General features: G+C 75.8%; 59 protein-coding genes (2 of these 59 only partly in view). 25 read left to right on the forward strand and 34 right to left on the reverse strand.

Annotated elements, in window-relative coordinates; translation table 11 throughout:
- The 6 genes from QSK52_RS28660 to QSK52_RS28685 form a co-directional block, all read right to left on the reverse strand.
- Positions 1-546, reverse strand: partial view of a dihydrofolate reductase family protein gene (locus QSK52_RS28660; RefSeq protein ID WP_285739092.1) — the 5' portion only. 27 nt of this gene lie to the left of the window's left edge; only the first 546 of its 573 coding nucleotides appear in the window; the start codon lies at positions 544-546; its stop codon lies beyond the left edge, outside the window.
- 44 nt (positions 547-590) lie between these two features.
- Positions 591-1,340, reverse strand: coding sequence for an SRPBCC family protein (locus QSK52_RS28665; protein WP_285739093.1), 750 nt, complete (start codon positions 1,338-1,340; stop codon positions 591-593).
- 4 nt (positions 1,341-1,344) lie between these two features.
- Positions 1,345-2,004 carry a winged helix-turn-helix domain-containing protein gene (locus QSK52_RS28670; protein ID WP_285739094.1) on the reverse strand — a complete coding sequence of 220 codons (660 nt, stop codon included), beginning with the start codon at positions 2,002-2,004 and terminating at the stop codon, positions 1,345-1,347.
- Positions 2,005-2,139: 135 nt separating this feature from the next.
- Positions 2,140-3,156 (reverse strand): hypothetical protein, encoded by a 1,017-nt coding sequence (locus QSK52_RS28675; protein ID WP_285739095.1) that lies wholly within the window; start codon positions 3,154-3,156, stop codon positions 2,140-2,142.
- Positions 3,153-4,112 carry an ATP-binding cassette domain-containing protein gene (locus QSK52_RS28680; RefSeq protein ID WP_285739096.1) on the reverse strand — a complete coding sequence of 320 codons (960 nt, stop codon included), beginning with the start codon at positions 4,110-4,112 and terminating at the stop codon, positions 3,153-3,155. The genes QSK52_RS28675 and QSK52_RS28680 overlap by 4 nt, the downstream gene beginning before the upstream one ends.
- Positions 4,113-4,142: 30 nt before the next feature.
- The gene (locus QSK52_RS28685; RefSeq protein ID WP_285739097.1) at positions 4,143-4,562 is read right to left on the reverse strand and encodes a GntR family transcriptional regulator; all 420 of its coding nucleotides are present in this window, start codon (positions 4,560-4,562) and stop codon (positions 4,143-4,145) included.
- A gap of 186 nt (positions 4,563-4,748) precedes the next feature.
- Between QSK52_RS28685 and QSK52_RS28690 the strand changes: the two genes are divergently transcribed.
- On the forward strand, positions 4,749-5,477 hold the full coding sequence (locus QSK52_RS28690) for a VOC family protein (RefSeq protein WP_285739098.1): 729 nt from the start codon (positions 4,749-4,751) through the stop codon (positions 5,475-5,477).
- A gap of 49 nt (positions 5,478-5,526) precedes the next feature.
- Here the strand turns inward: QSK52_RS28690 and QSK52_RS28695 are convergent, their stop codons facing one another.
- The 3 genes from QSK52_RS28695 to QSK52_RS28705 are packed head-to-tail and all read right to left on the reverse strand — an operon-like array spanning position 5,527 to position 9,342.
- Positions 5,527-6,735 (reverse strand): LLM class flavin-dependent oxidoreductase, encoded by a 1,209-nt coding sequence (locus QSK52_RS28695; protein ID WP_285739099.1) that lies wholly within the window; start codon positions 6,733-6,735, stop codon positions 5,527-5,529.
- Positions 6,732-8,093 (reverse strand): NtaA/DmoA family FMN-dependent monooxygenase, encoded by a 1,362-nt coding sequence (locus QSK52_RS28700; protein ID WP_285739100.1) that lies wholly within the window; start codon positions 8,091-8,093, stop codon positions 6,732-6,734. Before QSK52_RS28700 ends, QSK52_RS28695 begins: the two co-directional genes overlap by 4 nt.
- Positions 8,094-8,124: 31 nt before the next feature.
- Complete coding sequence (locus QSK52_RS28705) at positions 8,125-9,342, reverse strand: MFS transporter (protein WP_285739101.1); 1,218 nt, start codon at positions 9,340-9,342, stop codon at positions 8,125-8,127.
- A 75-nt stretch (positions 9,343-9,417) separates the two neighbouring features.
- On the opposite strand from QSK52_RS28705, the gene QSK52_RS28710 reads away from it, so the two are divergent.
- The gene (locus QSK52_RS28710) at positions 9,418-9,795 is read left to right on the forward strand and encodes a MerR family transcriptional regulator (protein WP_285739162.1); all 378 of its coding nucleotides are present in this window, start codon (positions 9,418-9,420) and stop codon (positions 9,793-9,795) included.
- A 132-nt stretch (positions 9,796-9,927) separates the two neighbouring features.
- Entirely contained in the window at positions 9,928-11,229 is a 1,302-nt protein-coding gene (locus QSK52_RS28715; RefSeq protein WP_285739102.1) for a DUF1254 domain-containing protein, read from the forward strand.
- Positions 11,230-11,244: 15 nt separating this feature from the next.
- Here QSK52_RS28715 and QSK52_RS28720 read toward each other — a convergent pair whose 3' ends face one another.
- On the reverse strand, positions 11,245-13,011 hold the full coding sequence (locus QSK52_RS28720; protein WP_285739103.1) for a glycoside hydrolase family 15 protein: 1,767 nt from the start codon (positions 13,009-13,011) through the stop codon (positions 11,245-11,247).
- Between the two features lie 202 nt (positions 13,012-13,213).
- On the opposite strand from QSK52_RS28720, the gene QSK52_RS28725 reads away from it, so the two are divergent.
- The gene (locus tag QSK52_RS28725) at positions 13,214-13,846 is read left to right on the forward strand and encodes a hypothetical protein (RefSeq protein ID WP_285739104.1); all 633 of its coding nucleotides are present in this window, start codon (positions 13,214-13,216) and stop codon (positions 13,844-13,846) included.
- Between the two features lie 91 nt (positions 13,847-13,937).
- Here the strand turns inward: QSK52_RS28725 and QSK52_RS28730 are convergent, their stop codons facing one another.
- Entirely contained in the window at positions 13,938-14,291 is a 354-nt protein-coding gene (locus QSK52_RS28730; RefSeq protein WP_285739105.1) for a hypothetical protein, read from the reverse strand.
- A 227-nt stretch (positions 14,292-14,518) separates the two neighbouring features.
- On the opposite strand from QSK52_RS28730, the gene QSK52_RS28735 reads away from it, so the two are divergent.
- From QSK52_RS28735 to QSK52_RS28755, 5 genes are all read left to right on the forward strand, one after another.
- Positions 14,519-14,809 carry a DUF427 domain-containing protein gene (locus tag QSK52_RS28735; RefSeq protein WP_285739106.1) on the forward strand — a complete coding sequence of 97 codons (291 nt, stop codon included), beginning with the start codon at positions 14,519-14,521 and terminating at the stop codon, positions 14,807-14,809.
- A gap of 134 nt (positions 14,810-14,943) precedes the next feature.
- Positions 14,944-15,141 carry a hypothetical protein gene (locus tag QSK52_RS28740; protein WP_285739107.1) on the forward strand — a complete coding sequence of 66 codons (198 nt, stop codon included), beginning with the start codon at positions 14,944-14,946 and terminating at the stop codon, positions 15,139-15,141.
- Positions 15,142-15,143: 2 nt separating this feature from the next.
- The gene (locus QSK52_RS28745) at positions 15,144-15,377 is read left to right on the forward strand and encodes a hypothetical protein (RefSeq protein ID WP_285739108.1); all 234 of its coding nucleotides are present in this window, start codon (positions 15,144-15,146) and stop codon (positions 15,375-15,377) included.
- 137 nt (positions 15,378-15,514) lie between these two features.
- Complete coding sequence (locus QSK52_RS28750) at positions 15,515-16,183, forward strand: D-glycero-alpha-D-manno-heptose-1,7-bisphosphate 7-phosphatase (RefSeq protein ID WP_285739109.1); 669 nt, start codon at positions 15,515-15,517, stop codon at positions 16,181-16,183.
- Positions 16,184-16,346: 163 nt separating this feature from the next.
- On the forward strand, positions 16,347-16,583 hold the full coding sequence (locus QSK52_RS28755) for a DUF6296 family protein (protein ID WP_285739110.1): 237 nt from the start codon (positions 16,347-16,349) through the stop codon (positions 16,581-16,583).
- A 153-nt stretch (positions 16,584-16,736) separates the two neighbouring features.
- On the opposite strand, the gene QSK52_RS28760 is transcribed toward QSK52_RS28755, so the two are convergent.
- Positions 16,737-17,354 (reverse strand): type 1 glutamine amidotransferase domain-containing protein, encoded by a 618-nt coding sequence (locus tag QSK52_RS28760; protein WP_285739111.1) that lies wholly within the window; start codon positions 17,352-17,354, stop codon positions 16,737-16,739.
- A gap of 137 nt (positions 17,355-17,491) precedes the next feature.
- Between QSK52_RS28760 and QSK52_RS28765 the strand changes: the two genes are divergently transcribed.
- Entirely contained in the window at positions 17,492-20,020 is a 2,529-nt protein-coding gene (locus QSK52_RS28765) for a SpoIIE family protein phosphatase (protein ID WP_285739112.1), read from the forward strand.
- Between the two features lie 52 nt (positions 20,021-20,072).
- On the opposite strand, the gene QSK52_RS28770 is transcribed toward QSK52_RS28765, so the two are convergent.
- A complete protein-coding gene (locus QSK52_RS28770) occupies positions 20,073-20,657 on the reverse strand; it encodes a hemerythrin domain-containing protein (protein WP_285739113.1) in 585 nt (194 codons plus the stop codon).
- Between the two features lie 226 nt (positions 20,658-20,883).
- On the opposite strand from QSK52_RS28770, the gene QSK52_RS28775 reads away from it, so the two are divergent.
- The gene (locus tag QSK52_RS28775) at positions 20,884-21,090 is read left to right on the forward strand and encodes a hypothetical protein (RefSeq protein ID WP_285739114.1); all 207 of its coding nucleotides are present in this window, start codon (positions 20,884-20,886) and stop codon (positions 21,088-21,090) included.
- Between the two features lie 29 nt (positions 21,091-21,119).
- On the opposite strand, the gene QSK52_RS28780 is transcribed toward QSK52_RS28775, so the two are convergent.
- The 7 genes from QSK52_RS28780 to ddaH all read right to left on the reverse strand — a co-directional run bounded on the left by QSK52_RS28780 (position 21,120) and on the right by ddaH (position 26,086).
- Positions 21,120-21,350: a DUF6213 family protein gene (locus QSK52_RS28780; RefSeq protein ID WP_285739115.1), complete on the reverse strand. Its 231-nt coding sequence runs from the start codon at positions 21,348-21,350 to the stop codon at positions 21,120-21,122.
- A gap of 46 nt (positions 21,351-21,396) precedes the next feature.
- Positions 21,397-21,675 carry a CDGSH iron-sulfur domain-containing protein gene (locus tag QSK52_RS28785; protein WP_435053397.1) on the reverse strand — a complete coding sequence of 93 codons (279 nt, stop codon included), beginning with the start codon at positions 21,673-21,675 and terminating at the stop codon, positions 21,397-21,399.
- On the reverse strand, positions 21,662-22,354 hold the full coding sequence (locus QSK52_RS28790) for a methyltransferase (protein ID WP_285739116.1): 693 nt from the start codon (positions 22,352-22,354) through the stop codon (positions 21,662-21,664). Before QSK52_RS28790 ends, QSK52_RS28785 begins: the two co-directional genes overlap by 14 nt.
- A 72-nt stretch (positions 22,355-22,426) precedes the next feature.
- On the reverse strand, positions 22,427-23,569 hold the full coding sequence (locus QSK52_RS28795; RefSeq protein ID WP_285739117.1) for a carboxylate-amine ligase: 1,143 nt from the start codon (positions 23,567-23,569) through the stop codon (positions 22,427-22,429).
- On the reverse strand, positions 23,566-24,057 hold the full coding sequence (locus QSK52_RS28800) for a flavin reductase family protein (protein WP_435053398.1): 492 nt from the start codon (positions 24,055-24,057) through the stop codon (positions 23,566-23,568). The genes QSK52_RS28795 and QSK52_RS28800 overlap by 4 nt, the downstream gene beginning before the upstream one ends.
- Positions 24,058-24,128: 71 nt before the next feature.
- Positions 24,129-25,181 (reverse strand): iron-containing redox enzyme family protein, encoded by a 1,053-nt coding sequence (locus QSK52_RS28805; RefSeq protein WP_285739119.1) that lies wholly within the window; start codon positions 25,179-25,181, stop codon positions 24,129-24,131.
- Positions 25,182-25,186: 5 nt separating this feature from the next.
- A complete protein-coding gene (ddaH, locus tag QSK52_RS28810) occupies positions 25,187-26,086 on the reverse strand; it encodes a dimethylargininase (RefSeq protein ID WP_285739120.1) in 900 nt (299 codons plus the stop codon).
- A gap of 222 nt (positions 26,087-26,308) precedes the next feature.
- Between ddaH and QSK52_RS28815 the strand changes: the two genes are divergently transcribed.
- On the forward strand, positions 26,309-27,433 hold the full coding sequence (locus tag QSK52_RS28815) for an AI-2E family transporter (protein WP_285739121.1): 1,125 nt from the start codon (positions 26,309-26,311) through the stop codon (positions 27,431-27,433).
- Here the strand turns inward: QSK52_RS28815 and QSK52_RS28820 are convergent.
- The 3 genes from QSK52_RS28820 to QSK52_RS28830 are packed head-to-tail and all read right to left on the reverse strand — an operon-like array spanning position 27,425 to position 28,586.
- Positions 27,425-27,721: a hypothetical protein gene (locus QSK52_RS28820; protein ID WP_285739122.1), complete on the reverse strand. Its 297-nt coding sequence runs from the start codon at positions 27,719-27,721 to the stop codon at positions 27,425-27,427. The genes QSK52_RS28815 and QSK52_RS28820 overlap by 9 nt on opposite strands.
- A gap of 32 nt (positions 27,722-27,753) precedes the next feature.
- On the reverse strand, positions 27,754-27,903 hold the full coding sequence (locus QSK52_RS28825) for a hypothetical protein (protein ID WP_285739123.1): 150 nt from the start codon (positions 27,901-27,903) through the stop codon (positions 27,754-27,756).
- A complete protein-coding gene (locus tag QSK52_RS28830) occupies positions 27,900-28,586 on the reverse strand; it encodes an HAD family hydrolase (RefSeq protein ID WP_285739124.1) in 687 nt (228 codons plus the stop codon). The genes QSK52_RS28825 and QSK52_RS28830 overlap by 4 nt, the downstream gene beginning before the upstream one ends.
- Before the next feature lie 142 nt (positions 28,587-28,728).
- On the opposite strand from QSK52_RS28830, the gene QSK52_RS28835 reads away from it, so the two are divergent.
- Both QSK52_RS28835 and QSK52_RS28840 read left to right on the forward strand, forming a co-directional pair.
- Positions 28,729-29,253 (forward strand): DUF6328 family protein, encoded by a 525-nt coding sequence (locus QSK52_RS28835; protein ID WP_285739125.1) that lies wholly within the window; start codon positions 28,729-28,731, stop codon positions 29,251-29,253.
- A gap of 48 nt (positions 29,254-29,301) precedes the next feature.
- Positions 29,302-30,309, forward strand: a complete 1,008-nt coding sequence (locus QSK52_RS28840; protein WP_285739126.1) for an SDR family oxidoreductase — start codon at positions 29,302-29,304, stop codon at positions 30,307-30,309.
- A gap of 87 nt (positions 30,310-30,396) precedes the next feature.
- Here QSK52_RS28840 and QSK52_RS28845 read toward each other — a convergent pair whose 3' ends face one another.
- The 9 genes from QSK52_RS28845 to QSK52_RS28885 all read right to left on the reverse strand — a co-directional run bounded on the left by QSK52_RS28845 (position 30,397) and on the right by QSK52_RS28885 (position 38,512).
- Positions 30,397-30,780, reverse strand: coding sequence for a hypothetical protein (locus QSK52_RS28845; protein WP_285739127.1), 384 nt, complete (start codon positions 30,778-30,780; stop codon positions 30,397-30,399).
- Between the two features lie 80 nt (positions 30,781-30,860).
- A complete protein-coding gene (locus QSK52_RS28850; protein WP_285739128.1) occupies positions 30,861-31,970 on the reverse strand; it encodes an enolase C-terminal domain-like protein in 1,110 nt (369 codons plus the stop codon).
- A gap of 10 nt (positions 31,971-31,980) precedes the next feature.
- Entirely contained in the window at positions 31,981-34,344 is a 2,364-nt protein-coding gene (locus QSK52_RS28855) for a GMC family oxidoreductase (RefSeq protein WP_285739129.1), read from the reverse strand.
- The gene (locus QSK52_RS28860; protein WP_285739130.1) at positions 34,341-34,766 is read right to left on the reverse strand and encodes a hypothetical protein; all 426 of its coding nucleotides are present in this window, start codon (positions 34,764-34,766) and stop codon (positions 34,341-34,343) included. The genes QSK52_RS28855 and QSK52_RS28860 overlap by 4 nt, the downstream gene beginning before the upstream one ends.
- Complete coding sequence (locus QSK52_RS28865; protein WP_285739131.1) at positions 34,763-36,556, reverse strand: thiamine pyrophosphate-requiring protein; 1,794 nt, start codon at positions 36,554-36,556, stop codon at positions 34,763-34,765. The genes QSK52_RS28860 and QSK52_RS28865 overlap by 4 nt, the downstream gene beginning before the upstream one ends.
- 137 nt (positions 36,557-36,693) lie before the next feature.
- The gene (locus tag QSK52_RS28870; protein ID WP_285739132.1) at positions 36,694-37,104 is read right to left on the reverse strand and encodes an SgcJ/EcaC family oxidoreductase; all 411 of its coding nucleotides are present in this window, start codon (positions 37,102-37,104) and stop codon (positions 36,694-36,696) included.
- 143 nt (positions 37,105-37,247) lie between these two features.
- Positions 37,248-37,628 (reverse strand): VOC family protein, encoded by a 381-nt coding sequence (locus QSK52_RS28875; RefSeq protein ID WP_285739133.1) that lies wholly within the window; start codon positions 37,626-37,628, stop codon positions 37,248-37,250.
- A gap of 258 nt (positions 37,629-37,886) precedes the next feature.
- A complete protein-coding gene (locus QSK52_RS28880) occupies positions 37,887-38,174 on the reverse strand; it encodes a hypothetical protein (protein ID WP_285739134.1) in 288 nt (95 codons plus the stop codon).
- 14 nt (positions 38,175-38,188) lie between these two features.
- Complete coding sequence (locus tag QSK52_RS28885) at positions 38,189-38,512, reverse strand: plasmid stabilization protein (RefSeq protein ID WP_285739135.1); 324 nt, start codon at positions 38,510-38,512, stop codon at positions 38,189-38,191.
- A 612-nt stretch (positions 38,513-39,124) separates the two neighbouring features.
- Between QSK52_RS28885 and QSK52_RS28890 the strand changes: the two genes are divergently transcribed.
- The 11 genes from QSK52_RS28890 to QSK52_RS28940 all read left to right on the forward strand — a co-directional run bounded on the left by QSK52_RS28890 (position 39,125) and on the right by QSK52_RS28940 (position 52,677).
- Entirely contained in the window at positions 39,125-39,931 is an 807-nt protein-coding gene (locus QSK52_RS28890) for a SigB/SigF/SigG family RNA polymerase sigma factor (RefSeq protein WP_435053400.1), read from the forward strand.
- Positions 39,932-40,029: 98 nt separating this feature from the next.
- Positions 40,030-40,482, forward strand: coding sequence for an STAS domain-containing protein (locus QSK52_RS28895; protein WP_285739137.1), 453 nt, complete (start codon positions 40,030-40,032; stop codon positions 40,480-40,482).
- The gene (locus QSK52_RS28900; RefSeq protein WP_285739138.1) at positions 40,482-40,949 is read left to right on the forward strand and encodes an ATP-binding protein; all 468 of its coding nucleotides are present in this window, start codon (positions 40,482-40,484) and stop codon (positions 40,947-40,949) included. Before QSK52_RS28895 ends, QSK52_RS28900 begins: the two co-directional genes overlap by 1 nt.
- 197 nt (positions 40,950-41,146) lie before the next feature.
- On the forward strand, positions 41,147-45,001 hold the full coding sequence (locus QSK52_RS28905; RefSeq protein WP_285739164.1) for a HAMP domain-containing protein: 3,855 nt from the start codon (positions 41,147-41,149) through the stop codon (positions 44,999-45,001).
- Positions 45,002-45,005: 4 nt separating this feature from the next.
- Complete coding sequence (locus QSK52_RS28910; protein WP_285739139.1) at positions 45,006-47,396, forward strand: SpoIIE family protein phosphatase; 2,391 nt, start codon at positions 45,006-45,008, stop codon at positions 47,394-47,396.
- A gap of 104 nt (positions 47,397-47,500) precedes the next feature.
- On the forward strand, positions 47,501-47,671 hold the full coding sequence (locus QSK52_RS28915; protein WP_285739140.1) for a hydrophobic protein: 171 nt from the start codon (positions 47,501-47,503) through the stop codon (positions 47,669-47,671).
- Between the two features lie 54 nt (positions 47,672-47,725).
- On the forward strand, positions 47,726-48,184 hold the full coding sequence (locus tag QSK52_RS28920; protein ID WP_285739141.1) for an SRPBCC family protein: 459 nt from the start codon (positions 47,726-47,728) through the stop codon (positions 48,182-48,184).
- Positions 48,185-48,347: 163 nt separating this feature from the next.
- A complete protein-coding gene (locus QSK52_RS28925) occupies positions 48,348-49,211 on the forward strand; it encodes a Rieske 2Fe-2S domain-containing protein (RefSeq protein ID WP_285739142.1) in 864 nt (287 codons plus the stop codon).
- A gap of 244 nt (positions 49,212-49,455) precedes the next feature.
- Entirely contained in the window at positions 49,456-50,454 is a 999-nt protein-coding gene (locus QSK52_RS28930; protein WP_285739143.1) for an XRE family transcriptional regulator, read from the forward strand.
- Between the two features lie 88 nt (positions 50,455-50,542).
- Positions 50,543-52,039: an MFS transporter gene (locus QSK52_RS28935; protein WP_285739144.1), complete on the forward strand. Its 1,497-nt coding sequence runs from the start codon at positions 50,543-50,545 to the stop codon at positions 52,037-52,039.
- 143 nt (positions 52,040-52,182) lie between these two features.
- Complete coding sequence (locus tag QSK52_RS28940) at positions 52,183-52,677, forward strand: aegerolysin family protein (protein ID WP_285739145.1); 495 nt, start codon at positions 52,183-52,185, stop codon at positions 52,675-52,677.
- A gap of 63 nt (positions 52,678-52,740) precedes the next feature.
- Here the strand turns inward: QSK52_RS28940 and QSK52_RS28945 are convergent, their stop codons facing one another.
- Together QSK52_RS28945 and QSK52_RS28950 are read right to left on the reverse strand one after the other, a co-directional pair.
- Positions 52,741-54,414 carry a glycoside hydrolase family 64 protein gene (locus tag QSK52_RS28945; RefSeq protein ID WP_285739146.1) on the reverse strand — a complete coding sequence of 558 codons (1,674 nt, stop codon included), beginning with the start codon at positions 54,412-54,414 and terminating at the stop codon, positions 52,741-52,743.
- 180 nt (positions 54,415-54,594) lie between these two features.
- On the reverse strand, positions 54,595-54,949 hold the 3' portion of the coding sequence (locus tag QSK52_RS28950; protein ID WP_285739147.1) for a ricin-type beta-trefoil lectin domain protein. Its footprint extends 932 nt past the window's final position; the window shows 355 of its 1,287 coding nt (coding positions 933-1,287); its start codon lies off the right edge, out of view — the gene reads right to left on this strand; its stop codon occupies positions 54,595-54,597.

The following is a 54,949-nucleotide window of genomic DNA, read 5'->3' on the forward strand; positions in this document are numbered from 1 at the left end:
CTGCACGCCGTTGGAGTACGCCTCGGACTCGACCAGTTCGAGCTTCTGCGCGTCCTTGTCGGTGTCGCTGAACAGGCGCTTGCCCGCGCCCAGCAGCAGCGGGAACACCAGCAGGTGGTAGCGGTCGACCAGGCCCGCGTCCGACAGCGCGTGGTTCAGCCGCGCGCTGCCGTGCACGATGATCGGGCCGCCCTCGGTCTCCTTCAGCGCGGCCACCTCGTCCACCGAGCGCAGGATCGTGGTCGGCCCCCAGTCGGAGACCAGGTCGTCCTCGCCGAAGGTGGTCGACACCACGTACTTCGGCAGGTCCTTGTACCGGGCGAACTCCACCATCCCCGGCCACACCGGGCTGAACGCCTGGTAGCTGACCCGGCCCAGCAGCATCGCGGCGGCCTCCTCCTGCTCCCGGCCCTTGATCTCGAACGCCTCGGGGACGAACGCGACGTCCTTGAACGTCCAGCCGGAGTTGCGGTAGCCCGGCTCGCCGCCGGGGGCCTCCATCACGCCGTCCAGGGAGACGAAGGCGGAGCTGATCAACGTGCGCATCGGTGGTACCTCGTTCTGTGGGAAGGGACGGAAGACGGCTCGGGTCAGGAGACGGAAGCGGCCAGGGCGGACAGCCAGTGCTGCCAGGCGGCTTCGGGCGCGGCGGGGGACCGTTCGGTGAACAGGTGGTGGAACAGCAGCACCACGCCCGCCGGGTGCAGGAAGGAGTACAGGCCGTCGGCGGTGCGAACGGCGAAACGATCTTCGTCCGACCATACCAACTCGCCGTCCAGCGGGGGAAGTCCGGCCAGGTCGGCGCGCACCCGGGTGCCGACCGGCGGGTCGGACGGGAGGGCGAGGGCGGCGGTCAGCGCGGCCCGGACCCGGTCGGCGGGCAGGCCGGCGGTCGGCTGCACGGCGAACACCGGGACGCCGGTGCGGCCCGCGAAGTGCGTCAGGTACTCGCGCAGCGTGTGCAGGTGGAACGGCCAGCCGCGGCGCAGCGCGTCGTACTCGTCCGCCCAGTCGTCGCCCAGCATGCCGCTGTGCACCACCCGCAGCACGGTGCTGCCGCCGTCGCGACCCTCGATCAGGTACTCGAAGGCCATGAAGCGGCCGTCCCCGCCCGGCTCGGTGCGGGTCGCGAAGCGCTTGCCCGGCTCGTAGGCGGTGACGGTGGAGGTCTCCCGGTGGCCGCCGGTCTCCATCGAGGCCGACCCGCCGACCTGCGGGTCGACCTCGTTGCGGCCCATGAACCAGGAGTCGATGCCCGGGCCGGTGGCGATCGCCTCCCAGACCTGCTCCGGGTCGGCCGGCAGGGCCAGCTCGAATTCCAGCTCGAAGGGGTGCGGCATGGCGTCAGTTCTCCTGCGGGGCGGGGGAGTCGGTGGGGGGACGGGGGGTGTCGGGGTCGTCGGGGTCGTCGGGGGAGGGGGGTGGGGCGGTGGGGATCTGGTGCAGGCCGACCACCAGCCGGTGGTCGCGGCCCTGCGGGGCGGACTCGTCGTGGTAGCGGCTGACCAGGGCGGCGACCGCCTGCGAGAGCTCCTCGGCGAACGCCGCCCGGTCGGCCGCCGAGGCGAAGCGGATCCGGGCGTCGATCCCGAACGAGGCCACCCGCTGCCGGGCCCGGGCCGCGCCGGTCAGCAGCGACCCGACCTCCTGCACCAGCCGGGCACCCAGCGCCAGCAGCCAGCGCGCCGAGAGCTGGTCCGGCGAACGGGACGGGTCCGGGCTGACCGCGGCGAGCGCGGCGGGCGAGATCACGTACGAGGCCGCCGTCGCCCGGTACACCCGCTCCGTCATGTTCCCCTTCCGGCGCTCCTCGGCCAGTTCGACCAGGCCGTGCCGTTCCAGCTCCTTCAGGTGGTAGTTGACCTTCTGCCGGGGCAGCCCCAGCCGGGCGGCCAGCGCGGCGGCCGAGCCGGGCTCGGCCAGGGCGGCGAGGAGGCGGGCCCGCATGGGGTCCAACGAGGCCTCGGCGGCGGCGGGTTCTTCGATCACGGCAACGTCCAGCACCCCTCCAGGATGGCGCCGACAACTTTTCCTGTCAAGGAGGAAGAATTTGTCCGTGTGGTACCGGAGGGGTGCTGGACGGGAGCGGCGGGTGCGGGACGGGCGGGTGCGGGGCGGGCGGGGTGCCAGGCGGCCGGGTCAGAGCGCCGTGCGGGCCACCCGGCGGAAGGTGAGGTAGAGCGCGACCCCGGCGACGGCGGCCAGCAGCGCGGTCTCCACCAACTGCATCGGGAGCAGGTGCGAGACGGGGTGGACCCGGGCCCAGGTGGGGTAGAGGGTGGTGCGGCTGTTGCAGTCCATCCCGGCCAGGCAGACGGTGTTGGCCACCCGGCTGCCGTCGGGCAGGACGTAGCCGCCCTCCACCACCCAGGAGCCGGAGGGCTGCACGAACTGCATGCTCCAGGAGGTCTTCCAGGAGGGCGCGTCGGTGAGCGGGAGGAAGTGCACCCGCACCGCGTGCACCAGCACCTGGCTCAGGCCCACGACGACACCGGTGACCGGCACCGCCAGCACGGTGCGGCGCAGGAACTGGCCGATCGCCGCGCCGACGGCCAGGGCGTACAGCGACCAGGCGACCGGGGCCAGGCCGAGCGCCGGGTAGGTCATCCCCTGGAACGCCGGGTCGGACGGCGGGTCGAGCCGGTAGACGTCCCAGTACCAGAGCGAGGTGGACACGGCCGCCAGTGCGCCGACCGACACCAGCACCAGCAGCGCGGGAACGGCCAGCCGGGTCCGCAGCCAGCGGGTCGGGGACACCGACTGGACGCGGACCAGCCGGATCGTGCCCTGCTCGTGCTCCTGGGACAGCAGCGGCGCACCGATGAACATGCCGATCAGGACCGGCAGGACGAAGATCGCCGGTTCCACCTGGTCCGTGAAGTGGGCGAGCAGGCCGATGCGCAGCAGCGCGCTGTCGGGGTCGATCGCACCCAGCGTGCTCCGGAACACGAAGTGGCCGACCAGCAGGACGAGGACGGCGAGGAGCACCGTTGCGCCGAGCGTCCGGGCGGCGGTGCGGCTCTGCCGCCAGGCCAGCCAGGTCAGGCCGCTCGGGCGGAACGGGCGCAGCGGGGAGCGGCGTCCGGAGGAGTCCGCCCCGGCCTCGGCGGTGCCGGGGGAGGCGGGGGCCGGGCCGGACAGTTGTGCGGTGCTCATGAGGCGGCCTCGCTGGTGACGGGGGACGGACGGTCGGTGGTGGGGGCGCCGGTGTCGGCGTTCTGGGCGTGCCCGGCGGCGGCGCCGCGCAGGTGGGCGAGCAGCAGCTCGTCCAGGCGCGGGCGCTCCTGCGTCCAGGGCGCGGGGGGCGGGGCCGGGTCGGGGTGGTGCAGCAGTCCCGTGGCCCGGCGGCCGGTGACGCGCCACTCGACGGCCTCGCCCGGCGGGCGCTCCAGGTCAGCGGGGCCGGAGACCAGGCGGTGGGCGTCCAGCAGTTCGTCCACCCCGCCCGCCAGTCGCACCCGGCCGGAGTGGAGCAGCAGGACGTGGTCCACGACCTCCTCCAGCTCCGTCAGGGTGTGCGAGGAGATCAGCACGGTGGTCCCGCGGTCGGCGGCGTCCGACAGCAGGACGCCCAGCAGGTCGTGCCGGACCAGTGGGTCCAGATCGGCCAACGGCTCGTCCAGCAGCAGCAGTTCGGGCTGCTTGCCGATGGCGAGGGCCAGGGCGAGCCGACTGCGCTGGCCGCCGGAGAGCGATCCGACCTTCGCGTCCTGCTTCAACTCGGCCAGCCGGAGCACGCGTTCGGCGAGGGCCTGGTTCCAGGACGGGTTGAGCTCGCGGCCCATCCGCAGGGTGTCGGCCACCGTGAAGGACCGGTACAGCGGCTTGTCCTGCGCCGCGAAGCCGATCCGGGCCCGCAGTCCGTCCCCGTCCCCGCGTCCGTCCGGGGTCAACGGACTGCCGAACAGCCGGAGTTCACCCTCCGACGGTGCGCAGAGCATGGCCGCCAGGGCGAACAGTGTGCTCTTGCCCGCCCCGTTCGGCCCCATCACGCCGCAGATCCGCCCGGTCGGCACCGCGAAGTCGCAGTGGCGCAGCGCCCACGGCCCGGTCGCACCGCCGAACCTCTTCCCCAACCCCACTGCCTGCACGGCGAACTGATCGTCCGTCAATTTCTCCACTGCTCCCCCTCGTCTGTCGGGTCACCCTGTCGCGTCCGGCGCCGGGCCGGGGCGGAGACCGGTCGCGAAGCGCTGGTCCAGCACGGAGGCCACCAGCGCGGCGACGTCCTCCCGGTCGAGTCCGGCGCCCCGGGCCCGGTCCACCCAGGCGGTCAACTCGGCGCGCAACGGCCCGTCCTCGGCGGCCTCCGGCCGGGCCAGCGAGCGGAGGACGAACGTCCCCAGTCCCGGCCGGGGTGCCACCAGGCCCGCGCGCTCCAGCTCCCGGTACGCCTTGAGCACGGTGTTGGGATTGACCGCCGTGAGCTCCACCACCTCACGGGCCGTGGGGAGCTTGTCCCCCGGCCGCAGCACGCCGAGCCGCAGGGCCTGTTCGGTCTGCTGCACGATCTGCTGGTAGGTCGGGACGCCGCTGCGCCGGTCGAGGCGGTACTCGATCACACCACCATCGCCCTTCCACTAATTGATTAGTGGAATAGTGATGCAGGGCTGACGGAACGTCAAATCGGTTCGGGAGGAGGCGGGCCGGGGCCTTCCGGCGGAAACTCGCGTGCGGGTGCCGCGCCCGCGACCTAGGCTGCGCCCTCGGGGGGCGGCTGCCCCTGGTTGACCGGAGGAGGACGGGGCATGACCAGTCGACTGTTCGCGATCTGCTGCGACGCGACCCGACCGGCGGACCTGGCGCGCTTCTGGTCCGGGGTCCTGGGGTGGGAGTCGGTCGGCGGCTCGGAGGGGGAGGCCGTCATCCTGCCTCCGGGCCCGGGCGCCGCCGGGTTCCGCATCCGGTTCCGGCCGAACGGGAAGCCGAAGACGGGGCCGAACCGGGCCCACTTCGACCTGACGAGCGCCTCTCCGGAGGACCAGCAGCAGATCGTGGCCAGGGCGTTGGGGCTCGGCGGGAAGCACGTCGACGTGGGCCAGCGCCCGGAGGAGGGGCACGTGGTGCTCGCCGATCCGGACGGCAACGAGTTCTGCGTCATCGCGGCCGGGAACGCGTTCCTCGCCGACACCGACGTCATCGGTGCGCTGGCCTGCGACGGCACCCGCGAGGTCGGCCACTTCTGGAGCGGGGCGCTGGGGTGGCCGCTGGTCTGGGACCAGGGCGAGGAGACCGCGATCCAGTCACCGGACGGCGGTACGAAGATCACCTGGGGTGGTCCCCCGGTGGCGCCGAAGACGGGCCCGAACAGGCTGCAGTTCGAGCTGGCGCTCCCCGTCGGCGCCGACCGGGAGGCGGAGGTCGACCGCCTGGTCGCGCTCGGCGCGACGCGCGGCGGCGCCGGCCCCGGGGAAGGCGGCCGGGTGCTGATGCTCGACCCCGACGGCAACGAGTTCTCCGTGGGGACGCCCCGGTAGGGGACCGCCGTCGGGCGGCGTCCCCCGGGGCGTCCCGTCGGGCGGCGTCCTACCGGGTGCCGGTGGCGTAGCGGTTGGCCGGACGGGGGAGGCGGAGCAGGCCGCGGAGGGTGTCGGCCTCGTAGGCGGTGCGGAAGGCGTGGCGGCGGCGGAGCTCGGGGACGAGGCCGGTGGTGATCGCGGTGAGGTCGTGGGGGAGGGCGCCGGGGCGCAGGCGGAAGCCGTCCAGGCCCGCCCCGCGCCAGTCGAGCAGCAGGTCGGCGAGTTCGCCGGGGGTGCCGGTGAAGACCTCGGCGTCGGAGGCGTACGGGGCGCCGTCCAGGTCGTCGAGGCGGCGCTTGCGGGCGGCGGCCCGGCCGGGTCGCTCGTCCAGGAACACCACCAGGTCGGCGAAGACCTTCAGCGGCTGCGGGAGCGGGCGGGGGTGGGTGGCGGAGGCGGCGGCGAGGGCGTCGAGGCGGGCGGTGGTGTCGGCGCGCGAGTGCGGGGTCAGGTAGACCAGGTCGGCCGCGGCGGCGGCGAGTCCGTACGGCGTGCTCGCGTGGGCGAGGACGGTCACCAGGGGCTGGCCCTGCGGCGGGCGCGGGGTGATGGACGGGCCGCGGACGGAGAAGTGCGCGCCGGTGAAGTCGACGTGGTGCAGTTTGGCGGCGTCCAGGTAGCGGCCGGTCGCGGTGTCGCGGATCACCGCGTCGTCCTCCCAGCTGTCCCAGAGCCGGCGGACGGCCTCGGCCACCTCGTGGGCCTCGTCGAAGAGTTCGCGCAGCCGGGCGGCGATCAGTTCGGAGTCGCGGACGTCGGCGTCGGTGAGCTGCGGGGTGGTGCGGCGGCCGAAGTGGGCGGCGTCGGCGGCGCGGGAGGTGATCTGCGGGCGCCAGCCCGCGCGTCCCCGGCTGGCGTGGTCGAGCGAGGCGATGCCGGTGGCCAGGTGGAACGGCTCGGTGTGGGTGACGTTGGTGGTCGGGACCAGGCCGATGCGCGAGGTCAGCGGGGCGAGCGCGGCCGCCAGCAGGACGGCGTCCAGGCGGCCGCGGACCTGGTCGGTGCGGTCGTCGGGGTGGTGGGGGGCGGCGGACTGGAGGGCGAGCGCGTCCTCGAAGGTGACGAAGTCGAGCAGGCCGCGTTCGGCCTCGCGGACCAGGTCGGCCCAGTAGCGGGCGGTGAGGACCTCGGCGGGCCGGGCGTCCGGCTCCCGCCAGGCGGCGGGGTGCCAGCCGGTGCCGTCCAGGGCGACGGCCAGGTGCAGGCGGGGCGTCACGGGGTCTCCTCGAAGGGGCGGCGGGCGGGCTTCAGCCCGAGGTGGTCGCGGAGCGTGGTGCCGGTGTAGTCGGCGCGGTGGACGCCCAGCTCCTGGAGCAGCGGCACCACCCGGTCGACGAACTCGTCCAGCCCGCCGGGCACCGTGTGCGGGGAGAGGACGAAGCCGTCGGCGGCGTCGCCCTGCACGAACGCGTTCATGGCGTCGGCCACCTGGCGCGGCGTGCCGACGAAGGTGGGCCGGGCGGTGAGCTCGGTGACCAGGCCCCGGGTGCTCAGCCCGCGCTCCTCGGCGACCTCGCGCCAGAGTCGGACGGTCTCCTCGCGGCCCCGGCTGCGGTACTGGGTGTGCCCCCGGGTGACGACGCCCTCCGGCACCGGGTCGACCTCCGGCAGCGGGCCGTCCGGGTCGTGGCCGGACAGGTCGCGGCCCCAGACCGCCTCGACCAGCATTAGCGCGGTCTGCGGGCTCACCTGCGCGCGGGCGACCTGCTCCGCGCGCTCGGCGGCCTCCGCGGGGGTGTCGCCCAGGACGTAGCTCACCGACGGGATGATCTTCAGGTCGGCCGGGGAGCGCCCGTACGTCGCCAGCCGCGCCTTGACGTCCCGGTAGAAGGCCCGGCCGCCCGCCGGGTCGGCGTGCCGGCTGAAGATGACGTCGGCGTCGGCGGCCGCGAACTCGCGGCCCTCGGCGGAGTCGCCCGCCTGGATGATCACCGGGTGCCCCTGCGGGCCGGGCGGGGTGCTGAACCGGCCGGAGACGTCGAAGTGCCGCCCCCGGTGGGCGAACCGGCCCGCCCCGGCCCGGGCGAACTCGCCGGAGGCGGCGTCCGCCCGGAGGTCACCCGGCCGCCAGCTGTCCCACAACTCCCGTGCGGTGTGCAGGAACTCGACGGCCCGGGAGTAGCGGTCGGCCTCGTCGAGGAAGCCGCCGCGGCGGAAGTTCTCGCCGGTGAAGGCGTCGTGGCTGGTCACCACGTTCCAGGCGGCCCGGCCGCCGCTCAGGTGGTCCAGGGTGGCCAGCCGCCGGGCCACCTCGTACGGCTCGTTGAAGGTGGAGTTGACCGTCGCGGCCAGCCCGAGGTGCGTGGTGACGGCGGACAGCGCGCTGAGCACGGTCAGCGACTCGGGCCGCCCCGCCACGTCCAGGTCGTGCACCCGGCCCTTGTGCTCGCGCAGCCGCAGGCCCTCGGAGAGGAAGAGGAAGTCGAACCGGCCGCGTTCGGCGGTCCGGGCGAGGTGGGCGAAGGAGTCGAAGTCGATCTGGCTCCCGGCGGCCGGGTCGGACCAGACGACGGTGTGCTGGACGCTCGGGAACTGGGCGGCGAGGTGGACCTGCTTGAGGGGGCGGGCGGACACGGGACGACCTCCGGAGGGGGTGGGGACGGGTTCAGGCGCGGCGGGCGGGGAAGCCGTGCGCGCGGGCGCCGAGCACCACGGCCAGCACCGGGGCCAGCAGGGCCAGTACGCTCCAGGGCAGCGACGCGGCGCCCGCGGCGTCCAGCAGCACCCCGCCCAGGACGCCGCCGCCCGCCATCGCCGCGTTCCAGAGCGTGACCAGCATCGCCTGCGCCGCGTCCGCCCGTTCGCCCCCGGCGTCGCCGACCGCGGTCTGCAGCAGCGTCGGCACGCCGCCCCAGCCCAGGCCCCACAGCGCCGCTGCCGCGTACACCAGCGCGGGCACGTCCGAGAGCAGCCCCAGCACGGCGGCCGCGACGGCCACCAGCACGGCACCGGCGACGGTCAGCACCCGCAGCCGGCCGTGGATCAGCGCCCCGGTGACCCAGACGCCCACCAGCGAGGCGACGCCGAACACCAGCAGCACCAGGTCGGTCGAACCGCCCATCCCCAGGTCGTCCAGGTAGCTCGCCACGTACGCGTACAGCACGGTGTGCGCCAGCACGAACACCAGCGTCACGAACAGCACCGGCACCACCCCCGGGACGGCCAGCGCCCCCAGGATCCGCTCCCGCCGCTCCGGCGGCTGCCCCGGCAGGTCCGGCACCGCCGCCGCGGTCCAGCCGAGGACCACCAGCGCGAGCGCCGTCATCGCCAGGAACGCCACCCGCCAGTCGGTGGCCCCGGCCAGGAACGTCCCCGCGGGCACGCCCAGCGAGAGCGCCACCGGGATGCCCGTCATCACGACCGCGATCGCCCGGCCCTGCAGGTGGACGGGCGCCAACCGGCGGGCGTACCCCGCCAGCAGCGCCCAGGCCAGGCCCGCCGCCACCCCCGCCAGGAAGCGCGCCGCGAGGGTCAGCGGGTAGGAGGAGGACAGCGCGGTGACGGTGTTGGCGACGGCGAAGGCGCCCGTGGCCGACAGCAGCAGCCGCTTGCGGCGCCAGGCCGCGGTGGCGGCGGTCAGCGGGATCGCGGTCAGCGCGGTGCCCACCGCGTACACCGTCACCGCCTGGCCCGCCGCCGACTCGCCGACCCCCAGGTCGGCGCCCAGCGCGGGCAGCACGCCCGCGGGCAGCGTCTCGGTCAGGCTGGTCACGAACACCGCCGTGGCCAGCGCCAGCAGCGCCGACAGCGGCAGGCCGTCGCGGCGAACTCGCTGGCGGGGAAGGGTCTCTGAGGGATCGTGGACTGGTGACCGGGTGCTCATGGCGGCTATGGTGAAACCCTCACACCAGTGTGAGGGTCAACGCGGCTCGACGTGAGGTGGATCACAGTGGGAAGCCTGCGCATCGGTCAGCTGTCGGAGCGCACCAACACCTCCCGGCGGCTGCTGCGCTACTACGAGGAACAGCAGCTGATCGTCTCCACCCGGGCCGCCAACGGCTACCGCGAGTACGACGAGCGGCTGGCCGACCGCGTGCTGCAGATCCGCGGACTGCTCGACGCCGGGCTGCCCACCCGGATCATCAGACAGATCCTGCCCTGCCTCGACAAGCCCCGCACCATCCACTTCTCCGACGCCACCCCCGAGATGATCGCCACCCTGACCGAGGAGCGCGACCGGATCACCCAGCGGATCAACTGCCTGGTCCGCAACCGGGACGCGATGAACGAGTACCTGGAGGTGGTCACCGGCGGCGACCCGGCGGCCACCGGCTGAACCTCACCCGGGCCGTCCGGGCCGGAGCCTCACCCGTCCGGCCGATCGGCCTTGCGGGCGGCGGCCGGGGGCGGAAGCGTCCGTTCGGGGGCCCTTCCGGCCCCCGGTCCGGACGCGAGGGAGCGCACCACCATGATGTCGGACGACCTGCGGACGCTCGCCCACGAGGCGTACGTGTACCTCTACCCGCTGGTGACCATGGACGTCACCCGCCACCAGTCGGTCTCCGCGCCCCCGGGGACCAAACCGCTCTTCGGACCGCCCAACGAGTTCCACCACCTGCGGGAGTTCCCGTCCGCGGAGTTCCGCTCGGTGGTGCGGCCCAACTTCGACACCCTGTACTCCTCCGCCTGGCTGGACCTGCGGGAAGGCCCGGTGCAGCTGCACGTCTCGGACACCGGCGGCCGCTACTTCATGGTCCCGCTGCTGGACATGTGGACCGACGTGTTCGCCACCCTCGGCCCGCGCACCACCGGCTCCGGCGACCAGGACTACCTGGTGGTCGGCCCCGACCACCGGGGCGAACTCCCGGTCGGGGCCAGGGTGCTGCGCTCGCCCACCCCGTACGCGTGGGTGATCGGGCGGATCCAGACCAACGGGCCCGCCGACTACGAGAAGGTCCGGCGGATCCAGGACGGCCTCGTGGCGAAGGCCCTCCACCCGGTCGAGCACCGGGTCGACCCGACGGTGGACGCCGTCAGCGACCCGCTGGCCACCGTCAACGGGTTCGGCGCCGTCGAGTTCTTCACCCGCGCCGCCCGCGCCCTGGCCGTCAACCCGCCGCACCCCACGGACTTCTCCGTGCTGGCCCGCATCGCCGCCCTCGGCATCGTCCCCGGCCGGGAGTTCGACCCCGCCCGGTTCTCCGACGCCGAGACCGCGGCGCTGGAGGCCGGGGCCCGTTCCGCCCGGGAGGCGATCATGGCCTCCCCCGCCACCATCGGCAGCCCCGTCAACGGCTGGCGCGTCACCGTCGAGACCATGGGCGTCTACGGCAACGCCTACTTCAAGCGGGCCGCCGTCGCCGCGATCGGACTGGGCGCCAACCCGCCGGAGGACGCGATCTACCCCGTCCTGACCGTCGACGCGGACGGCCGCCCCGTCACCGGCGAGCACGACTACCTGCTGCACTTCCCCGCGGACGGCCTGCCGCCCGTCCAGGCGTTCTGGTCGGTGACGATGTACGACGCCCAGGGCTTCCAGGTCGCCAACGAGATCGACCGCTTCGCCCTGGGCGACCGCGACCCGCTCGCCTACAACGCCGACGGCTCGCTCGACCTGCTGGTCTCCCACCGCGACCCCGGCCCCGAACGCCGGTCCAACTGGCTGCCCGCGCCGAACGGACCGCTCGGCCTCACCCTGCGCCTGTACGCGCCCCGGCCGGAGGCCCTCGACGGGCGCTGGAGCCCGCCCGCCGTCCGCCGGATCGGCTGAGACCACCGGCCCCGGCTAGAACTCCGGGGCGAGGCGGGTCGCGGTCTCCAGCAGCAGGGCGTGGACGAAGGACTGCGGGAGGTTGCCGCGCAGTTGGCGCTGGGCGACGTCGTACTCCTCGGCGTAGAGACCGGCCGGGCCGCAGGCGGCGCGGTTGCGCTCGTACCAGCGCAGCGCCTCCGGCAGGCGACCCTGGGCCAGCAGCGACAGGGAGACCAGGAACCCGCAGAGCAGGAACGCGCCCTCGGCCTCGGCGAGCGGGCCGGGGCCGTGGCGGAAGCGGTAGCAGTGGTGGTCCTCGGCCAGCTCGGCGAGGACCGCCTCCAGGGTGGCCCGGCTGGGGCGGGCCCGGGGCGGGACGGCGCCGCGCAGGGCGGGCAGCAGCAGGGCCGCGTCCACCGCCGGGTCGGTCGGGGAGCGCTGCCAACGCCCGCTCGGGTGCAGGGAGTCGGTGAGCGCGGTGGCGGTCAGGCGCTCGGCCAGCGGCAGCCAGTCCGGGCGGTGCAGGGCCTCCGAGGCGGCCCGCAGACCGGCCGCGCAGGTCAGGCGGCTGTGCGTCCAGTGGTCGGGGCCGAGCTCCCAGATGCCGCTGTCCGGGTCGCGGTGCCGGGCGGCGATCGCCTCGACCGCGACCTTGGCGGCCCGGCGCCCGTCCGCGTCCAACTGGTCGTGCCGGGCGGCGGCGGACAGCAGCAGCAGCGCCTCGCCGAACCCGTCGAGCTGGAACTGCCGCCGCACCCGGTTCCCCGCCACGTCGAACCCGCCCGGGTAGCCCGGCAGTTCGAGCCTGCGCAGGTCCGGCACCGGCCTGCCGTCGACGGTGTACGCGGGCGCCAGGCGCGGCCCGTCCGCGAGCAGCCGGGCCGCCACGAAGCGCGCCGAACCCGCCAGCAGCGGGTGCGGGCCGCGGGCCGCGACCGCCTGGCCGATGTACGCCTGGTCGCGGATCCACACGTACCGGTAGTCGTAGTTGCGGCCCTGCTCGGCCCGCTCGGGCAGGCTGGTGGTGGCCGCGGCCACGGTGCCGCCGTCCGGGCCGGTCAGGCCGGTCAGCACGGCGTGCGCGTGCCGGACGTCGCGCGCACCCGGCAGGCCCGCCAGCTCGGCCGGGGCCGGGACGTCCGCCGCCCAGGCCGCCTCCGTCTCCGCCCAGGCCCGGTCCGGGGTGGGCGGGGCGGCGTCGAACGGGCGGTCGGCCAGCTCCAGCACCAGGTCGTGCGCGGCCCCCGCGTCGACGCGCAGCACCGCGTGCAGGCCGCCGCAGCGCCCCGGACGGGCCTCGGGCAGACCGGTCAGCCGGACGTGCAGCGGGCCGGTGCGCAGCGACCAGACGCCCGCCTCGTCCCGGACCGGCTCGGAGGTGCGGGCGGTGCCGAAACCGGCCGCCGGGTGCAGCGACACCTCCAGCTCGGCCGGACCGTCCACCGCCAGGACCCGGCGCAGCAGCACCGTGCGGTGCGCCTGCGCCGGACGGGCCAGCGCCTCCCGGCACTCCACCACCCCGCCCCTGGTCACCCAGCGGCTGCGGTACACCAGCCCGCCGTCCTCGTACCGCCCGCCCGGCACGTACGCCCCGGTCGGCGTCAGGCCGTACCAGCCCGGGCCGCCGATCAGCGCCGACAGCACCGCGTCGCTGTCCCAGCGCGGCGCGCACAGCCAGCTCACCACGCCGTCCGGGCCGAGCAGGGCGCCGCGCCGACCGTCCGCGAGCAGCGCGTACTCGCGCAGCACGTGCGGGGGCGGCGGGGCGCAGGGGCGGGACGCGGCGGGCAGGGCGGGCACGGGCGGCCTCCGGGGATCGGGTGGGGGCTCTCCGGGCGCGGCTTTCCGGCCCGGTGGCGCGGAAACCTCCCCGCCCGGGGCCCGTCCGGTCCGGGGCCCGTCCGGTTCGGGGCCGGTTTCCGTCGCAGGTGGGCGGGCACACGCCTCGGCGCACGCGCCGACCCCCGGTGGGGGCGGCGGAACCCGACCGGAGGAGACGGCGATGGGACGGCAGGGACGTCCGCTGCACGACATGGGCGGGGCGACCGGCCCCGCGGACACCGGGGGGCGACCGGACGCGACGCCCGAGGAGGACGGCACGCAGCGCCGCCCCGCGCCGATCGGCAAGGGCGGCACGGCCAACGTCGCGGGCAACGACGAACAGCAGCCCGAGATCGCCGAGGGCCCGGTGGCGGGCGTCCAGCCCGGGGAGGGAGAGGAACGGACGTCCGGCCACGGGGTGACCCGCGAACTGGACCCGCCCGGACCGCCCCGCACCCCCGACCGCCCGGTGCCCCCCGACGCGGTCGAGGACGCCCCCGCCGCGCTCGACCCCGAACGCGCCCGCCCCGCCGACCCGGCGGCCGACCCCGAGGACGAGGGCCTCCCCGACCTGGCGGACGGCTCACCCGCCGCCGAACAGGCCGCCGACCCGCAACGCCCGCCCGTCCCCGGCGACCGGCCGGTGGCCGCCGAGTCCTTCGGGGTGACGGGTGCGGAACAGGCCGAGGGCGAGTCGCTGGACGACCGACTGGCGGCGGAGCGGCCCGAGGTCTGGGAGGGCGGCCGCGACGAGGAGGAGGAGCGCCCCGGGCAGTCGGCGGAGGAGGCCGCGATGCGGGAGGAGGAGGGGTAGGGGAGGGCGACGGAGGGTCAGCTCGGGTCGTCGGGGCGGTGGGGAGCCGGGCGGCACCGTTCGTCAGCGGTGTCGACTCCCGCTGCCGGACTCACTGCCGGGGGTGCGAGCCGTCCACGATCGCGGGGTCGACCGTGTCGAAGCACACCCGGTCCGTGGCAGGAGCCAGGTGGAATCTGCCCGGGTAGCGGGCGCCGGTGATGCGGCTGTCGTAGCCGGCGCCGGCCAGCCACCCGGCGTGCTCGGGCAGGAACGCCGCCAGCTCCTTCGGCGGCCGGGCCGGGGCGGAGGGCTCGAAGGCGTACCCCGGGGTGCTGACGATCGACCTGACCGCACCTGCGGGCAGCCGGGCGGTGCCGACCACGCGGATCCGCGGGTCCTGGTCCGGGATCGGTTCGCGGCCCGAGTCGTTCGGGTCGTAGCCCAGCCAGTGGGGGTCGGACAAGCTGCCGATCCCCGGGAACCGGCGCTGCAGCGGCTCGACGTCCGTCCGCACCTTCTGGTGCCCCGGGCCGGCGTCGACCGTGGCCGCGCACGCGCCGGGCGGCCGACCGCTGACGGCGCTCCGGTGCTCCGGGGCCCGCTGGTGCTCCGGGCGGGGAACGCCTCGGCCGGAGCGGGAGTTGTCGGAGGGCGGAACGGTGACGGCGGAGCGGGAAGGCGGTGGGGCGGATGGTGCGCGCGGTGTGGAACGGTGCGGTGCTGGCCGAGTCCGAGGAGACGGTGCTGGTGGAGGGCAACCACTACTTCCCGGCGGAGGCGTTGAACCGGGAGTTCTTCGTTCCCAGTGACACCACGACGGTCTGCTCCTGGAAGGGCACCGCCCACTACTGGACGGTCTCGGTGGGCGGTGCCGAGAACCCGGACGCCGCCTGGTACTACCCGGAGCCGAAGCCGGAAGCCGAGCACGTCCGCGGCCGGGTCGCCTTCTGGCGCGGGGTGGACGTCACCGCGGCCGAGTAGGGGAGTTCCGGCTGCGGGGGCGCCCTGGCGGCGGGTGTCGCGGTCCGGTTTTCCGCGGGAGCGCCCGGGTAGGCGCGGGGGCCAGGAGAGGGGGAGCAGGAGCAGCACAGGGGGGACCGGAAGGAAGCGCCGTCATGGACACCCCTCGTCACCTGATCCCCATCCCCGCGGGGCCGGTCGGCATCGCGGGCCGGTCGCGGCCGAGGCCGGTGCGCTCGCCGCACCGTGCGGAGCGGTCCGCCCCGGCGGAGCACTCCGCGCAGCCCGTGCGGTCCACCGAGGCGGCCGTTCCCGCGGACGTGGAACTGTACGCCGTGCTGGGGGAGGACTGACGGTGGTGGTCGTGCGGACGCCGCAGCGGTGGCGGAAGCGCCAACAGCACTGCACGCCGGAGGAGTTGTGGCTCGGTCAGCTCTACGCCGCACTCCGGCTGGACGGCCGCGGACCCACCCCGGAGGAGCTGCGGGCGGTCGGCGGCCTCGACCCGGAGCGGATCGCCCGCGCCGTGCGGCGCGGGCGGGCGTGGTTCCGGTCCGGGGCGGGGGAGGAGCCGTACGCCGCGGACTGAGGACGGGGAAGGAACGGACTCGGGCCCCCGGCCGCCGGACGACGGCGGCCGGGGGCCCGACCGCGGGGGGATGCGCGGGAAGGGCCGGCGGGGGCGGGAAGGGGTTTGAGGTGGGCGGGCCCGGTCAGCCGCTGGGTATGGAGTTCACGCCGGAGTACCTGGAGCCGCTGCCCACCACGGAGGTCCGCTCGGGCGGTGGGGAACGCCCGTCCGGGCCGTGGGTGGTGACGCCGGGACTCACGGGGCGGCGGACGGCGGGGGACGGCGCCGGGACGGCGGTGCTGCTCGACCGGGACGGGGTGCTGGTGGCGGACATCGCGTACAACGGCGACCCCGGCCGGGTCTACCCCCGCCCCGGCGCCCGGGCGGCGGTCGACGAACTGCGGTCGCTGGGAGTGCGGTTGGGGGTGCTCACCGAACAACCCGGGGTCGCCCGGGGAATCCTGACCAGGAGCCGGATCGAGACGGTACACCACCGGATCGCGGAACTGTTCGGACCGTTCGACGTGTGGGCCGTCTGCCCGCACGCCCCCGCCGACCACTGCGGCTGCCGCAAGCCCGCCCCCGGCCTCGTCCTCGCCGCGACCCGGGCGCTGCGGGTGCCGCCGGAACGCACCACGGTCATCGGCGGCACCGGAGCCGACCTGGTCGCCGCGGCCGAGGCCGGAGCGCACGGCCTCCTCGTCCCCACCGCAGCCACCCGCCCCGGCGAGGTCGCCGCCGCGGGCCGCCGCCACGCCGCGGACCTGGCGGGCGCCGTCCGGCTGCTGCGCGCGGGCGGGGCGGTGCCGGTGGGCGGGGGCTGAGGGGGCCGGGGGCCGAGGGGGCGGAGCGAGGAGCAGGACCGTGGGGCAGGGGCAAGGGCAGGGGCAGGGGCAGGGGCGGGCAGGGTGGCGGGGCGGGGCCGCGGGGTTGGGCGAACGCCCCCGGGGTATGCGCGGGCGGGGCGAGACTTGGTGAGGTGGAGTGATGGACGGGCCGCACGGTTACCGGATCGTCGTCCCCGGGCGACCGGGGGCGCACGCGCCGCAGGTGATGGTGGTGGTGTACCGCTCGGCGGAGACCACCCCGGAGGGGCTGGCCGTGTACGCGGGGGCGGACGGGCTGCGGGTGACGGTGCACGGGGAGGTGGCGTGCTTCCTGGAGCCGTACCCGTCCGGCCTCGCCCACCCCTACGGTTACGCCTACCCGCTGGCCGCCGCCTGACGGCCCGACCGGGCGGCTGTGCCTGCCCGTCGGCCCCGTGGGCCGCGGCCCGACCGCCCGACGGCCCGGTTGTGCGGTTGCGCCCGCGCGTTGGCCGTGGCCCGGCGGTGCGGCGGCCCCACTGCGGGGAGCCGGGGCGTTGCGGCGGTGTTGTCAGGCTGCGGCGAAGGCGGTGACCAGGGCGCGGTCGAAGGACGGGAGGTCGTCCGGCTTGCGGCTGGAGACCAGGGTGTTGGGGCCGTTGGTGCAGACCACCACCTCGCGGTCGACCCAGTGCGCGCCCGCGTTGCCCAGGTCGGTGCGGAGGCTGGGCCAGGAGGTGATGGTGCGGTCGCGGACCACGTCGGCCTCGATCAGGGTCCACGGCCCGTGGCAGATCACCGCGACGGGCTTGCCCCGGGCGAAGAACCCGGCGACGAACTCCACCGCGCGCGAGTCGGTGCGCAGGAAGTCCGGGTTGGCGACGCCGCCCGGCAGGACCAGGGCGTCGAAGTCGGCGGCGGAGACGTCCGCGACGGCCGCGTCCACCATGAACGCGTCGCCCCGGTCGAGGTGGTGGAAGGCCCGGATCTCGCCGAGTTCGGTGGAGACCAGGCGCGGGGTGCCGCCGTGGTCCAGGACGGTCTGCCACGGCGAGTTCAGTTCGACCTGCTCGGTGCCCTCGGGGGCGACCAGGAAGGCCACGGTCGTGCCGTCCAGCTCGGTCCGCCCGCTCGGCTCGTACGGCTCGTTCGAGGCGGTCGGCTGGTGGGGTTCGCTCGGTGCGCTCATGGCGGCTCTCCGTTCCTGGAGGGGGTGGGCGTGTCCGCGGGAGGTCCCCGCAGGGCGCGTCTCACCGGGAGCGAAGGGTGGCAAACCACCGTGAAAGGTGCACGGCGGCATAGGGTGGAGGCGGAACCGAGGAGGCGGTGGACAGGGTGGACGGGGAACGGGCCGAGCTGGAGGCCACGGTCGACCGGCTGCGCACCGAACTGGAGGGCCTGCGCACCGCGATGCGCACCCGGGCCGTGATCGAGCAGGCCAAGGGCGTGCTGGTCGGCCGGTTCGGCTACGCGCCCGAGCGGGCGTTCGACGAACTGGTGCGTCGCTCGCAGGACGGGAACCGCAAGCTGGCGCAGATCGCCGCCGACCTGGTCGCCGCGGCCGCCCCGCCCCCCGCCGCCCGGGAAGCCCCGGCACCCGCGGCCCCCGCACCACCCGCGGCCCCCGCACCACCTGCGGCCCCCGACGCGCCGCAGCCCGCACAGCACGTACAGCCCGCGCAGCACGTACAGCCCGGGCAGCCGTCGGGCGGGGAGGAGGAGGGGAACGGGCCCGGGCTGGCGGCCCGGTTCCACCTGGCCGCCGCCGCGCTCGCCACCGCCGCCGACCCCGACGAGCTCGCCGAACACCTGCACCGGACCGCCCTCGACCCGCTCGGCGCGCAGGCGCTGGTCCTCGCCGTGCGCGAACCGGACGGCGCGCTGCGACTAGTCGGCGCCCACGGGGTGCCCGCCCGCCAGCTCAGCCAGTGGCAGCGCATCCCGCCGCTCACCCGGGTGCCGCTCACCGAGGCCGTCCGCACCGGCCGACCGGTGTGGGTGGCCGACCGGCGCGAGTTCGCCGCCCGCTACCCCGAACTGGGCGGCGACGACCTGGTGCCCGGCACCACCGTCTGCGCCCTCCCGCTGCACGCCGACGGGCGGCTGCTCGGCGCGCTCAAGATCGGCTGGGCGGAGCGGCTGGACCCGGACCCGGCCGTCCGGGCGCACCTGGCCGCGCTCGCCGACCTCACCGCCGACGCGCTGCTGCGCCTGCCCGGAGCCGCACCGTCCGCCCCGGCCACCCCGTCCGCCGCGCCCGGTGCGGTCGGCCCGGCCGGGGTGACCGCACCGCTCGACCCGGCGGGCGCCCCGTGGTTCCGGGCGGTGCTGGACGGGCTGCTGGACCCGGTGCTGCTGCTGCGCGCCGTCCACGACGAGGACGGGAAGGTCACCGACCTGCGGGTCGAGCACGCCAACGCGCCCACCGTCGACCTCGCCGGACGGGACGCCGCCGAACTGCGCGGGCGACGGCTGACCGAGCTGTACCCCGGCATGGTCGCCTCCGGCACCTTCGACCGCCTGCGCACCGCCGCCGCCGACGGCATCCCCTACCTGGGCGAGACGGAACGGTACGTCGAGACCGTCGGCGGCAGCGCCCGGGCCAGCGCCATGACCGTGCACGCCGTCCCGTTCCAGGACGGCCTGCTGCTCACCTGGCGGACCCACGACGAACGCGACCGGCGGATCGCCCAACTCGCCCAGACCGCCCGCCTGACCCGGGCCGGAACCTGGGAGTGGCACCCCGGCGACCGCCGGATCACCTGCTCCGACAACGTCCCGCCGCTCTTCGGCGCCGCCGACGCCACCGGCGACCTCGACCCGCGCGCGGCCCTCGACGCGGTCGTCCCCGCCGACCGCGAGGCCGTCCGCGCCGCCGCCCGGGCCCTGCTGGACGGCCGGGCCTCCGTCACCGCCGAGTTCGCCGTCCGCGCCGCCGACGGACAGCGCAACCTGCGGGCCCTCGGCGAGGCCGCCCGCGCCGACGACGGCCGCCTGCTCGCGCTCACCGGCGTCGTCCAGGACGTCACCCCCTGGCGGCGCGCCGAACGGGCCCTCAACGACACCCGCGACCGCCTCGCCGACCAGCGCCGCCGCACCGGCGACGAGCAGCGCGCCGTCCGCGCCCTCCAGCAGGCCCTGATGCGCGCCCCCGCCGGACGCCCCGTCCCCGGACTCGACAGCGCCGCCCGCTACCTGCCCGCCGAACGCGAACGCAAGGTCGGCGGCGACTGGTACGAACTGCTCGACCTGCCCGACGGCACCGTCCTGCTCGCCGTCGGCGACGTCTCCGGACACGGCCTGCCCGCCGCCATCGTGATGTCCCAACTCCGGTACGCCCTCAGGGGGTTCGCCTACGACGGCGCTCCGCCCGGGCAGCTCCTGGACCGTCTCGACCGGATGCTCTGCCACCAGCGCGCCGACCACATCGCCGCCGTCACCGTCGCCCGCCTCGACCCCCGCACCGGACACCTCGCCTGGGCCCGGGCCGGACACCTGCCACCCGTCCTCCTCCACGACGGCACCGCCCGCACCCTCGACCCGCCCCCCGGCCTGGTCCTCGGCGTCACCACCCGCGCCCGCCGCCCCACCGCCGAACTCAAGCTCGCACCCGGCGACACCCTGCTGCTCTACACCGACGGCCTGATCGAGCGCCGCAGCACCGCGGCCGGTGCCGGTGCCGGTGCCGGTGCCGGCACCGACCCCGACGCGGGCGTCCACCGGCTGCTGCGCGCCTGCACCGACTACCGGGCCGCCCCCGGCTCCGCCGGGCTCCTCGACCACCTGCTGCGCCGCTTCGGCGCGCCCAACCCGTCCGACGACATCTGCCTGCTCGCCGTCCGCCGCCAGGACTGAACGGCGCCAGGACCGAGCGGTGCCGCGTCCGGACGGCGGTGTTCGGAGGGGGTCAGTCCTCGCTGGAGTCGCCGAAGCGGAAGCGCCGGTGCATCCGCTCGCGCCAGGGCAGCTCCGGGGCCACCAGCTCGTCCGGCGGCGCCTGCGCCCCCGGGCCCGGCCGGGGCATCGCGGAGGCCGCCGCCTCGGTGGCCCGCAGCTGAGCGCCCATCGCCGTCAGCCGCACCGGGGCGGTGTGCTCGCGCACGGTCGGGAACAGCCGGGCCTCCTCCAGGCCGAAGTGCCCGGTGGCCGCCTCGACCAGCCGGGCCACCAGGCGGTCGAACTCGGCCGTGCCCGCCGTCGTGTCCGCCGCCGCCTCCCGCAGCTCCCGCACCAGGGCCCGCAGCGCGGCGTGCGCCTGCAGACCGTGGTCGACCGCGTCGTCGCCCGGCGGGCGGCCGTGCCGGGCGATCGGGTACAGGTGCTCCTCCTCGGCCGTCAGGTGCCGCACCAGGGCGTCGGCCGCGACCGCCGCCAGCCGGCGGCGCCGCGGGTCGCCCAGCGGCAGCCCCGCGAGTTCGCTGAAGCGCACCCGCAGCACCTCGTGGTCGGTCGTCAACTGCTCCAGCAGGTCCGGTTCGCGATCGGCGGCCATGCCCGTACGCCTCCTCCGGTGGTCCTCCCCCGTCCTGCCGGGCGCCTGCCCTGCCGGTGCGAGGGGAAACACCAGGTCGGGGCCGGGGCCGGGGCGGGGGCAGGGACGGTGACGGCGGCCGACCCGGGCCCGCGGATTGGCGTCCGGCCCGGCGGGTAGGCGCGGTGACCACCGCCAGGTCGACCGGGTGGGGGAGAGGGACGAACGCCCCCACGGAGGAGGAGCCATGCCGCGAGGACGCACCACTGCGGCGACGCCCGCCGCACGCACCGCGCACGCCGTCCGCCGCCCGGGCCGCCGGGTGCCGCTCGCCCCGCGCGGGCAGTTCCGGTACCCCGAGCAGCTGTGCCGCCGCGCCCGGGCCCGCTACGCCTGCGGTGACCGGGGCGACCAGGGCGACCGCGGCGGGAGGGCCGGGAGGACGGTGGCGTGATCGGGCGGGGGCCGACGGGTCCGCCGCGGTCACTCCTCGTCGCTGGCGATCTCGATGCAGGCGAGGTCGATCTGGTCGGCGAGTTGGCGGACCAGGTCGGCGAGCGTGGCGGTGGTCGAGGGGTCGAGCCCGCTGTCCTCGTGGTCGGCCCACTCCTCCCACTCCTCGGGTAGGGCCCGCAGCAGTTCGACCACCTGCAGGGCCGGAATGGCCAGGCCGCCGGACAGTCCGCAGATCACCGGGACATTGAGTCGTCCCATGGCGTCCACCTCCTCCTGCGCGTGGGTACCGTTCGGGGTTCTGCGCTCATCCGGGCGTCTGCCCGGAGCCGTCCGGCGGAAACGACGGCGCGCCGGGGGCGGAGGCGGGGGCGGGACGGCGGTGGCCGCGGTGGCTGGTGTCGCACAGCGGGTAGCGGCGGCTGCGGCGGCAGGTGCAGACCGCGACGACCGGGCGGTCGCAGTGCAGCACCGTGCCGTCCGGCAGCAGCAGGTCCACCGGGCCGTCGACCAGCAGCGGGCCGCGGTCGGTCAGCCGGATCCGCGGCGGCGGGGGCGGCGGCGGGGAGGCGTCAGGCGCGGACACCGCGGATCACCACCAGCTCCTCGGTGCGCACGCCGGGCTCGATCAGCCCGGTGCGCTCGAACCACGGGGCGCGGGCGGTCATCAGCGGGCCGAAACCCTGCAGCCGCCGGGCCACGACGGACGTCCGTAGACCGGCGGCCCGCAACTGCCGCACCGTCGCCTCGGGCCGGGCCAGCGAGGACTGCACCAGCAGCAGCACCCCGCCCGGCGCGAGCAGCGGGGCCACCCGGCGGCACAGCCGGTCCAGCAGCAGCCGCCCGTCCGGCCCGGCGTCCCAGGCCCGGGCGGGCCCGCGCGGGGCCGGGCCCGGGTGCGGGGCCGGGACGTACGGGGGGTTGCTCAGCACCAGGTCGTACCGGCCGCCGTCCGGGGTGGACGGGGTGGACGGGGCGGACGGGACGTCGGCGGGGGTGTCCGGGGTGAGGTCGCCGTGCCGCACGCGCAGCGGGAGGCGGCGCAGGCGGGCGTTCAGCCAGGCGGTGGCGAGCGACAGCCGGGACAGGTCGACGGCGGTCACCCGGCAGCCGCGCCGGGCGGCGGCCAGGGCGAGCGCGCCGGAGCCGGTGCCGACGTCCAGGCAGCGTGCGCCGGGTCGCAGCGGTTCGCGGCCGAGGGCTTCCAGCAGCAGGGCGGTGTCCCCCTGGGCGGGGTACACGCCGGGCGGTCGTAGCAGCAGCATGGGGCCGCGTATGCCCGGCAGCCGGCGGACCACACGTCCGGCGGGCTCCGGAGAGCGCGGTGGAGGCAGGGTTCAGGGCGCCGGGGTGGTGGCGGCGGTGCGGTGGGCGAGGTCGTCGACGACGGCGGTGAGGCGGCCGTGGCGGGTGAGGGCGGCGCGTTGCCGGTCGGCGCCGCAGCCGGTGGTGAGCAGGCGGGCGGAGAGGTGGCGGGCGAGTCCGAGTTCGTGGGTGCGCAGCAGGGCCGGTGCGGTGAACTCGACCAGTTCGGTCAGGAGTTGGCGGGCCGACTGGAGACGGCCGGTGAGCGGGTCGGGCAGCCGGGCGTCGAGGGCGGCGGACGCGGCGCGGCGGTGGGCCTGCCGCAGCGGACCGTCGGGGACCGGCCGCGGGCGGGCCCGGGTGCGGGGGTCGAGCAGGGTGTGGGCGAGGGCGCGCAGCAGGACGGCCAGCAGCACGACGGTGTCCAGGTCGGCGCAGCTGTCGGCGACCCGCACCTCCAGGGTGGGCAGGTGCTCGGACGGCCGGGCGAACCAGTACAGCATCCGGCGGTCGAGGATCACCCCGTCCGCGAGCAGCCGCTCCAGGGCGGTGCGGTAGCCGGTCTCGTCCAGCACCGGGGCCGGGCCGAAGGTCGGCCAACGGGCGTACCGGTCGGGCCGGTTGGACGCGGTGCCGTGGTCGGTGCCCTCGCAGAACGGGGAGTTGGCGCAGAACGCCTGGAACAGCGGCAGCCAGCCGCGCATCCGGGCGCTGAGCCACAGGGCCTGACGGTGGGTCAGGTCGCCCAGGTGGACGTGGCAGCCGCACACTTCGGCGCCGACCTGGTCGGCGACGCCGTCGATCCGCTCGGCCAGCAGCAGGTAGCGGGGCTTCGGGGTGACGGTCAGCGGGTGGTGGCTGGGCAGGACCGGGGTGCCGCTGGCGACGAGTCGGCAGTGGGCGCGGTCGGCGGCCGCCAGCAACGCGGCGCGGGTGTCGGCGAGTTCGGCGCGCAGCTCGGCGGCGGTGCCGACCGGCCGGGTGCAGCCCTCCACCTGGGTGGCCAGGAACTCGTGCTGGGCGCGCGGCCCGAGCGTCCGGGCGGCGTCCGCGACCACCGCCTCGGCGGCGGGCACGGTGACCCGGCTGCGCGGGCCGGTCAGCAGGAACTCCTCCTCGACGCCGAAGCGCAGCAGCGGCGGGCCCGGACTGCGTGGACGCGGCGGGCTGTTCACGCCGGGTGTCCCGCGTCGAGGGCGGCGACGTCCCGCAGGGTGAGCACCGCGGGCGGTGGCGGGTCGGCCCCGCCGCCCGCCAGCGGGTCGAGCAGGAACGCGGTGTGGTCCCCGCCCTCGACCCGGCCGACCACCCGCCCGGCGAACCAGGCCGTGGCGTCCGTGAGCACCGGCACCCCGGCCGGGCCCGGACGCCAGCTCACCCGGGCGAACTTGTCGGTGTCGTCGCCGGTCTGCTCGCCGAACAGCCGGGCCAGCGCCCGGCCCGCGTCGTCCGGCGGCAGCAGGTGGACGGCCAGCGCCGTCGCGCGCGAGGCCACCCGGTGGGTGCGGTTGCCGTGCGACAGCCAGACGGCGAACCGCTCCGGGTGGATCGAGCACTGCGAGCCGAAGCCGACCAGGCAGCCGGCCCTGGTGCCCCGGGCCTCGGCGGTGACGACGTACACGGGCGGGTCGAGCAGGGGCAGGAACGCCCCCGCCCCGCTCACCGGCCCGCCGGTCGATCCGCTCACCGGCCCGCCGGTCGCCCCGCCGGTGGCTCCGGTTCCGGTCGTCGGGTTCATGCTCCGGCTCCTTCCGGGGGCCGCTCCGCGGGCAGCGGGACGCGCAGCGAGGGGGCGCCGGAGCGCCAGGCGGTCAGCAGGTGGTCGGCGAGCCGGTCCTCGGCCCGGGCGTAGGCCAGGGCGCCGAAGGCGATCTCCGGGGCGGGGCAGTCCGACGGCCCGGAGAGCAGCGGTTCGATCACGGTGCGCCGCACCAGCTGCTCGTGGACGGCGTCGGCGAGGACGTGCTCGCGGTAGAAGAACGTCCCGCGCGGCGAGGCGCCGAGCCGTTCGAACGCGGCGGCGAGCCGGGCCGCACCGGGCGGGGAGGTGATCTCCACGGCGGCGAACTGCCCGACCAGGGCGGCCCGCAGGGAGCGGTGCAGGCCGAACAGCGACATCGTGTTGACCACGGCGAGGGCGGGCGCGGGCACCGCGTCCAGGTAGGCCCCGTACGCCGGGTCGAGCCCGAAGTCGGCCATCATCGCGGCGAACAGTTCGGCGTGCGCCCGCTCCGGCCGGCCCGCGCCGTACTCGTCGTACTGCACGGCGACCAGGGCCGCCTTCGCCGGGTTCGGCAGCCGGGGCACCGCCCACATCTGCGGATCGGCCTCCTTCAGGTGGTACAGCGAGCGGTGCGCCAGGTACTCGCGGGCCTGCTGCCGGGTGCCCGTCGTCAGCAGGTGGTGCGAAGGGCCGTCGCCGTCCGGGGGTTTGACCAGCAGGTCGGCCAACACGTCCTCCAGCGGCGGCGGTTGGCCCACCTCCTGGCGCAGTGCGGCCAGGAACGTCCGCTCCAGCCGCCCGCGCAGCGCGAGCAGCGGGGGCGACCACTCCCAGGAGTCGTCGACGCCCGCGAAGCCGCGGTAGTGCAGCTCGTAGCAGACGTACAGGGCGAGTTGGAGGTCCTCGCCCCACGGGTCCGGCGGGTCGGCCGACGGCGGGGGCGAGAGCGGCGCGGGGGCGGAGTGGTGCAGCGCGGCGAGGACCGCGGCCGAGAGCGGGCCGCGGGCCGTGGGCAGCGGCGGTGCGCCGGGGTCGGTGCGGGGTGCGGTCCGTACGGTGTCCACCTCGGTCAAGTCCCCTTCTGCTCAGGTCGGTTCGTCGTGGGAGCCCCGGCGCGTTCCGAACGGAGCTCCAGGACGCAGCACTTGGGGCCGCCGCCGGCCTTCCGCAGCTCCGTGAGATCGACCGGCACCGGGACGTAACCCGCCGCCCGCAGCCGCCCGGCCAGGCCCCGGGCGGCTGCGGGCAGCACCACGTGGCGGCCGTCGCTGATGGCGTTCAGGCCGAACGCGGCGGCGTCCGGCGCGGTGGCCAGGATCGCGTCCGGGTAGAGGCGGCGCAGCTCCCGGCGGGCGCCCGGGGCGAACGCGTCCGGGTAGTACATCACCCGGGTGTCGTCCAGCACGGCCAGCGCGGTGTCCAGGTGGTAGTAGCGCGGATCGGTCAACTCCAGTGACACCACCGGCAGTCCGAGCACCCGCTGGGCCTCCCGGTGGGCGGCGGTGGTGGTGCGGAAACCACTGGCCGCGAGGATCCGCCGCCCGGCCACCAGCAGGTCGCCCTCGCCCTCGTTGACCTCGGCTGCGGTGCGGACCTGCCGGAACCGCGCGGCCGCGAACCAGCGCCGGTGCGCCGCCGACTCGCCCGCGCGCTGCCGGTGCCGGAAGTTCGCGACCAGCACCCGGCCGCCCACCACGGTGGCCCCGTTGGCGGTGAACACCATGTCGGGCAGGCCCGGTTCCGGCGCCAGCAGGTCGACCCGGTGGCCGAGCGAGCGCAGCACCGCCGCCAGCTCCCGCCACTGCCGCAGCGCCACCGCCCGGTCCACCGGCCGGTCCGGGTCCATCCACGGGTTGATCGCGTACTCCACCGCGAAGTGCTCGGGCGGGCAGAGCAGGTAGCGCCGCCGCCGCACCCCAGGTCCGGGACGGGGGCGGGCGGGGGCGGCAGGAGCGGTGACCGTGTCCATGCGCCGCGTCTGTCCGCCGCCGCCCACCGCGAAACGGCCCCGACGGGATGCGGGTGGCGGGGGTGGAACGGCGGCCACCGGGCAGACGGTACGGCCGGAGGTGGTGGTGCCGTGGAACCGGGAGCCGAACGCCGGAGGGACGGTCGAGGCGGACGCGCGGGGAACACCGCCCGCCGGGCGCGGGCACTGGGGGCGCGAGCACGCAGGGCCCGGTCGGGTCCGGTGCGCCCCGGTGCGGTGCGGGCGCCCGCGGTGCGGTCGTACGGGCGGCCGGACGACCGGCGGGGGAGCGCGCTGGAACGGGCGGCGGGCCGGGCCTGGCGGCTGCTGGTGGTGGCCGCCGCCGGGTACGCGGGCTACCTGCTGGTCAGCAAGCTGATCCTGCCGGTGGTGGCGCTGTTCGTCGCCCTGGTGATCACGGCCGTGCTGCGGCCCCCCGTCGACCTGCTGGCCCGCCGGATGCCGCGCGCCCTGGCCGTGCTGCTGACGCTGCTGAGCGCGCTGGCGCTGATCGTGGGGCTGGGGCTGCTGGTCACGATGGTGGTCCGGGCGCAGACCGGGCAGCTCGGCGGGCAGGTGCGCAGCGGCGTCGACCGGCTGGAGCACTGGCTGGAGGGCCCGCCGCTGCACGCCAGGACCGGCACCCTGTCCGACCTGCGGCACCGGCTGGCCGACCTGATCGGCAGCCACCGGCAGGCCGTGCTGTCCACCGCCGTCACCAGCGCCGGGTGGCTGGTCGAGGCGGGCGCGGTGCTCGCGCTCGCGGTCTTCTGCGCCGTGTTCCTGACCCACTCCGGGGAGCGGATGTGGCACTGGGCGACCGACCTGCTGCCGCAGCGGACGGCCTCCGTCTGGCACCGGGCCGGGCACGCCGCCTGGCGCACCTTCGCCGGGTACACCCGCGGTCTGTTCCTGGTCGCGGGCACCAACGCCGTCCTGGTCGGCGTGGCGCTGGCGGTGCTGGGCGTGCCGCTGGCGCTGCCGCTCGCCGGGCTGGAGTTCCTGGCCGCGCTGATCCCCCTGGTCGGCTCGCCGATCGCGCTGGCCGTCGCCTCCCTGGTCGCCCTCGCCACCCGCGGCCCGGTGACCGCCCTGCTGGTGCTGGCCCTGATCGTGCTGATCGGCCAGCTGGAGGGCCACGTCCTGCACCCCCTGGTGATGGGCTGGGCCGTCCGGCTGCACCCCGTCGCGGTCGCCCTGGCCGTGGCCGTCGGCGGCACCCTCGGCGGGATCGTCGGCGCGGCCGTCGCGGTGCCGGTGCTGTCGGTGGGCTGGGCGGTGTTCCGCGAACTGCGGGACGGGGAGGCGCCGGACGGGGGTGGAAGGGGCGGCCCGGCCTCACGGTAGGTGCGGGCGGCGACGCCCGGGGCCGCCGGGGGACGGGCGGACGGCGCGGGCCGCCGTGGCCGCCAGCAGCACCAGACCGGCCCGGGTCAGTCGGAGCGCCTCCGCCACCGCCGCCGCCAGCACCAGCAGCGCGGCCAGCAGGGCCCGGCAGGGCGGGCCGAGCAGGGCCCGGACCTGGTGGTGGCGCATGGTGCGCAGGCGCAGGTCGAGTTCGACGTCCACCCGCAGTTCGGCCTCCAGGGCCGCCAGCAGGTGGCGCTCCCGGGGGGAGAGCGTCGCGCCGTCCACCGTCCTCACCGCCAGTCGTCAGTCGTCAGTCGTCAGTCGTCCGTGATCGTGATCGTGGCCGTGGCCGGGCCCAGTAGCGCGCACAGGGTGCACAGGGCCGTCCAGGACACCGTGCGGGTGCGGTAGCCCAGGTGGCGGGCCACCCGGCCGAGGCGGCCGCCCGGCGTGCGCGTTCCGCTCACCGTTCACCCGCCGCGGGGTGCGCCAGCGCGCTGCGGTCGAGACGCTCCAGCAGCGCGCCGACCGAGGGGTGCACCTCGACGGCGCCGGTGCCGCGCAGCTCCGCGGCGGCGAACCCGCCGGTCTCCACCCCCACGCACGGCGTCCCGGCCCGGCCCGCCGCCTGGACGTCCCAGACGCTGTCGCCGACGAACACCGAGCGCTCCGCCGCCGCGCCCGCCTGCTCCAGCGCCCGCTGCACCAGGTCCGGGGCGGGCTTCGAGGCGTCCACCCCGTCCGAGTCGGTCACCGCGTACACGGCGTCGTCGGCGTCCAGCACCCGTCGCAGCACGTCGAGTTCGCGCCCCGAGGCGGAGGTCGACAGCACCACCCGCCAGCCCCGCCGGTCGCACTCCCGCAGCAGGTCGCCCGCCCCCGGGAAGGCCCGCAGACCGGGCCAGTGCTGGGCGTACAGCGCGAGGTGCGCGGCGTCGAGCGCGTCGTCCTCGGAGCGGTCCCGGTCCTCGCCGAGCAGGTGGTCGAGCAGGTGGTCGCTGCCCATGCCGATGGCCCGGTGGATCCGGGCCGCGTCCACCTCGTGCCCGTACTGCGCCAGCGCCTGCCACCAGGCGAGCGTGTGCAGGTAGACGGTGTCCACCAGGGTGCCGTCCACGTCGAACAGTGCGGCCGCGACGTCCGTTGCCATGCCGTCGCCTCCTCCCGACCAGGGCCCGTCGGCCCGTACCTCTTCCGGTGCGAGCCCCCGTCTACCCCGGCCGCACCGCTCCACACCCCCGTTTTCCGCCGCACCCGGACGGACAGACGCCGGGGGAGGAGAGGCCGCGACCATGTCCGAAGTGCACCTGGGCCGGAACGAGACCCCGAACGAGCGTGCGGACCGGCGCTGGACCGAACTCCTCCAGGAGGTCCGGGTCGCCCAGACCGGCGCGCAGATCCTGTTCGGCTTCCTGCTGAGCGTGGTCTTCACGCCGCGCTTCACCGCCCTCGACGCCTTCGAACGCGGCCTGTACGTGGTCACCGTCGTCCTCGGCGCCCTCGCCACCGGCGCGCTGATCGCCCCCGTCGCCTACCACCGGCTGCTCGCCGGGCGCCGCCTCAAGCCCCAGCTCGTCGACGCCACCGCCCGGGTGGTCACCCTCGGCGTCGTGCTGCTCGCCCTCACCGTCGGCTCCGCGCTGCTGATGCTGCTGCACCTGGCCACCGGCGGCAGCCCGCTCGCCTGGCTGATCGTCGCCGCCGTGATGGGCTGGTTCGTGCTGTGGTGGCTGGTGCTGCCCTGGCTGCTGCTGCGCCGCAACGGCAACGGCAACGGGGACGGAGACGGGGACGGGGACGGGGACGGGGGGCGTTGAAGCCGGGGGAGCGGTTTCCGTTCCGGCGAGGGCGGCCAGACGCCTGCCATGGCACCCACCGAACCCCGAACCGTCGTCGTCACCGGCGCCTCCGCAGGCGTCGGCCGCGCCGTGGCCCGCGCGTTCGCCGCCCGCGGCGACCGCGTCGCCCTGCTGGCCCGGGGCCGGGCCGGCCTGGACGCCGCCCTGGAGGAGGCCCGGAGCGCGGGGGCCCGCGCGATGGCCGTCACCGTCGACCTCGCCGACCCCGACGCCGTCGAACGCGCCGCCGAGAGCGTCGAGCGCACCCTCGGCCCGATCGACGTCTGGGTCAACGCGGCCCTCGCCTCCGTCTTCGCCCCCTTCACCGAGGTCACCCCCGCCGACTTCCGCCGCGTCACCGAGGTCACCTACCTCGGCTACGTCTACGCCACCCGCGCCGCGCTGCGCCGGATGCTGCCGCGCGACCGCGGCTGCGTCGTCCAGGTCGGCTCGGCGATCGCGTACCGCGGCGTCCCGCTGCAGAGCGCCTACAGCGGCGCCAAGCACGCCCTGCAGGGCTGGAACGAGGCGGTGCGCTGCGAACTGCTGCACCAGGGCACGGCGGTGCGCACCACGATGGTGCAACTGCCCGCCGTCAACACCCCGCAGTTCGACTGGGTGCGCTCCCGGCTGCCCCGCGAGGGCCGCCCCCTCGGACCCGTCTACCAGCCCGAGCCGATCGCCCGCGCCGTCGTGCACGCCGCCGACCACCCCGGCCGCCGGGAGTACCGGGTCGGCGCCTCCACCGTCGCCACCCTGCTGGCCAACGCGCTCGCGCCCGGCCTGTTCGACCGCTACCTCGCCCGCACCGGCTTCGACGGCCAGCAGACCGACACCCCGCGCCCGCCCGACCAGCCCGACAACCTGTGGGCCCCGCTCGACGACCACCGCGACCACGGCGCCCACGGCCGCTTCGACGCCGAGGCCCGCTCCCGCTCCTTCCAGGCCTGGGCCGACCGCCACCGCGCCCCGCTCGCGGCGGCCGCCGGCGCCCTGCTCACCGCCGGAGCCCTCGCCCGCGGGCAGCGGCGCTGAGCTCCGGACGGCAACGGCCGGGCCCGTCCGGCGAACGGTTCCGCACCACTCGCCGGACGGGCCCGGCCGTCTGACCGGGGCCCGTCGTCAGTGCGTGAAGCGGTGGCGCGGGCGGCCGGTCGGGCGCTGGGCGGCGGTGGAGCCGCCGGTGGTGGTGCGGTCGGTGGCGGTCGGGTCGGTGGCGCGGTCGGCCGGGTCGGCGGTGCGGTCCAGGGGCACGGGGGCGTCCTGGGTGGCGGGCGTCCGGTAGCGGCGGCGCCAGCGCAGACCGCCGGCCATCAGGGCCAGTCCGGCGCAGAACAGCAGGGCGAGGGCCAGTCCGGCCAGGAAGGCGCCCAGGGTGCTCATGGTGGCGATCTGGTGGCCGAGCACGTCGACGCCGGTCTCGGGGCCGCCACCGAGGTTGTCGGCGATCAGCAGGCCGGCGAACGCGCCGGACGCGGCGAACAGCAGGATTCCGAGCAGCAGCATGGTTCAGGTCCTTTCGCTTGCTCCGTTGCTCCCGGTCGGCGGGCGTCTGCCCAGGAGGTACCGGGACGAATCAGCACCGGTCAGGCGTCCACCAGGTAGGGCGCGGCGCGTCCCTCGGCGAGGGTCAGGCCGTGGCCGGGGGCGCCGTCCGCGCCGGGGGTGACGGTGCCGCCCGCCGGGTCGAGGGTGCCGTCGAAGAGCAGCGACTCGATCCGGACGTGGTCGTGGAACCACTCCAGGTGCCGGACGGTGGCGGCCCGGGCGGCCGCCGCGTGGGCGTGCGCGTGCGGGGAGCAGTGCCCGGAGAGCTGGACGCCGGACGCCTCGGCGACGGCCGCGGCGCGCAGGAAGCCGGTCGGGCCGCCGCAGCGGGTGGCGTCCGCCTGCAGGCAGTCCACGGCGGGGGCGAGGCGGGCGAAGTAGCGGGCGTCGTCGCCGTACTCGCCGGCCGCGACGTCGGGGGCGACGGCGGCGCGGACGGCCGCCAGGGCGGCCGGGTCGTCGGAGGGGACGGGCTCCTCGAACCAGGTCACCCCGTCGTCGGCGAACGCCGCGGCCAGCCGGATCGCCCGCTTCGCGGTGAACGCACCGTTCGCGTCCACGTACAGCGCCGCGTCCGGGCCGATCGCGGCGCGGGCCACGGCGATCCGCTCCAGGTCGCGCTCGGGGCGGCCGCCCCAGGACTCGCCGATCTTGATCTTGACGCGCGGGATGCCCTGCTCCTCGACCCAGCCGCGCAGTTGGCGCTCCAGCACCCGGTCCGGGTACGTGGTGAACCCGCCGCTGCCGTACACCGCCACCGGCCGGGGCCGCCCGCCCAGCAGCCCCACCAGCGGCACGTCCAGCAGCCGCGCCGCGAGGTCCCACAGCGCCAGGTCGACGGCGGACAGCGCGTACGTGCCCAGGCCCGGGCGGCCCGCGTTGCGCAGCGCCCGCCGCATTGCCTCGTGGGCGCCCGCGGTGTCGAGCGCGTCGCGGCCCAGCACCGCCGGGCCGAGCTGCTCGCGCACCAGCGAGGCGGCGGCCGACGGGCCGTACGTCCAGCCCAGCCCGGTGACCGGGCCGCTGCCCGCCTCGACCAGGACCAGGGTGGTGGCGTCCCAGGCGAAGGTGCCGTCGGCCTCGGGACGGTCGGTCGGCACGGTGTACACCCGCGCCGTCAGCCATTCGATCGGACGGTCGGTCCACACGACGGTCACCTCAGCTCTCTCGCGTCGGGGTGCGCAGGCCCCGGCGGGCCCCGGCGGCGAGCACGCCCGCCGCCCGGTCGACCACGGCCATGATGGTCAGCGCCGGGTTGGCGGCGCCCTGGGTCGGCAGCACGCTGCCGTCGGTGATCAGCAGGTTCGGCACCGCGAAGGAGCGCAGGTCCCGGTCGACCACGCCGTCCTCGGGCCGGGCCGCCATCCGGCAGCCGCCGACCAGGTGCGCGTACCGGTCGATGGCGATCACCTCACTGGCGCCCGCCGCGGTCAGGACCGCCTCCATGGCGCCGCGCGCCGCCGCGATCAGCTGCCGGTCGTTGTCGCACTGCGAGTAGGAGAAGTGCGCGACCGGCAGCCCGTGCCGGTCCTTCTCCTCGGCCAGCGTGACCCGGTTGTCGGCCTGCGGCAGCAGCTCGGCCAGCCCGCCGAGGGTCGCCCAGTGCACGTAGTCGGACAGGTAGCGGCGCAGGTTCGCGCCCCAGTGGCCCTGGGCGACCACGTGCTCGGCCCAGGTGATCGGCATCGGCGAGACGGTCTGGATGCTGAAGCCCCGCCGGTACGGCTTGGCCGGGTCGGTCTCGTAGAACGCCTCCGTCGACACCTCCGGCGGCGGCGCCTTGTACGCCCGCACCTCCTGCTCGAAGCGGCCGGAGACCTGCGGCGCACCCTGCACCATCACGTACCGGCCGACCAGGTCGAAGTCGTTGCACAGGCCGTCCGGGAAGCGCGCGTTCGCCGAGTTGAGCAGCAGTCGGGGCGTCTCGATCGCGTACCCGGCGACCGCCACCGTCCGGGCCCGCTGCAGGTGCTCGCGCCCGCCGCGCAGGTAGCGCACGCCGCGGGCCAGCCCGTCCGGGCCGAGCTCGACCGCGCAGGCCATCGCGTCGGCGCGGACCTCCACCCCGTGCGCCAGCGCGTCCGGCAGGTGGGTGATCAGCGGCGAGGCCTTCGCGTTGACCTTGCAGCCCTGCAGGCAGAACCCCCGGTACACGCAGTGCGGGCGCCGCCCGAACCGGCCGTTGGAGATCGCCACCGGCCCGACCCGGGCCTCCAGCCCGAGCGCCGCCGCCCCGCGCAGGAACACCTCGCCGTTGCCGCCGACCGGGTGCGCCGCGTGCGGGTAGGCGTGCGGCTCCCCCCACGGCCAGTACTGGCCCGCGACCGGCAGCTCCGCCTCCAGCCGCTGGTACGAGGGGCGCAGGTCGTCGTACGACAGCGGCCAGTCGGCGCCCACCCCGTCGCGGCTGCGGGTGGCGAAGTCGGACGGGTGGAAGCGCGGCGCGTACCCGGCGAAGTGCACCATCGAACCGCCCACCCCGCGCCCGGAGTTGTTCGACCCCATCGGCACCGGGTCGGAGCCGGACAGCACCCGCGGCTCGGTCCAGTACAGCTGGTGCGCGCCGTACTCGTCGCTCACCCAGTCCCGCAGCGGGTCCCAGAACGGGCCCGCCTCCAGCACCACCACCGACCAGCCCGCCCGGGCCATCCGCTGCGCCAGCACAGTGCCGCCCGCGCCGCAGCCGACGACGACCAGGTCGACCTCGTCCTCGTCCCGGTGGCGGCGCATCCGCTCGACCAGCCGCCGGTCGAAACCCAGGCCGCCCGGCGGCAGCAGCCACGCGGAGGCGTTGCGCCGCCGCACCGACCGCTGGCGGCGGGTGGTCTGCCGCAGGGTGGCCAGCGCGGCCCGCGCCTCGCCGTGGCGGCCCGGGTCGGTGACGGCGGGCAGCGGCGGCGGCGCGGGCCGCTCGGCGTCCGGCTGCTGCTCGGGGCGCGCGTCGGCGACCTCCCACGGCTCGCGCCGCCCCAGGCCGAGCCGGGCGTAGCCGGACGGGAAGGCCGGGCCGCCGAAGCCGATCTCGTCCCAGGCCGCCGGGTGGGCGTAGTACGCGGTGCACGCGTAGCGCGTCCACAGGCTCCACACGTGCTTCGCGGGCCAGCCGTGCCAGCGCTCCGCCCGGCGCACCTCCTCGATCAGGCCGTCCTGCTGCCGGTCCGTCAGCTCGGCGAAGGCGGGGCGGCCCGGCAGCGCCCGGGCGTCCTCGTCCAGCGCCCGCATCGTCTCGGGCCAGGCCCGGTCGTCCGGCGGCAGGTCCGCGTAGTGCCAGCCGTCGGTCTCCTGCTCGGCCAGCCGGGCGTCGATCACCGGCAGCAGGTCGACCGGCGGGTGGTCGAGCAGCCGCTCCAGCAGGGCCCGGGCGACCGCCTCCTCGGCGGGCGCGAACAGCCGCAGCGGCGGCTGCGGGCCCGCCACCCGGGAGGTCACCACGGCGGCGGTCACCTCGTCCCAGTGCGGGCGGCGGTCCAGCGAACGGTAGCCGGGGAACCGGTCGCGGTACTCCGGCCGATCCGCGCTCACGAGCACCCCTCGCGCCGCAGCACCGCCGCGACCAGGCCCATCCCGCCGACCATGCCCAGCAGCAGCGGCGCGAACACCGGCGGGCCGGTCTCCAGGTTGAACCGGGCCATCCGCCAGCCGCCCGGCTTCTGGGCCACCCCGCGCACGTGCAGCCAGAACCCCTGCAGGCCGTTCGCGGCGATCGCCGCCGAGGCCAGCGGCAGCAGCGTCCGGGCCGCCCGCGCGTCCAGCGCGCCCGCCAGGCCCGCCGCCGCGCCGACCGGGCCCAGCACCACCGGCCACCACATCATCCGGTTGCCGAACCCGGCCCGGTCGTGCTCCAGGTAGATCTCGGCGGCCGCCACCACCGAACCCGCGCCGGTGGCCAGCGCCAGCGAGCGCTGGAACCGGCCCTCGCGGACGGCTTGGAGCGGGCCGGTCACGACCTGCTCCGGTGCGGCAGCAGCTCGGCCAGCTTGGCCCGCAGCCCGCGCTTGACCACGTTGGCCCGGTCGCTGTCGCCGCGGAGCACCGACTCCGCCGCGTCCTTGATCTGCGACCAGTCGGCGTGCGGCGGGACCGGCGGCACCGCCGGGTCGGTGCGCACGTCCAGCACGCACGGCCGGTCCGCGCCCAGCGCCCACTCCCAGGCCGCCCGCACCTTGCCCGGCTCCTCGACCCGCAGCCCGCGCAGGCCCACCGACTCGGCGAAGTCCGCGTACCGGACGTCCGGCAGCTGCTGCGAGGGCAGGAAGCTCGGCGCGCCCTGCATCGCCCGCATCTCCCAGGTCACCTGGTTCAGGTCGTGGTTGTTCAGCACGCACACCACCAGCCGCGGGTCGCTCCAGCGCTCCCGGTAGCGGGCGACGGTGACCAGCTCGGCCAGCCCGTTCATCTGCATCGCGCCGTCGCCGACCAGCGCCACCACCGGCCGGTCCGGGTGCGCGAACTTCGCGCCGATCGCGTACGGCACGCCCGGGCCCATGGTCGCCAGCGTGCCCGACAGCGAGCCGCGCATCGTGCCGCGCATCCGCAGGTGCCGGGCGTACCAGTTGGCCGCCGACCCGGAGTCGGCCGTCACGATCGCGTTCTCGGGCAGCAGCGCGTCCAGCGCGTGCACCAGGTACTCCGGGTTCACCGGGTCGGCGGGCACCTTCGCCCGCTCCTCCATCACGTCCCACCAGCGCGCGGTGTTCTTCTCCACCTGCTTGCGCCAGCTGCGGTCCTTCTTGCGGTGCAGCATCGGCAGCAGCCGGTCCAGCGTCGCCGCCGCGTCGCCCACCAGGTTCACCTCGTACGGGTAGCGCAGCCCCACCATGAACGGGTCCGCGTCGATCTGCACCGCCCGCGCCTGGTCGAACTCCGGCAGGAACTGGGTGTACGGGAAGCTGGAGCCGACCGTCAGCAGCGTGTCGCAGTCCCGCATCAGCTCGTACGAGGGCCGGGTGCCCAGCAGACCGATCGACCCCGTCACGTACGGCAGGGTGTCCGGCAGCACGTCCTTGCCGAGCAGCGCCTTCGCCACCCCCGCGCCCAGCAACTCGGCCACCTGCTCGACCTGCTGACGCGCGCCCCGGGCGCCCTGGCCGACCAGCATCGCCACCTTGCCGCCCGCGTTCAGCACCTCGGCCGCCCGCAGCAGCTCGGCGTCGTCCGGCACGGGGTGCGACTTCGGCAGCCCCAGGCTGGAGGGCACCATCTTGAACGCGTGCTCCGGCGCCTGCTCGGGCAGCTCCTGCACGTCCGCCGGAATGATCACGGCGGTCACCGTGCGGTACGCCGCGGCCGTCCGGAACGCCCGGTCCAGCACGTTCGGCAGCTGCTGAGGGACGGTCACCATCTGGCAGTACGCCGAGGCCACGTCCTTGTACAGGCTCAGCAGGTCCACCTCCTGCTGGTACGAGCCGCCCATCGCGCTGCGGTCGGTCTGCCCGACGATCGCCACCACCGGCACGTGGTCCAGCTTGGCGTCGTACAGCCCGTTCAGCAGGTGGATCGCGCCCGGCCCGGACGTCGCCGCGCACACCCCCACCTTCCCGGAGAACTTGGCGTAGCCCACCGCCTCGAAGGCCGCCATCTCCTCGTGCCTGGCCTGCACGAAGGAGGGCTGGTCGTCCGCCCGCCCCCACGCGGCCAGCAACCCGTTGATCCCGTCCCCCGGGTACCCGAACACCTGCTCCACGCCCCACTCGCGCAAACGGGCCAGCACCTGATCCGCGACAGTCCTGGACACGGGACATCCCTCCTTCACGCACGACGACACCACTCCCCGGCGTCTGACCGCCCCCGCCGGAACGGAAACACCGGGAGGCGGTGCCGACGTGCGCGCCCGGTCCCGCCCGCCGCCGCGGGCGGGACCGGGCCCGGCGGTCAGTGCGCGGGCACGTGCACCGGGCTGTTGTGGTACGCGGCGATCAGCCAGCGCTCCTCGCGCTTCTCCAGCACCCAGGTCGCGTAGACCTTCCGGTCCTCGGGGGCCTCGCTCGCGCCGCCGAACAGGATGCCCGACTCGTTGACCACGATCGCGGCGTCCCGGCCCAGGAAGCGCACGCCCAGGGTGCGGTTCCAGGTCGAGGTGGACTTCAGCGGGCCGGCGAAGGACCGCGCCATGTTCGCCCGGACGGCCTCGCGGCCGTCGCGCAGCGAACCCGGCAGGATCGCGGTGGCGTCCACCGTGTAGTCGGCCACCATCGCCTCGGCGTCACCGGCCTCCCACGCCTCGTAGGACGCGGCCAGCACCGTCTGGATCGCGGCGAGGTCCGCCGCACGTTCGTCCGTCATCGGACGTCTCCCTTGCGCCCGTTCCGGTCCGCCCCGCCGGGTCCGGGGGGCTCACCGGTACGTACCGGCGGCGGGCCGGAGACTCATCGCGGCTCCGGGGAGGAATTCCTCCGGAGCCGCGGTGGACGGGGCGGGACGGCCGGTCAGAGCTGCTCGATCCGGGCCTTGAGCAGGCAGAAGACGTTGCCCTCCGGGTCGGCGAGGACGTGCCAGGACTCCTCACCGGTCTGCCCGACGTCGGCCGGGCGCGCCCCGAGCGCGAGCAGGCGCTCCAACTCGGCGTCCTGGTCGCGGTCGGTGGCGCTGACGTCGACGTGCAGGCGCGGCAGGCCCGGGTGCGGCTCGGCCTCGGGGCTCAGGACCAGCGTCGGCCGGGCGCCGCCGAAGCCCTCCCGCGGGCCGATCTCGATGCTGCCGTCCTCCTCGCGGCCGAGCACCACGAAGTCCAGGACCTCGCACCAGAACCGCGCCAGCACCTCGGGCTCGCGGCAACCCAGGACGAGTTCGCTGATCCGACACGCCATCGGCGGAACCTGCTTCCGTCAGGAGGGAGCTGGGGAGCACGGGACGGTCGGTCCCGCGCCCGGCGCAGACCGTACCCGGTGGAGCGGGGCGGCGCGAAGGGTTTCGCCCCGCCGCGTGCCGCCCGCACCGAGGCCGTGCGGGGGCCCGCCGTCAGGACAGCGCGGCGATCGGCCCGCCGTTCACCGGGCCTCACCCGCCCGGCGCAACGGCCACGGGTGCTCCGGCGCGAGCGGCACCTCGTCGTCACGACGGGGTCGTCACGGGACCGGGCTCGGCTGCGGGGTGGGTTCGGGGTGCGGCTCGGGCCGGAACGGCGGGCCGTGGCGGTCCGGCGGCTCGGGGGAGGGCGCCGGGTCGGGCGGGGCCGGGTCCGGGCCCGGACGCGGTGGCTGCGGGTCGTGCGGGACGGGCGGGGCCACCGGCGGGTCCGGGTCGGGCGGCAGCGGGCCGGGACCGAGCGGGTCCGGCGGATCGGTCGGCCGGGGCGGCGCGTCCGGCGGCTCGGGCGGTCGGACGTCCGGGTCGACGGGCATCGGAACGGTCATCGCGGCCATCGGCCTCACCGCCCCAGCGCGTGCGCGAGCTGGCCCTTGTTCATCTTCGAGCGGCCCTTGATGCCGCGCTGCCGCGCCTCGTTGTACAGCTGCTCGTACGTCGGGCCCCCGGCCCCCTGGTGCGAGCGCTTGCCGCCCCGGTGCCCGGAGGAGACGTCGTGGGTGGAACTGCGGCTCGCCGTGCGGCTCTCGCCGTGCCGGGCGCGTTCCTTGTTAACGGTGCGGGCGGCGATCTCCGCGGCGCGCTTCTCGCCTACGCCGCGCTTCAGCTCGCCCTCCTTGATGTGCTCGTACTGGCGCTCCCGCTTGGGGCTCGATCCGGCGGGCATGGTCGGACTCCTTTCGTCGCCAAACGGTCACGGCGCGCCTACCCGTCGCGGCGCGAACCAACCGGGCGACCGGAAAACGGGACGAGAGGGAAGAATCCGGCGAATCGGGTTTGCGGTCGGCGAACGGGGTAGAAGTTAGGGCGCCACGTCGAGCGCGCACCGCCCGGCGCGGCTGACCCCCAGGGGTCGCAGTGTCACCCCGTGTGACACGTCACGGTATGTGAGCCGAGATCGCGAGCAGAAGTCGCGAACCGCGCGCCGCGTGCCGGGAGCCGTCGCCTGAAGAAGCCGGGTTTCCACGGTTCTCCGCCCGCCCCGCCGCCGTCCCGACGCCGTGCGGCCCGCCGAGTCACGGACGGCCTCGGTCGTCAGGTGCCCCGGCGTGCCGCCACTGGCCGGACTGCCGGGGCAGGTCCCACCGTACCCGGGAGATGACTCCCCGTGACCAGAATCTCCACGCTGCGCAGCACGCCCACCACGCCGCCTGCTGCCCCCCACGTCACCCTCGCCCCCGCCACCACCGCGCCCCCCGCTCCGGACACCGGGACGGCCGGGACGGAGGCGGCCGGGCCCGACCCGATGCACCGCCCCACCCGGCGCGAGATGCGCGCCATGGGCAAGTACGAGGCCCGCCGCCTCGGCGACGCGCTGTTCCGGCGGCTCGCCGAGCTACCGCCCGAGGACCCGGCCCACAGCTACGTCCGGGGCACCCTGATCGAGCTGAACATGCCACTGGTGCGGTTCGTCGCCGCCCGGTTCCGGCACCGCCCCGAGGACCTGGACGACATCGTCCAGGTCGGCACCGTCGGACTGATCAAGGCCGTCGACGGCTTCGACCCGGAGCGCGGCGTCGAGTTCGTCACGTACGCGATCCCCACCATCTCCGGCGAGATCAAACGGTTCTTCCGCGACACCTCCTGGCCCCTGCGCGTCCCGCGCAGCGTGCAGGAGCGCTACCTGGCGGCCGTGCACGCCTCCGACCGGCTCGAACAGTCCCTCGGACGGCTGCCCGACACCACCGAGATCGCCGAGGAGCTCCACGTCACCGAGGAACAGGCCGCCGAAGGGCTGGAGGCCGGGCGGCTGTGCCGCTGCGACTCGCTCGACTCGCTGCGCGACGAGGACTCCGACGACACCGGCAGCGCCCTGGTCAACCGGCTCGGCGCCTGCGACCCCGAACTGGAGGTCGCCGAACTCCGGGTGATGGCCAAACCCTTCCTCAACCGGCTGCCCGAGCGGGAGCGCACCGTCCTGCTGCTGCGGTTCTGGGGCGGACTGACCCAGAGCGAGATCGCCACCGAGATCGGCGTCTCCCAGATGCACGTCTCCCGCATCCTGGCCGCCACCCTCGCCGGGCTGCGCCGGCAGATCGAGGGCGGGAGGGACGAGGAGGGCGAGGGGCCGTCGGCCGCTGATTGAGTTCCGACCGGTCGGGTAGCCGCGGGGCGCCGACCGCCCCAGGGTGGGAGGACCCGGGTGGAAGGACCCGACACCGTACGGCAGGAGGTGTTCGAGCCGTGGACGCACAGCCAGGTGCAGGTCCCGGCGCTCCACTCACCGTCGCGCTGCGGCACCCGCCCGACGCGCTGGTGGTGCGGCCCGAGGGGGAACTCGACCACGACAGCGTCGGCCCGCTGCGCGAAGCCCTGGAGGGGGCCGTCGCCGACCCGCCCGGACGGCTGGTGGTGGACTGCGGCGGCCTCGACTTCTGCGACTCCACCGGCCTCAACCTGCTGCTGCGTGCGCACGCCGCCGCCGTGCACGTCGGCCTCCCGCTGCTGCTGGCCGCGCCCGGGGCGGTGGTCGCCCGCATGCTGGCGATCACCGGCGCCGACGAGGTGCTGGAGGTCCACCCCACCGTCGAGGACGCGCTCGCGGCGGGCCCGGGCGCAGCAGCGGGGTCGGTGGACGGCTCGTCGGTGGACGGCTCGGTGACGGGTCCGCTGGACGACTCGATCGGGGCGCCGTGATGGCCGCCCGCCCGACCCGTCCCACGGACCCCGACCGCCCCCTCCGCGGCAGCACGGACCGGCGCAGCCTGCCGCTGACCGCCGCACCCGGCACGGTCGCCCGCGGACGCGAGTTCACCCGTACGGCGCTGCGGGCCTGGGGCTGGCTGCCCGCACCGGACGCCGAGGCCCGGGCCGCCGCCGAGGACGTGCTGCTGATGACCAGCGAACTGGTCACCAACGCCTGCCAGCACGCCACCGGCCCCTACCTGCTCGAACTGACCCGGCACGGGCCGCTGCTGCGGATCTCGGTCAGCGACACCGACGACCGGATGCCGGTGCTGCGCCCGCCCCGGGTGCCCGCCCGCCCCGGCGGCTACGGGCTCCGGGTGGTCGACCGGCTGGCCACCGCCTGGGGCAGCGAACCGCTGCCGGGCGGAGGCAAGACGGTGTGGCTGGAGGTGGTCCGGCCTCCGGCGGAACCCTGACCGCGGAAGTGCCACAGTGGGAACAGGAAGCGGTCCCGACCACCGGGCCCGTGCCGTGACCCCGGAGCCGAGGTGATGGTCGCGTGGAGAGCACACCGGACCCCGGACGGCCGCACCGGCAGCCGCCGCCGCAGCAGCCGCCACCGGACGGCGGCGGGAGCCCGGAGCACGCGCGGGCGGACGACCTCCGCGGGGCCCTGCCCACCGGGGCCGCCGCGCTGGCGGCCGCCGACGCCGACGGCGTCGCGCTGCGCCGCCTGCTGGCGGGGCTGACCGCCGTCCGGGACGGCGACCTCACGCTGCGGCTGCCGGACGCGCCGGGGGTGCTCGGCGAGATCTCGGGCGTGTACAACGACATGGCGGAGCGGCTGGCCCGGCTGAACGCCGAGGTGACCCGGGTGGCCCGGGAGGTCGGCACCGAGGGCATGCTCGGCGGCCAGGCGGAGGTGCCGCAGGCGCACGGGGCGTGGCGGGAGCTGGCCGACTCGGTGAACGCGATGGCGGGCAACCTGACCTCGCAGGTGCGCAACATCGCGCAGGTGACCACGGCGGTGGCCCGGGGCGACCTGACCCGCACGATCGACGTGGACGCCCGGGGCGAGATCCTGGAGCTGAAGAACACCGTCAACACCATGGTGGAGCAGCTGAGTTCGTTCGCCGCCGAGGTCACCCGGGTGGCCCGCGAGGTGGGCACCGAGGGCATCCTCGGCGGGCAGGCGGATGTCCGGGGCGTCTCCGGGACGTGGCGCGACCTGACCGACAGCGTCAACTTCATGGCGGGCAACCTGACCGCGCAGGTCCGCTCGATCGCGCAGGTCGCCACCGCGGTGGCCCGCGGCGACCTGACCAGGAAGACCGACGTGGTGGCGCGGGGCGAGATCCTGGAGCTGAAGAGCACCGTCAACACGATGGTGGAGCAGCTGAGTTCGTTCGCGGGCGAGGTGACCAGGGTGGCCCGCGAGGTGGGGACGGAGGGCATCCTGGGCGGGCAGGCGGACGTCCGGGGCGTCTCCGGGACGTGGCGCGACCTGACCGACAACGTCAACGTGATGGCGTCCAACCTGACCGGCCAGGTCCGCTCGATCGCGCAGGTCGCCACCGCGGTGGCCCGCGGCGACCTGTCGCAGCGGGTCACCGTCGAGGCGGAGGGCGAGGTCGCCGCGCTGGCCGGGGCGTTGAACACCATGGTGGACACCCTCTCGGCGTTCGCCGCCGAGGTCACCCGCGTCGCCCGCGAGGTCGGTACGGACGGCACGCTCGGCGGGCAGGCCCGGGTGCCGAACGTGGCGGGCACCTGGAAGGACCTCACCGACAGCGTCAACTTCATGGCGCACAACCTGACCTCGCAGGTGCGCAACATCGCGCAGGTGACCACGGCGGTGGCCCGGGGCGACCTGACCCGCAAGATCGACGTGGACGCGCGCGGCGAGATCCTGGAGCTGAAGAACACCATCAACACCATGGTGGAGCAGCTGAGTTCGTTCGCCGCCGAGGTCACCCGGGTCGCCCGCGAGGTGGGCACCGAGGGGCGCCTGGGCGGCCAGGCCGAGGTGGAGGGCGTCTCGGGCACCTGGAAGCGGCTGACCGAGAACGTCAACGAGCTGGCCGGGAACCTGACCCGGCAGGTCCGGGCGATCGCCGAGGTGACCAGCGCCGTCACCGCGGGCGACCTGACCCGCTCGATCACCGTGGACGCCTCCGGCGAGGTCGCCGAGCTGAAGGACAACATCAACGTGATGGTCGGCTCGCTGCGCGAGACCACCCGCGCCAACGAGGAGCAGGACTGGCTGAAGACCCACCTGGCCCGGCTCACCGCCCTCATCCAGGGACGGCGCGAACCGGCCGCGGTGGCCGAACTGCTGATGGACGAGCTGTGCCCGCTGCTGGACGCCCAGTACGGCACCTGCTACCTCGCCGAGGACACCGACGACGGCGTGGTGCTGGTCCGCGCCGCCGCCTACGGCCACCACCACGCCGACACCCCGCGCCGCTTCGGCCTCGGCGAGTCGCTGATCGGCCAGGCCGGACGCAGCCGCCGGGCCATCGCGATCAGCGAACTCCCGCCCGGCTACGCCGAGATAGCCTCCGGCCTCGGCTCGGCCACGCCCCGCGAACTGCTGATCCAGCCGATCGCCATGGAGGACCGGCTGCTCGGCGTGGTCGAGGTCGCCACCCTGCACCACTTCACCGACCTGCACCGGGACTTCCTGGAGCGCCTGGCCCAGGACATCGGCACCACACTCGCCACCCTGCTGGCCAACGCCCGGACCGACGAACTGCTCCGCGAGTCCCGTCGGCTCACCGCCGAACTCCGGGCCCGGTCCGAACAGCTGGTCGACGGGCAGGAGGAGCTGCGGCGCTCCAACGCCGAACTCGGCGAGAAGGCCGAACTGCTCGCCGCCCAGAACCGCGACATCGAGGCGAAGAACCTGCAGATCGAACAGGCCCGCCGCGAACTGGAGGAACGGGCGCGCCAGTTGACCAGGACGTCGATGTACAAGTCGGAGTTCCTGGCCAACATGAGCCACGAACTGCGCACCCCGCTGAACAGCCTGCTCATCCTGGCCCAGCTGCTCGCCCAGAACAGCGAGGGCAACCTGACCGGCAAGCAGGTCGAGTACGCCGAGGTGATCCGCTCCGCCGGGTCCGACCTGCTGCAACTGATCAACGACATCCTCGACCTGTCGAAGGTCGAAGCGGGCAAGCTCGACGTCACCGTCGAACCGTTCGAGCTGCGCGAACTCCTCGACTACGTGGACACCACCTTCCGCCCGCTCGCCGCCGAGAAGGGCCTCGACTTCCGGATCACCACCGCACCCGGCGCCCCCGAACACCTGCACACCGACCAGGCCCGGCTGCGGCAGATCCTGCGCAACCTGCTCTCCAACGCGGTGAAGTTCACCGACCGGGGCTTCATCGAACTCGCCGTCGAACCCGCCCGCCCCGGCGAACTCCCCACCGAGCGCCGCGAACTGACCGCCGTCGCGTTCCGCGTCCAGGACTCCGGCATCGGCATCGGCGCCGACCACCTGGAATCCATCTTCGGCGCCTTCCAGCAGGCCGACGGCACCACCAGCCGCAAGTACGGCGGCACCGGCCTCGGACTCTCCATCAGCCGCGAACTCGCCCGCCTGCTCGGCGGCGTGGTCAGCGCCGAATCCGTACCGGGGGAGGGGAGCTGCTTCACCCTGCTGCTGCCCGCCGCGTACGCCGAACCGGAGGCCGAGGGCGGGCCCCGGGCGGCGGAGGGGGAGCCGCGACCGGCCGGACAGCGCCGCATCCTGGTGGTCGAACCCGACCCGCCCGGACTGCTCACCCTGCTCACCCGCAGCGGCGTCACCGGCCGCGACCCCGCCACCACCGTCGACAGCGCGGGCGACCCCGACAGCGCCCTCGCCGCCCTCGACCGCGCCCCCCACGACCTGCTCGTCCTCGACCTCGGACTGCCCGAGGACGGCGCCCGCACCCTGCTCGCCGCCCTCGAACGGCGCGCCGACCCCCTCCCCGTCCTCGGCCACACCGGCGGCGCCGAGCCGTCCGTCCCCGCCGCCGACCGGCTGGAGGTCGCCACCGGCCTGGACGAACTGCGCGAACGCATCGCCAAGGCCACCACCGCGGACCCCGCCCCGGCCGCCGACGCGACCGACCGGCCCGGGCCCCCGGCCAGGTCGGGGCGGCTCGCCGGGCGCACCGTGCTGGTCATCGACGACGACCCGCGCAACGTCTACGCCCTCAGCACCGCACTCGAACTCGAGGGCGCCACCGCCCTGCACGCCGCCAACGGCCGCACCGGCCTCGCCCTGCTGCGCGCCCACCCCGAGACCGACCTGGTGCTGATGGACCTGATGATGCCCGAGCTCGACGGCTACGCCGCCACCGCCGCCATCCGCGAGAGCACCGACCGGGCCACCGTCCCCATCGTCGCCGTCACCGCCAAGGCCATGCCGGACGACCGCGCCCGCAGCCTCGCCGCCGGGGCCGACGACCACCTCACCAAACCCGTCGACGCCGCCGAGCTGATCGCCACCGTGCAGCGCTGGGTGGAGGGTTGACGGCATGAACGAGCCGACGCCGAGTTCCGGGCCGACGCCGCCTGTGCCACCGCACCCGTCGCCCTCGCAGCAGGCCGGGGCCGAGGCGGTCGGGTCCGCGCCGCGTCCGGGCGTCCACGACCTGCTCGCCCTGCGGCTGCGCGACGCCCAGCAGGAGGTCAGCGAACTGCGCGCCGCGCTCGCCACCCGCCCGCTCACCGCCCTGGCCACCGGCGTCCTCGCCGAACGGCTCGGCTGCGGACCGGCCGAGGCCGGGGCCCAACTGCTCGCGCTCGCCGAACGCGCCCGCCTCGGCCCGCAGGAGCTCGCCGCCGACATCCTCACCACCCTGCCCGCCACCGCCAGCGGCGCCACCACCGGGCCCGGCCCCGCCCCGCCCGCACCCCCGGCACCCCCGCCCGGGCGGCCGCCACCCGTCGTCGAGGCCGCGCTCACCCAGGCCGCCGACCTGCTCGGAGCCCCCGCCGCCGTGCTCTGGACCGTCCAGCCCGGCGGCGCCCTGCACCCCGTCGTCGCGCCCGGCTTCACCGAGGCCGAACGGACCGCCTGGCGGCACGTCCCGCCCGGCCTGCCCACCCCCGCCCAGCAGGCCCTGGCCCGCGGCTCCGAGGTCGGCCCCGCCGGTCCGGTCACCGCCACCCTCGGGGCCGACCGCGCCCCCTACCGCCTCGCCGTCCCGCTGCACCGCGCCGACGCCCCCGCCGCCGTGCTCGAACTCGCCTGGGAGAGCCGCCCGGCCGACCCCACCCCCGCCGAACGGCGCCGCCTGCGCGCCGTCGCCGAGGTCTGCGCCCTCGCCCTGACCGACCGCCCCGACCCCGTCGTCGCGGACACCGCCCCCGACACCGCCGCCCTCGACGCCGCCCTCACCCCCGCCCTGCTGCTGGCCCCCGAACCCGCCACCGGCCCGCCCGCCGACTTCCGCGTCCTGCGCGTCAACGCCGCCTACACCGACCCGGCCGGCCGCCCCCCGCACCGCATCGAGGGCCGCCCCCTCACCACCGCCTACCCGCAGGCCTGCGCCGACGGCCTGCTCGACCTGCTGCTGCGGGTGCACGCCACCGGCCGCCCGCACCACGCCGACGGCCTCGCCCTGAACTTCCTCCGCGGCCAGACCCCCGTCCCCGTCCTGCTGGAGTTCGCCGCCGCCCGCCTCGCCCACCCGCCCGGCCACCTGCTGGTCAGCTGGCAGCCCACCGGCGCCGACGACCGCACCGACCGGATGCTGCGCACCGCCCAGCGCCTCAGCCACCTCACCGGGTTCGAGGAGGACCTGCGCAGCGGCGAGGTCCACTGGACGCCGGGCACCGCCGACCTGCTGGGCCTGCCCGCCGACACCGCCCCCGTCCCGCTCGCCGCCCTGCCCGCCCACGTCCACCCCGACGACGAGCAGGCCGTCCGCAGGGTCGTCAACTCGGCCGTCGACAACGGGCGTTCGGACTCCACGGTGTTCCGGATGCGGCACCTCAGCAGCTACACCCACTACGTCCGGATGGTCGCCGAACCCGTCCCCGACCCGACCGGGCGCACCGCCGCCGTCCGCGGCGCCTTCCAGGACGTCTCCGCCCAGCACTGGACCGAGACCGCGCTCGCCGCCACCACCGAGAGCCTCGCCTCCACCCGGCAGGAGGCCGCCGAGCGCCACCTGCTCGCCCTGCGCCTGCAACAGGCCATCCTGCCGCCCGCCCCGCCCCCGCTGGAGAGCGCCGGACTGCGCGCCGCCGTCCGGTACCGGCCCTCCTCGCAGCGCGACCGGGTCGGCGGCGACTGGTACGACACCACCCTGCTGCCCGACCGCACCGCCCTGCTGGTCGTCGGCGACATGGCCGGACACGGCGTCGAGGCCGCCACCGGCATGGTCGCGCTGCGCAACGCGCTGCGCGGCCTCGCCTACACCGGCGCCGGGCCCGGCCGCCTGCTCGGCTGGCTCAACCAGGCCGCCGCCGACCTCACCGGTGCCGCCACCGCCACCGCGATCTGCGCCCGCTACCACCCCGGCACCCGCACCCTGCACTGGGCCCGGGCCGGCCACCTCCCGCCCCTCCTGCTGCGCGACGGCACCGCCCGCCCGCTCCCGCTCCCGCACGGCATCCTGCTCGGCGCCGCCGAGGCCCCCGAGTACCAGGAGCAGCACCTCGCCATGCGCCCCGGCGACGTCCTGCTGCTCTACACCGACGGCCTGGTCGAACGCCGCGACCGGGCCGTCGAGGAACCGCTCGACCACCTCGCCCGCGCCCTCGCCGGACCCGCCACCGACCTCGACGCGCTGCTCGACCGCGCCCTGGCCGCCAGCACCGCCGACACCGACGACGACACCTGCCTGATCGCCGTCGAAGTCCTCCCGGACGGCCCTCCCGGAAGTCCGGACCGTTCCGGACCGGGCGAAAGCGTTTGATCCGGGGCGAACCGGTCAGACGCCCGTCAGACCCCCAGCGGGTTCGCGGCCACCGACCGTCCCCCCCTCGGCGACCGCCCGTGGAACGAGGAGGTGCGACCGCCGTGCTCGCGATGCTGTTGGTGCTGCTACTGATCGTCATCCTGTTCGGAGCCGGTTTCGCCGCGCACGTGCTGTGGTGGATCGCGATCGCCGTGCTGGTCCTGTGGCTGATCGGCTTCGTCGCCCGGGGCGCCGGAACCGGTGGCGGCCGCTCCCGCTGGTACCGATGGTGACCCTGGTGACCCACCAGGTCCTCACCGGCCCGTGAACGAAACGGAGGAGAACGCATGAGCATGGTCCAGGAGACCATCGAGGTGAACGTCCCCCTGCACACCGCGTACGACCAGTGGACGCAGTTCGAGGACTTCCCCCGGTTCATGGACGGCGTCGAGGAGGTCGTGCAGATCGACGAGCGCCACAACCACTGGCGCACCAAGATCGCCGGAGTGACCCGGGAGTTCGACACCGAGATCGTCGACCAGCTGCCCGACCAGAAGATCGCTTGGCGGACCGTCGGCGGCGACGTCCAGCAGATGGGCGTGGTCAGCTTCGCCCGGCTGGACGACGCGCGCTGCGAGGTGCGCCTGGCCATGGACTACGACCCCCAGGGCATGGCCGAACACGCCGCCGACGCCATGGGCATGATCGACCGTCGGGTCCGCGGGGACCTCGACCGCTTCAAGTCCTTCATCGAGGAACGCGGTGTGGAGAGCGGCGGCTGGCGCGGGCGGATCTCCCCCGCCTGACCCGCGCCACCGCACCACCGCGCCACCGCGCCGCCCCGCACCGTTCAGCGGGGCGGCGCGGTGCTGCGCGCGGGCCCGTGCGGTGTTCGCCGCCCGTCGGGCGGGTGTCTGCCGTCCGCCGGGCAGGTGTTTGCCGTCCGCCGGGGCGGGACAGCCGCGGGTCATGGATGCCTACCACGCCCTCGCCGACCGGATGGACGCCCCCGCGGGCTGGACGTTCCTCGACCCGGTCGCGGAACGGATCGCCGCCCTCGTCCAGCGCCTCCCGCTCGGCCCCGCCCGGGACGCGCTGCACGGGGTCTGGCTCGGACACCCGTTGCACCCGGCACTGGCCCAGGTGCCGGTCGGCTGCTGGACGGCCGCCACCCTGCTGGAGGCGACCGGCGGGGACGACCGGGCCGTGCGCCGCCTCACCACCGCCGGACTGGCCGTCCTGCCCCCGGTGCTGCTGGCGGGCTGGGTCGACTGGTCCCGGCTGCCGCCCACCCACCGCCGGATCGGACTGGTGCACGCCGCCGGAGCCGTCACCGCCGCCCTCCTGCACGCCGCCTCGCTGCGCGCCCGCTGCACCGGGCACCCCGCCCGGGGACGGCTGCTCGGCCTGGCCGGGACCGGTACCGTCGGCCTGGCCGCCGCGCTCGGCGGACACCTCGCCTACCACCGGGCCGCGGGCGCCGCCCACGCCGAGGCCGAACCCCGGCTCGCCCCGTCCGACTGGCACTCCCTCGGAGCGACCGCCGACATCCCCGAGGACACCCCCGTCCGCCGTCAACTCGGGGACGTCCCCGTCGTGGTGGTCCGCACCGCCGAGGACGGGTGGACGGTGCTCGCCGACCGCTGCACCCACATGGCGGCCTCCCTCGCCGGGGGCGAGGTCGTCGACGGCTGCCTGGAGTGCCCCCTGCACCACTCCCGCTTCCGGCTCTCCGACGGCCGCCCGGCCCGCGGCCCGGCCACCGCGGCCCAACCGCGCTTCGAGACCCGCGTGCTGGCCGACCACCTGGAGGCCCGGCCCGTGAACCCGTGAGGACCGGCCCGGTACCCGGGCGCCCGTGAACCCGTGAGGCCCGGCGCGGCGTCCGAACGGTCGGGCCCGGTCGGGAAGCGGCGGCGAGCGGTCGGGAAGCGGCCGGTCCCGGCGTTCCCGGCGCCCCGCCGGGCGGCGGCCGGTACGCTCGTCGTCCCGGTCGTCGGCGGGGCGGCGGGGCCGACCCCGTCGCGCCCCCGGCCGGGCGGACGCCGAGACGCACCGAGACGTACCGGGAGACGCCGTGGACCGTCGCAGTTTCGTGGGGTTCGGCGCGGCCTCACTGGCCGCACTCGCCGTACCGGGCGGCGCCACCGAACCGGGGCGGCTGGCCGCCCTGCTCGGCGGGACGCGGGTGGACGAGGAGTTCGTCGACTGGCTGGAACGCGGCGGCCACGGACTGGCCGCCCTCCCCACCGAACGGCGCGCCCACGCCCACCGCCTGGTGGACGCCCAACTCGCCACCGTGCGCGCCCTGATCACCGGGGGCCGCTACGACGGACGCACCGGACGGCGCCTGCACCGCCTCGCCGCCGCCCTCGCCACCACCAGCGGCTGGCACCGTTTCGACCAGGGCCGCCACCCCGCCGCCGCACGCCTGTGGGAACTCGCCCTGCAGTCCGCCCACGCCGCGGGCGACCGCGACCGGTGCGCCGGGGTCCTCGCCGACGCCGCCTACCAGTCCACCTGGCTCGGCCGCCCCCGGACCGCCGCCGCCCGCCTCGACTACGCGCTCGCCGGCACCCGCCACCCCACCGCCCGCGCCCTGCTGCTGCTCCGCCGGGCCCGCGCCCACGCCGCCCTCGGCGACCCCGCGGCCTGCCGGCACGACGTGGCCGCCGCCGAACTGTCGCTGTCCGCCCCCGCCCCCGACCCGGCCCCCGCCTGGTGCGGCTGGATGGGCCCCGCCGACCTCGCCGTCGACTCCGGCCGCTGCCTGCTCGACCTCGGCCGCCCCGCCGCCGCCCGCGCCCGGATCGCCGAAGGACTCGCCCAGCTCCCGCCCGCCCGGGCCAAGACCCGCGGCCTCTTCCTTGCCTACCAGGCCCGCGCCCACCTGCGCACCGGCGAGGTCGAACAGGCCCTCGCCGCCGCCACCGAGTCCCTCGACCTGGCCGCCCGGATCGGCGCCCCGCGCTGCGCCGCCCCGGCCCGCGGCCTGGCCCCCGCCTTCGCCCCGCACCGCCGCCTGGCGGGCGTACCGGAACTGCTCGCCCGCCTCCGCGGCCCCGACCCGGCCTGAACGGACGTATGGTCCGGCCCCGGCTGGGCAGACGCGCCCCCGGTACGTCCGGAGGGGCCGGGCGTACGACCGGATGACGGAGGTCGTGATGTCCGCACCGCAACACCGCACCGTCGGGGCCGGAGGCGATCCGGCAGTCATCGAGACCGACGTCCCCGCGAGACTCGACCGGCTGCCGTGGTCACCCTGGCACTGGCGGATCCTGATCGGCCTGGGCACCGTCTGGATCCTGGACGGCCTGGAAGTCACCGTGGTCGGCAACCTCGCCGCCCGCCTCGCCGAACCCGGCAGCGGCATCGCGATCAGCACCGCCCAGGTCACCACCGTCGCCGCCGCGCTCTACGTGGCGGGCGCCTGCTGCGGCGCGCTGTTCTTCGGCTGGCTGACCGACCGGCTGGGCCGCAAGAAGCTGTTCATGCTGACCCTCGCCGTCTACCTCCTCGCGACCGGCGTCACCGCGCTGTCCTGGACGCCCTGGTTCTTCTTCGTCTGCCGGTTCTTCACCGGCTTCGGCATCGGCGGCGAGTACGCGGCCATCAACTCGGCGATCGACGAACTGATCCCGGCCCGGGTCCGCGGCCGGGTCGACCTGATCGTCAACGGCAGCTTCTGGATCGGCGCGGCGCTCGGCGCGTTCGCCTCCATCGCGCTGCTGAACACCTCGCTGTTCGCCACCGACGTCGGCTGGCGGCTGGCCTTCGGCATCGGTGTGGTGCTCGGCCTGGTCATCCTGCTGGTGCGGCGGCACGTCCCGGAGAGCCCGCGCTGGCTGTTCACCCACGGCAAGGGCGCCGAGGCGGAGGAGATCGTCCGCGAGGCGGAGGCGATCGTCGAGAAGGAGACCGGCAAGCCCCTGCCGCCGGTGGACGAACCGCCGATCGCGATCCGCGAGCGCGGCCCGATCGGCTTCGTCACCATCGCGCGCACCCTGGTCTCCACCTACCCGCGCCGCACCGTCCTGGGCCTGTCGCTGTTCATCGGCCAGTCCTTCCTCTACAACTCGATCACCTTCGGGTACGCGGCGATCCTCACCCAGTTCTTCGACGTCCCCGCGGGCGACACCGGCTACTACTTCGCGGTGATCGCGGTCGGCAACTTCCTCGGCCCGGTGCTGCTCGGCCCGCTCTTCGACTCGGTCGGCCGCAAGCCGATGATCGCGGGCAGCTACATCGGCTCCGGCGTCCTGCTGTTCGGCACCGCCTGGCTGTTCCAGCACGGCTCGCTGAGCGCCGTCGGGATGACGGCCTGTTGGACGGCCGTGCTGTTCTTCGCCTCCGCCGGGGCCAGCGCCGCGTACCTGACCGTCAGCGAGATCTTCCCGCTGGAGACCCGCGCCCTGTGCATCGCCTTCTTCTACGCGGTCGGCACGGCGGCGGGCGGCATCTCCGGTCCGCTGCTCTTCAACGGCCTGGTCAGCAGCGGCGAGGTCGGCGACGCCACCCTCGCGTTCTGCATCGGCGCGGCCCTGATGACGGCCGCGGGCCTGGTCGAGTCCTTCCTCGGCGTCCGGGCCGAACGCCGCAGCCTGGAGTCGCTGGCCGCCCCGCTCAGCCAGGTCGAACGCGCCGGGACGGCGCCGTCCTGACGGTCGTCCGGACGGCGCCGTCCGGGTGAACGGGCGGCAAAGGGACGGTCATCGGACGTCAATCGAAGGTTTATCGCGACGGCGCACAGTGGTGGCACGGCCGCAGGAAAGTCCGCGGCCGGTCAAGGGGGGAACCACCAGCCATGCGCACGCACCACAAGATCGCCGGGACGCTGACCGCCACCGCCGCCCTCACCCTCGTCCTCGCGGGCACGGCCACCGCCGCGCCCGCGGGGGCGAGCAGCCCGGCCGCGACCACCAGCGCCATCGCGGCCCGCAGCACCGTGGTCAAGCTGAACAACTGGACCGGCTGCACCCTCACCCGGGAGGGCTGGTCGCTGGCCCACGGCATCTGGAGCCTGGAGCCCCCGGTGCGGATCGCCGACCAGCAGCAGGGCTTCTGGGCCTCGGAGTCCAACGGCTTCGCCACCGGCACCGAGGGCACCGTCCGGTTCTTCTCGGAGAACTGCGCGAACCCGGTGCTGAACGGCCGGATCGTCCAACTGCACTGGAACAACCCGTACGTGGGCTCCAACAGCTACGACTCCAACGGCACCGACCTGAAGTTCTACGTGCCGAAGCCGTCCGGGGGCAGCGGCAACAACGCGGTGGTCGAGTTCTCCGCCTGGGGCCGGTAGGCCACCGGCGGGAGGGGCGCCCCGGACGGGGGAGGGGCGCCCCGCGCTCCACCTGGCGGACCGTCAGGAGAAGGTGAACCAGTTGAGGTTGACGAAGTCGGCGGGCTGGCCGCTGCTGAAGGTCAGGTAGACGTCCCGGACGCCGGTGATCCGGCTCAGGTCGGCCGGGACGGTCCGCCAGGACTGCCAGCCGCCGGTGTTGGCGACGGCGAAGCTGCCGACGGGGGTCGCGGTGGGGCTGCCCAGCCGGACCTGGACCAGGCCGCTGACCCCGGCGGCCGCGCCGGACGCCACCCGGGCGTCGATCCGGGTCGCGCCCGTGGTGCCGAAGTCCAGGGTGTAGCGCAGCCAGTCGCCGTTGGCCAGCCAGCCGACGTCCGTGCCGCCGCCGCTGTCGGAGCACGCCTCGGTCTGCGCCCCCGACTGCGCGACGAACGACTCCGCCTGCACGGTGGCGAACGCGCTGCCGCCGCCGCTCGGCGGCGGGGTGGTGCTGCCGCCACCGCCGCTGCCCGCCAGGCCGCCGACGGTGATCACCCAGCGGGTGGGCGCGCCGGACTGCACCTTGCCCTCGAAGTCGACGCCCGCCGGGTGGACGTCGTCGTACGGGAAGGCGTAGCCGAGGCCGTCGGGCGTGGTGGAGTGCAGGATCCGGGCGTAGTGGTTGGTGCGGGCCTGGGTGTAGAAGGCGGCCGGGTTCTCGTTGGTGGGCTGGACGGGGTTGCTGAGCAGTGTGGTGCGGTTGAACGCGGCGGCCAGCCGGGCGCTCAGGTTGCCCATCAGGTCGTTGCCGGTGGTGAACGGCGCGTCGCTGCAGGAGAAGATCGCCAGCGTGGACGGCTTGGCGAACGACCCGGCACCGGGGAAGTTCAGCGTGCCGCCGCTGACCCGGCCGGTGAAGGTCCCCCAGGTGTACTGGGTGTCGATCCGCAGGTCGGTGCTCGCGTACTTGCTCCACACCTGGTCGACGTACGGCTCGAAGTAGCCGCTGAACAGGGCGCTGTTGCCGCGGATCGCCAGGTTGGGCGCCAGCACCCGCAGGTCGGCGCCGGACCGGTTGACCACCAGCCTGCTCCAGTCCGAACCGTCGACGCCCGACTGGGCGCGCAGCGCGGACGCGACCCGGGCCAGGCCGTCGGAGGGCAGGCCGCGCACCGTCTGGGTGGCGCCGCCGGAGACCTCCAGCTGGAAGGCGATCGGCAGGCAGACCATGTCGACGAAGGTGATGTTGCCGAACAACTGGTCGTTGTTGAAGGTGAACTCGCAGAAGTCGTGCCGGACGTCGATGTTCGGGTCGGACGGGTTGACCACCGAGGGCAGCGCCAGCCCGCCGCCGCGGTTCATCAGGAAGGTCAGCTTGGCGCCGACCGAGAAGTAGATCCGCCCGCTGTCCAGGTGCGGCAGCGTCACCCGGCGCGGCGACGCCCCGGAGGCGTTCAGCGCGATCGCGCAGTCCACGCCCAGCGGCGTCTGGTCGTTGGCCGGGTTCGGCGGGTGGTACAGGCTGGAGCCGTCCGCCTGCAGGAAGGCCCAACCGCCGCCGGCCGCCGGGTCGCGGCCGACCACGTACGCGTAGACGGTGTTGCTGCCGGTGGTGTTGGCCAGGTCGAGCGGCAGGGTCGCGGGCGTCTGCGCCTGGGCCTGCCCGCCGACCGCCAGGTAGCTCGCGGGCAGGGCGAGCGCGGCGGCGGTCAGCAGGGCGCGGCGGGAGAGCTTCGCCGGGGGGCGGGGCGTCATGGCGTGGGGGAGTCCTCTCGGGTGGGGAGGCGGTGCGGGTGCGGGGGCGCGGCCGACCGGAGGTGGGTGCGAGGGACGGTCGGCCGCGCCGGGGAGGGGCCGGTGGGGGCGGCCCGTGGCCGGTGCCGGTGCCGGTGCCGCGTCAGCGCGGGTCGCGTTCGGCGGCGTGGCGTCGTGCCGTCAGCCGAAGTACCACTTCTGCGCGCCGGTGCCGTTGCAGGTCCACAGCTGGAGCTTCGTCCCGTCGGCCGCGGAGCCGTTCGGGGAGTCCAGGCACTTGCCGGAGCCGGGGTTGAGGAAGTCGTTGCCGGAGCGGTGCGTCCACTGCTGGGCGCTGGTGCCGTTGCAGGTGTAGAGCTGGATGACCGCGCCGTCGTTGTGGGAGGCGGCGGCGACGTCCAGGCACTTGCCGAGGGCGCGGACGGTGCCGTCGGTGCCGACCGTCCACTGCTGGGCGGCGTTGCCGGTGCAGTTGTGCAGCTGGATCGGGGTGCTGTCGGCGCTGGAGCCGCCCGCCACGTCCATGCACATGCCG

Origin of the sequence: Kitasatospora phosalacinea, from assembly GCF_030268885.1 — a bacterium.
Taxonomy (GTDB): Bacteria; Actinomycetota; Actinomycetes; order Streptomycetales; family Streptomycetaceae; genus Kitasatospora; species Kitasatospora phosalacinea_C.

What these genes read in the sequence shown, in the direction of transcription:
- QSK52_RS28840 (WP_285739126.1), top strand. Translation starts at nt 29,302, where the DNA reads ATGGCACCCACCGAACCCCGAACCGTCGTCGTCACCGGCGCCTCCGCA.
- QSK52_RS28665 (WP_285739093.1), bottom strand. Translation starts at nt 1,340, where the DNA reads ATGCCGCACCCCTTCGAGCTGGAATTCGAGCTGGCCCTGCCGGCCGAC.
- QSK52_RS28910 (WP_285739139.1), top strand. Translation starts at nt 45,006, where the DNA reads ATGAACGAGCCGACGCCGAGTTCCGGGCCGACGCCGCCTGTGCCACCG.
- QSK52_RS28790 (WP_285739116.1), bottom strand. Translation starts at nt 22,354, where the DNA reads ATGCTGCTGCTACGACCGCCCGGCGTGTACCCCGCCCAGGGGGACACC.
- QSK52_RS28770 (WP_285739113.1), bottom strand. Translation starts at nt 20,657, where the DNA reads ATGGCCGCCGATCGCGAACCGGACCTGCTGGAGCAGTTGACGACCGAC.
- QSK52_RS28740 (WP_285739107.1), top strand. Translation starts at nt 14,944, where the DNA reads ATGGACACCCCTCGTCACCTGATCCCCATCCCCGCGGGGCCGGTCGGC.
- QSK52_RS28705 (WP_285739101.1), bottom strand. Translation starts at nt 9,342, where the DNA reads ATGAGCACCCGGTCACCAGTCCACGATCCCTCAGAGACCCTTCCCCGC.
- QSK52_RS28715 (WP_285739102.1), top strand. Translation starts at nt 9,928, where the DNA reads ATGATGTCGGACGACCTGCGGACGCTCGCCCACGAGGCGTACGTGTAC.
- QSK52_RS28880 (WP_285739134.1), bottom strand. Translation starts at nt 38,174, where the DNA reads ATGACCGTTCCGATGCCCGTCGACCCGGACGTCCGACCGCCCGAGCCG.
- QSK52_RS28780 (WP_285739115.1), bottom strand. Translation starts at nt 21,350, where the DNA reads ATGGGACGACTCAATGTCCCGGTGATCTGCGGACTGTCCGGCGGCCTG.
- QSK52_RS28845 (WP_285739127.1), bottom strand. Translation starts at nt 30,780, where the DNA reads ATGCTGCTGCTCGGAATCCTGCTGTTCGCCGCGTCCGGCGCGTTCGCC.
- QSK52_RS28935 (WP_285739144.1), top strand. Translation starts at nt 50,543, where the DNA reads ATGTCCGCACCGCAACACCGCACCGTCGGGGCCGGAGGCGATCCGGCA.
- QSK52_RS28775 (WP_285739114.1), top strand. Translation starts at nt 20,884, where the DNA reads ATGCCGCGAGGACGCACCACTGCGGCGACGCCCGCCGCACGCACCGCG.
- QSK52_RS28890 (WP_435053400.1), top strand. Translation starts at nt 39,125, where the DNA reads ATGGGCAAGTACGAGGCCCGCCGCCTCGGCGACGCGCTGTTCCGGCGG.
- QSK52_RS28830 (WP_285739124.1), bottom strand. Translation starts at nt 28,586, where the DNA reads ATGGCAACGGACGTCGCGGCCGCACTGTTCGACGTGGACGGCACCCTG.
- QSK52_RS28735 (WP_285739106.1), top strand. Translation starts at nt 14,519, where the DNA reads ATGGTGCGCGCGGTGTGGAACGGTGCGGTGCTGGCCGAGTCCGAGGAG.
- QSK52_RS28870 (WP_285739132.1), bottom strand. Translation starts at nt 37,104, where the DNA reads ATGACGGACGAACGTGCGGCGGACCTCGCCGCGATCCAGACGGTGCTG.
- QSK52_RS28835 (WP_285739125.1), top strand. Translation starts at nt 28,729, where the DNA reads ATGTCCGAAGTGCACCTGGGCCGGAACGAGACCCCGAACGAGCGTGCG.
- QSK52_RS28945 (WP_285739146.1), bottom strand. Translation starts at nt 54,414, where the DNA reads ATGACGCCCCGCCCCCCGGCGAAGCTCTCCCGCCGCGCCCTGCTGACC.
- QSK52_RS28920 (WP_285739141.1), top strand. Translation starts at nt 47,726, where the DNA reads ATGAGCATGGTCCAGGAGACCATCGAGGTGAACGTCCCCCTGCACACC.
- QSK52_RS28690 (WP_285739098.1), top strand. Translation starts at nt 4,749, where the DNA reads ATGACCAGTCGACTGTTCGCGATCTGCTGCGACGCGACCCGACCGGCG.
- QSK52_RS28925 (WP_285739142.1), top strand. Translation starts at nt 48,348, where the DNA reads ATGGATGCCTACCACGCCCTCGCCGACCGGATGGACGCCCCCGCGGGC.
- QSK52_RS28760 (WP_285739111.1), bottom strand. Translation starts at nt 17,354, where the DNA reads ATGAGCGCACCGAGCGAACCCCACCAGCCGACCGCCTCGAACGAGCCG.
- QSK52_RS28725 (WP_285739104.1), top strand. Translation starts at nt 13,214, where the DNA reads ATGGGACGGCAGGGACGTCCGCTGCACGACATGGGCGGGGCGACCGGC.
- QSK52_RS28875 (WP_285739133.1), bottom strand. Translation starts at nt 37,628, where the DNA reads ATGGCGTGTCGGATCAGCGAACTCGTCCTGGGTTGCCGCGAGCCCGAG.
- QSK52_RS28750 (WP_285739109.1), top strand. Translation starts at nt 15,515, where the DNA reads ATGGAGTTCACGCCGGAGTACCTGGAGCCGCTGCCCACCACGGAGGTC.
- QSK52_RS28940 (WP_285739145.1), top strand. Translation starts at nt 52,183, where the DNA reads ATGCGCACGCACCACAAGATCGCCGGGACGCTGACCGCCACCGCCGCC.
- QSK52_RS28755 (WP_285739110.1), top strand. Translation starts at nt 16,347, where the DNA reads ATGGACGGGCCGCACGGTTACCGGATCGTCGTCCCCGGGCGACCGGGG.
- QSK52_RS28900 (WP_285739138.1), top strand. Translation starts at nt 40,482, where the DNA reads ATGGCCGCCCGCCCGACCCGTCCCACGGACCCCGACCGCCCCCTCCGC.
- QSK52_RS28885 (WP_285739135.1), bottom strand. Translation starts at nt 38,512, where the DNA reads ATGCCCGCCGGATCGAGCCCCAAGCGGGAGCGCCAGTACGAGCACATC.
- ddaH (WP_285739120.1), bottom strand. Translation starts at nt 26,086, where the DNA reads ATGGACACGGTCACCGCTCCTGCCGCCCCCGCCCGCCCCCGTCCCGGA.
- QSK52_RS28675 (WP_285739095.1), bottom strand. Translation starts at nt 3,156, where the DNA reads ATGAGCACCGCACAACTGTCCGGCCCGGCCCCCGCCTCCCCCGGCACC.